The sequence below is a fragment of the Tateyamaria sp. ANG-S1 genome, from assembly GCF_000814025.1.
In the GTDB taxonomy this organism is placed as follows: Bacteria; Pseudomonadota; Alphaproteobacteria; order Rhodobacterales; family Rhodobacteraceae; genus Tateyamaria.
Window position 1 is genome coordinate 1 of the sequence record NZ_JWLL01000014.1, and the last position, 49,762, is coordinate 49,762.

Annotated in this window: 38 protein-coding genes and 2 pseudogenes; 15 read left to right on the forward strand and 25 right to left on the reverse strand. The window is 60.4% G+C overall.

Annotated elements, in window-relative coordinates; genetic code table 11:
• Positions 1-119: 119 nt before the first annotated feature.
• From RA29_RS19360 to RA29_RS22150, 5 genes are all read right to left on the reverse strand, one after another.
• On the reverse strand, positions 120-899 hold the full coding sequence (locus tag RA29_RS19360) for a hypothetical protein (protein WP_039689156.1): 780 nt from the start codon (positions 897-899) through the stop codon (positions 120-122).
• A gap of 94 nt (positions 900-993) precedes the next feature.
• Positions 994-1,302, reverse strand: coding sequence for a hypothetical protein (locus RA29_RS19365; RefSeq protein ID WP_039689158.1), 309 nt, complete (start codon positions 1,300-1,302; stop codon positions 994-996).
• Between the two features lie 226 nt (positions 1,303-1,528).
• Complete coding sequence (locus RA29_RS19370; RefSeq protein WP_082029632.1) at positions 1,529-2,443, reverse strand: hypothetical protein; 915 nt, start codon at positions 2,441-2,443, stop codon at positions 1,529-1,531.
• Between the two features lie 22 nt (positions 2,444-2,465).
• Positions 2,466-3,503: a glycosyltransferase gene (locus tag RA29_RS19375; RefSeq protein ID WP_193743591.1), complete on the reverse strand. Its 1,038-nt coding sequence runs from the start codon at positions 3,501-3,503 to the stop codon at positions 2,466-2,468.
• Entirely contained in the window at positions 3,500-6,709 is a 3,210-nt protein-coding gene (locus RA29_RS22150; protein WP_082029634.1) for a glycosyltransferase, read from the reverse strand. The genes RA29_RS19375 and RA29_RS22150 overlap by 4 nt, the downstream gene beginning before the upstream one ends.
• Positions 6,710-7,454: 745 nt before the next feature.
• On the opposite strand from RA29_RS22150, the gene RA29_RS22600 reads away from it, so the two are divergent.
• A complete protein-coding gene (locus RA29_RS22600) occupies positions 7,455-8,606 on the forward strand; it encodes a rhamnan synthesis F family protein (RefSeq protein ID WP_082029635.1) in 1,152 nt (383 codons plus the stop codon).
• 619 nt (positions 8,607-9,225) lie between these two features.
• On the opposite strand, the pseudogene RA29_RS19390 reads toward RA29_RS22600, so the two are convergent.
• Both RA29_RS19390 and RA29_RS19395 read right to left on the reverse strand, forming a co-directional pair.
• Positions 9,226-10,053: pseudogene (locus tag RA29_RS19390) on the reverse strand (DUF1403 family protein).
• A 140-nt stretch (positions 10,054-10,193) separates the two neighbouring features.
• Positions 10,194-10,427 (reverse strand): type II toxin-antitoxin system CcdA family antitoxin, encoded by a 234-nt coding sequence (locus RA29_RS19395; RefSeq protein WP_039689162.1) that lies wholly within the window; start codon positions 10,425-10,427, stop codon positions 10,194-10,196.
• 309 nt (positions 10,428-10,736) lie between these two features.
• Between RA29_RS19395 and RA29_RS19400 the strand changes: the two genes are divergently transcribed.
• A complete protein-coding gene (locus RA29_RS19400) occupies positions 10,737-12,368 on the forward strand; it encodes a glucan biosynthesis protein D (protein WP_082029636.1) in 1,632 nt (543 codons plus the stop codon).
• Positions 12,369-12,385: 17 nt separating this feature from the next.
• On the opposite strand, the gene RA29_RS19405 is transcribed toward RA29_RS19400, so the two are convergent.
• The 5 genes from RA29_RS19405 to RA29_RS19425 are packed head-to-tail and all read right to left on the reverse strand — an operon-like array spanning position 12,386 to position 18,034.
• A complete protein-coding gene (locus tag RA29_RS19405) occupies positions 12,386-13,969 on the reverse strand; it encodes a hypothetical protein (protein ID WP_039689165.1) in 1,584 nt (527 codons plus the stop codon).
• Between the two features lie 10 nt (positions 13,970-13,979).
• The gene (locus tag RA29_RS19410; protein WP_039689167.1) at positions 13,980-14,741 is read right to left on the reverse strand and encodes an SDR family oxidoreductase; all 762 of its coding nucleotides are present in this window, start codon (positions 14,739-14,741) and stop codon (positions 13,980-13,982) included.
• A complete protein-coding gene (locus tag RA29_RS19415) occupies positions 14,738-16,063 on the reverse strand; it encodes an FAD-binding oxidoreductase (protein ID WP_039689169.1) in 1,326 nt (441 codons plus the stop codon). The genes RA29_RS19410 and RA29_RS19415 overlap by 4 nt, the downstream gene beginning before the upstream one ends.
• Positions 16,060-16,479 carry a GtrA family protein gene (locus RA29_RS19420; RefSeq protein ID WP_039689171.1) on the reverse strand — a complete coding sequence of 140 codons (420 nt, stop codon included), beginning with the start codon at positions 16,477-16,479 and terminating at the stop codon, positions 16,060-16,062. Before RA29_RS19420 ends, RA29_RS19415 begins: the two co-directional genes overlap by 4 nt.
• Before the next feature lie 10 nt (positions 16,480-16,489).
• Positions 16,490-18,034, reverse strand: coding sequence for a UbiA family prenyltransferase (locus RA29_RS19425; RefSeq protein ID WP_206540158.1), 1,545 nt, complete (start codon positions 18,032-18,034; stop codon positions 16,490-16,492).
• A 418-nt stretch (positions 18,035-18,452) separates the two neighbouring features.
• Between RA29_RS19425 and RA29_RS19430 the strand changes: the two genes are divergently transcribed.
• From RA29_RS19430 to RA29_RS19455, 6 genes are all read left to right on the forward strand, one after another.
• Entirely contained in the window at positions 18,453-20,258 is a 1,806-nt protein-coding gene (locus RA29_RS19430) for an AsmA family protein (protein WP_082029637.1), read from the forward strand.
• Positions 20,259-20,341: 83 nt separating this feature from the next.
• Positions 20,342-21,880, forward strand: coding sequence for a DUF2723 domain-containing protein (locus RA29_RS19435; RefSeq protein WP_039689174.1), 1,539 nt, complete (start codon positions 20,342-20,344; stop codon positions 21,878-21,880).
• A 277-nt stretch (positions 21,881-22,157) separates the two neighbouring features.
• Entirely contained in the window at positions 22,158-23,285 is a 1,128-nt protein-coding gene (locus RA29_RS19440) for a DUF4185 domain-containing protein (RefSeq protein WP_052249804.1), read from the forward strand.
• A 260-nt stretch (positions 23,286-23,545) separates the two neighbouring features.
• Positions 23,546-23,803 carry a hypothetical protein gene (locus RA29_RS19445; protein WP_039689176.1) on the forward strand — a complete coding sequence of 86 codons (258 nt, stop codon included), beginning with the start codon at positions 23,546-23,548 and terminating at the stop codon, positions 23,801-23,803.
• Complete coding sequence (locus tag RA29_RS19450) at positions 23,800-25,290, forward strand: sulfotransferase (protein WP_052249805.1); 1,491 nt, start codon at positions 23,800-23,802, stop codon at positions 25,288-25,290. The genes RA29_RS19445 and RA29_RS19450 overlap by 4 nt, the downstream gene beginning before the upstream one ends.
• Positions 25,287-26,582 carry an arylsulfotransferase family protein gene (locus RA29_RS19455; RefSeq protein WP_039689178.1) on the forward strand — a complete coding sequence of 432 codons (1,296 nt, stop codon included), beginning with the start codon at positions 25,287-25,289 and terminating at the stop codon, positions 26,580-26,582. Before RA29_RS19450 ends, RA29_RS19455 begins: the two co-directional genes overlap by 4 nt.
• Before the next feature lie 345 nt (positions 26,583-26,927).
• Here RA29_RS19455 and RA29_RS19460 read toward each other — a convergent pair whose 3' ends face one another.
• The 7 genes from RA29_RS19460 to bhcR all read right to left on the reverse strand — a co-directional run bounded on the left by RA29_RS19460 (position 26,928) and on the right by bhcR (position 35,360).
• The gene (locus RA29_RS19460; RefSeq protein WP_039689180.1) at positions 26,928-28,700 is read right to left on the reverse strand and encodes an ABC transporter ATP-binding protein; all 1,773 of its coding nucleotides are present in this window, start codon (positions 28,698-28,700) and stop codon (positions 26,928-26,930) included.
• Positions 28,701-29,218: 518 nt separating this feature from the next.
• Positions 29,219-30,547, reverse strand: a complete 1,329-nt coding sequence (gene glnT, locus RA29_RS19465) for a type III glutamate--ammonia ligase (RefSeq protein WP_039689182.1) — start codon at positions 30,545-30,547, stop codon at positions 29,219-29,221.
• 49 nt (positions 30,548-30,596) lie between these two features.
• Positions 30,597-31,934 carry an FMN-binding glutamate synthase family protein gene (locus RA29_RS19470; protein ID WP_039689183.1) on the reverse strand — a complete coding sequence of 446 codons (1,338 nt, stop codon included), beginning with the start codon at positions 31,932-31,934 and terminating at the stop codon, positions 30,597-30,599.
• A gap of 11 nt (positions 31,935-31,945) precedes the next feature.
• Complete coding sequence (locus tag RA29_RS19475; RefSeq protein WP_039689185.1) at positions 31,946-32,620, reverse strand: protein glxC; 675 nt, start codon at positions 32,618-32,620, stop codon at positions 31,946-31,948.
• A gap of 1 nt (position 32,621) precedes the next feature.
• Positions 32,622-33,551, reverse strand: a complete 930-nt coding sequence (locus tag RA29_RS19480) for a glutamine amidotransferase family protein (protein ID WP_039689187.1) — start codon at positions 33,549-33,551, stop codon at positions 32,622-32,624.
• 201 nt (positions 33,552-33,752) lie between these two features.
• On the reverse strand, positions 33,753-34,403 hold the full coding sequence (locus tag RA29_RS19485) for a helix-turn-helix domain-containing protein (RefSeq protein ID WP_039689189.1): 651 nt from the start codon (positions 34,401-34,403) through the stop codon (positions 33,753-33,755).
• A gap of 108 nt (positions 34,404-34,511) precedes the next feature.
• Entirely contained in the window at positions 34,512-35,360 is an 849-nt protein-coding gene (bhcR, locus tag RA29_RS19490; RefSeq protein ID WP_039689191.1) for an HTH-type transcriptional regulator BhcR, read from the reverse strand.
• A 163-nt stretch (positions 35,361-35,523) separates the two neighbouring features.
• Here bhcR and bhcA point away from each other — a divergent pair, with 163 nt between their 5' ends.
• From bhcA to RA29_RS19515, 5 genes are all read left to right on the forward strand, one after another.
• Positions 35,524-36,717 (forward strand): L-aspartate--glyoxylate aminotransferase BhcA, encoded by a 1,194-nt coding sequence (gene bhcA, locus RA29_RS19495; RefSeq protein WP_039689193.1) that lies wholly within the window; start codon positions 35,524-35,526, stop codon positions 36,715-36,717.
• Positions 36,717-37,691 carry a beta-hydroxyaspartate dehydratase BhcB gene (bhcB, locus tag RA29_RS19500; RefSeq protein WP_039689195.1) on the forward strand — a complete coding sequence of 325 codons (975 nt, stop codon included), beginning with the start codon at positions 36,717-36,719 and terminating at the stop codon, positions 37,689-37,691. Before bhcA ends, bhcB begins: the two co-directional genes overlap by 1 nt.
• 3 nt (positions 37,692-37,694) lie before the next feature.
• Positions 37,695-38,858 carry a 3-hydroxy-D-aspartate aldolase BhcC gene (gene bhcC, locus RA29_RS19505; protein ID WP_039689197.1) on the forward strand — a complete coding sequence of 388 codons (1,164 nt, stop codon included), beginning with the start codon at positions 37,695-37,697 and terminating at the stop codon, positions 38,856-38,858.
• 97 nt (positions 38,859-38,955) lie between these two features.
• On the forward strand, positions 38,956-39,921 hold the full coding sequence (gene bhcD, locus RA29_RS19510) for an iminosuccinate reductase BhcD (RefSeq protein WP_039689199.1): 966 nt from the start codon (positions 38,956-38,958) through the stop codon (positions 39,919-39,921).
• Positions 39,922-39,943: 22 nt separating this feature from the next.
• On the forward strand, positions 39,944-40,918 hold the full coding sequence (locus RA29_RS19515) for a glyceraldehyde 3-phosphate dehydrogenase NAD-binding domain-containing protein (protein ID WP_039689201.1): 975 nt from the start codon (positions 39,944-39,946) through the stop codon (positions 40,916-40,918).
• Here the strand turns inward: RA29_RS19515 and RA29_RS19520 are convergent.
• The 5 genes from RA29_RS19520 to RA29_RS19540 form a co-directional block, all read right to left on the reverse strand.
• Positions 40,915-41,337 carry a heme-binding protein gene (locus RA29_RS19520; RefSeq protein ID WP_039689203.1) on the reverse strand — a complete coding sequence of 141 codons (423 nt, stop codon included), beginning with the start codon at positions 41,335-41,337 and terminating at the stop codon, positions 40,915-40,917. The two genes, RA29_RS19515 and RA29_RS19520, sit on opposite strands and share 4 nt — an antisense overlap.
• A 59-nt stretch (positions 41,338-41,396) precedes the next feature.
• Positions 41,397-42,677 (reverse strand): TRAP transporter large permease, encoded by a 1,281-nt coding sequence (locus tag RA29_RS19525; protein ID WP_039689205.1) that lies wholly within the window; start codon positions 42,675-42,677, stop codon positions 41,397-41,399.
• Positions 42,677-43,219, reverse strand: a complete 543-nt coding sequence (locus RA29_RS19530; RefSeq protein WP_039689206.1) for a TRAP transporter small permease — start codon at positions 43,217-43,219, stop codon at positions 42,677-42,679. The genes RA29_RS19525 and RA29_RS19530 overlap by 1 nt, the downstream gene beginning before the upstream one ends.
• 108 nt (positions 43,220-43,327) lie before the next feature.
• Complete coding sequence (locus RA29_RS19535; RefSeq protein ID WP_039689207.1) at positions 43,328-44,308, reverse strand: TRAP transporter substrate-binding protein; 981 nt, start codon at positions 44,306-44,308, stop codon at positions 43,328-43,330.
• Positions 44,309-44,342: 34 nt separating this feature from the next.
• Positions 44,343-45,530, reverse strand: a complete 1,188-nt coding sequence (locus tag RA29_RS19540; protein ID WP_039689210.1) for an aminotransferase class V-fold PLP-dependent enzyme — start codon at positions 45,528-45,530, stop codon at positions 44,343-44,345.
• Between the two features lie 197 nt (positions 45,531-45,727).
• On the opposite strand from RA29_RS19540, the gene RA29_RS19545 reads away from it, so the two are divergent.
• Complete coding sequence (locus tag RA29_RS19545; protein ID WP_241462662.1) at positions 45,728-48,544, forward strand: FAD-binding and (Fe-S)-binding domain-containing protein; 2,817 nt, start codon at positions 45,728-45,730, stop codon at positions 48,542-48,544.
• A 9-nt stretch (positions 48,545-48,553) separates the two neighbouring features.
• Entirely contained in the window at positions 48,554-49,225 is a 672-nt protein-coding gene (locus tag RA29_RS19550) for a GntR family transcriptional regulator (protein ID WP_039689214.1), read from the forward strand.
• A gap of 6 nt (positions 49,226-49,231) precedes the next feature.
• On the opposite strand, the pseudogene RA29_RS19555 reads toward RA29_RS19550, so the two are convergent.
• Positions 49,232-49,762: pseudogene (locus RA29_RS19555) on the reverse strand (AMP-binding protein); the annotation flags it as partial.

Genomic DNA, 49,762 nt, shown 5'->3' on the forward strand with positions numbered 1-49,762 from the left:
TATAGGTTTTATTATGTGAATTTATGTCAGTGGTTCTGACGTTATGGCCGGACCTTCAGTGGCCCGAGCAAGGTGCTACGGCGGCGCAAAAATCGGCTGTCCTTGTTCAGAAGAAGACATCAGGAAGCCCCTTTTGACGGTTCACGTGCTTCGGGGTGTCGGGCGAGATAGTCGGCAAGCGTATCACGTGCCATCTCCAACAGGGCTGCACCGGACCGATTGGGCTCTGTCTTACGCGCAACGCGCCGCAGGAACACATCCGGCTTTATCTCAAGGACTTCCTCGTAAATCTTGGCATCTGGGAGACTACGGACGCCCTTCCGGTGCACATGCAGCGTGATGGTTTCGCGTGTGTTGCCCGCCGCATCTTGGCGAACAACATGCTCGCGCAGGCCAAATTCGACGGTAAAGTATTCGGTGCCTGTCCTGAGAAGCTGCTCTCTTGGACCAATGCCGGCGGAAGGTATCTGTGACAGAACAGCTGCGCGAAGTGGTGATCCCTTAGCCAGTGTTTGACCGTAAAGACTGAAGTTGAATGTCACACGACCGAAGAGCCATGGTAGGTTGCCACAAGTTGCAGTGGTCCAACGATACCAGCCATTTTCTAGGTAGATCTGCAAAATCTTCTTGAATTGCTTGCGATACAAAGAGATGCCCGTCTCTTCCGCGAACATGACGGCAACGAGGTTGAAGTTCTCGACCAGGAAGCTCCGACGTTGAATAGCATCCTGGGTCAGAATCGTGTTTTCAGTCTCAAGTTCCTGCTTCTTGCTCCGTTTGAGTTTTGAGCATCCCAGGATGCGTTCGAGGCAATAGTCAAAGCCTTCGACGTGCTTTAGCCGGTGTCGTCCATGCGGCACCTTCTGCGGGTTGGGGTTCTCAATGTTGATGAGTTGCATAGCCCCATGGCATTCAGGGCAATGCCCATATCGCAGGACCTTTTGCTGGTTCGGATCATATTGCGACCACGGGTACCGGTTCTCTGTTGCGGCCTCAAACACGTCCAACCTCACCAGCCGTTCCGGTGACGTGGCATCGCCCAGTCTCACGTACTTGCTCAAAATAATGCTCCCATTCAAAGTACCACTTTGACGGGAGCTTCGGCAGGAGTGACCTATCTGTCAAAAGGAGAACCGTGGTTGCGATACTCCAGCGCTCAATGAGCACGTTTTTGCCTTCGATCTCGAACACGGCATGGCACTCAGCGCCACAGCAAGGACAATACCCGGAAGCAATCGGACGCAGACCGACAAACAGCATCGTCTTCATATCGGGCGGAGACGCAGCCTCGATGGTGGTCATCCAATCCTCGTCCGGTTCCGGCAAATCGCCAGCGCCAGCGAGGGCCAAAAAGGCTGCGAGTAGAGGCCGAAGCAAACTTCTACGCGGCTCTGGAAACTGAAGATATGGCCGCGTAACTAACAGCAATCAGCCTCCGGCAAACCCGGCGCGGTTCAAGATGACTTTGTCGCCGAGCCCGACATCATCGCACGTGTCAAAAAACAGCCAATGCGGTAGAAACCGGGCGCTAACCATCTTTGACCAGTATGATAGTAAACTCTTGTGTGTTTTGTCGGCTGTCACCGACCTCCACCAGACGTAGTCGTACTTGCCCCAGCCGATATAATACATCATAGATTTGTGCAAAACTGTCTGGCTTGAAGCGCCATGCATGACAGTCGATGTAGTTACCGCCTGCACTTTGAAAAATCTCTAAGGCTGTTTTTACGCGGTCAGGATAACCTGTAAAATAATCAGCGTCGGCGTGATCTTTCAGCCAATGGCGCGATGCGTCGTTATGAGTGCGCCCGGCAATTAGGTTTGTAACGGAGGCGAGCGTATGTCGGGTTCTTTTCTCCGCAAAAGCCTGAAGGATGTCTGCAACGGAGGAATAGGGCGAGAAATGGTCGAAGCAAAACCGCTTGTCCGGTACGAAGGCGATATATCGACCACCCGGTTCGAGTAGATCATATACCTTCTCGAAGTGTGAGATGAGATCCGGCTGGTGCTCAATACAATGAGAACTGAAGACCTCGGCAAATGTCTCCGGTATGGTTGAGATGTCCCCATGGGGATCGGAGTAGTGCATATCAGGCACAGTATCGGCCGTCACGATCGGATTGGGATCTTCGTCAGCCCGCCTCTTCAGCTCCTCCGTATCGAACACATCGAAGTAACGGGCATTCGGGCCTTTAACGACGGGATGGAAATAAGGTCCGATTTCAAGAGTTAACCCGGCTCGGCCAAGTTCGGCTGAAATCACCTCGCGATGGAGGTGGATCTTTTCGCGCGGTGTGACAAGAGGATGGGTTCCACGGAACGCTTCGTGGGCCGGTTCCGGGATTAGACCGGGTGCCTTGCATTGTTGATCACCGATCGCTTGCGCCGCCCCCAAAGTGGCAAGCGCGCGACGCTGCTTTCTCAAAAATCGTCGAAGGCCCATGGTTGCTCCGCAAAAAGCTATTCTATGTCGCAGAAGCTATGATCGAAACGAGGTCGTGCGCGCAAGTTGCAAGTGTGCGTTCCTGCATCACGTATTCATAGGCGTTTTTGGCAAGTCGCGTGCGCAGTTCCGGAGACTCCAGTAGATGTAAGACGGATTGCCCAAAATCATCCGCGTCTGCTAGCAGTCCAGTGTCTTCATGTACAACGCCGTTGTAGGCGTGTGATGCGCTGTAGACGCCAGGAAACCCAAACGCCGAGTATTCGAGGAACTTTATGTCGGATTTTGCTTCGTTGAATGGACGGGCTGCGAGTGGGGCGATCGCGACATCCCAGGTCACGTCCGATTGCATAGCCTTCAAATAGCTGCCGTATCCAGACGCCGTCCGGGGCGCTGACAGCATTAGCTGGTCGAACAGACTCTGAAGGTGACCAGCATTGGCAACCCCAAAGAATTCGAGGCCAAACCGGTCTTTATGGCCCGCAAGCGCACCGCGCAGCGACTCCGTCACTGACAACAAATCCCGCAGGTGGCTAGGTGTTCCGGCATATCCAACGACTTTGTAACGGTTACTGTTTTTAACCTTTGTAGAACGCTCGGTTAAAAGACGCTCGTTCAGTGCATTTCGCCAAACGCGTTTGACAGCCGGCCAAGCGGCCATCCGATCAGCCAAGGAGCTCGTTGAGCAGATGATTAAATCGGCTTCGGAAGCGAGGAAGCGCATGACGGGCCGCTTCTTAGCAAGGTGTGCCTCTATGGACCGGATTGGATGTGCGCTGAACAGGTCATCATCGATGTCATAGACCAGTTTGGCACCGCGTGTGCGTATCAAACGCACGACCGTCTGCGCAGCTTCGAGGCTCAGATCCGGCCATCCGCTCCGCTGCATCATAACAACATCGATGCGACCGCCGGGCAATCTCCCGTCGATGCTATAAGAGGCGTTTACCAAACCCTCGACGGATGGGTGCGTCAACGGATCGATTAGCCGAACCTGCGCGCAGACCCACAGCGGCAGCGTCGCAGGCGTTTCGGGAAGGATGTGGATCCGCAAGCTCACTCCGCCGCTCCGAACAAGAGCTCGAGGATGCGCTGCGCGGAACGTTTCTGAGAAAATTGACATACATCTTGAGTTGCGTTTTTTCTTAATTCAGCCAGCAAGTCCGGGTTGTCGATTAAGCGGCTAGCTGCCGCGAAGCAGGCATCTTCGTCCCCGCTGTCAACGATCAGCCCATTGTGCCCGTCGACGCAGAAATCGATCGCCCCCCCGTTTCGGGGCATAACAACCGTGCATCCGCTTGCCATGGCCTCCATTGCGCTCAGCCCCATGGCTTGCCACTGCGAGAAGTCGAGGAACACGTCGACGTTTCGCATGAGAGACGCAACTTCATCGGGGCGCAGCCGCCCCAGGTCGGTTATACTAGGGGTCAAGCCAAACTTCCGTTCATGGTTGAGGTCGCTTCCGAATACGACCAAATCGACCGATGCGCCATAGGTTGAGGCCAGACGGTTCAAAACTCGCATGGTTTGATCTGGTGCGCGACGGTCTACAATGCCCGACTCGAACCTCAACATCGCGGCGAGGCGGGTTGGCCTGTGCGGAACGAGGTCACGCCCTTTGGGACGGAAGAGTGAAAGATCAACGGATGCACCGATAACAGCAGGTCTAGGAAAACCGCGCTTTGCGATAGCATCGGCATTCCAGTTGGTTTTGGTGAACCCGCTAGCACGGTCAAGAATCTTGTAGGATTCGACTGCAGCGTGGTACTCAGATGATGCCTTTTTGAAAAACGCCGGCTCATCATCTTGAATGTAGTATCCAAGCTTTGGCGCGTTACCATCGAAGCGATCTGGGATCCAATCGGTGGTAAAATATGCCGATGCGATCACCGCGTCAAAGCCCTGCTCATTTTTTTGCAGAAACGCCTTGATCGCGGCATCGTTCTTAAAATACAGGGTCGATGCGCGTTCGGGGTAACTTTTTTCGAAGACTCTTTGGTTGGACTCATAGTTTATCAAATAAACCTGTGCGCCCAGGTGAGTCATAAGCAAGCTTTCCTGAACGAGGATATTGCCGCCGCCGCCAGCAAAGTTAATTGGGCATAACACGGCCACACGCTTGCCCCCGAACGAGACTTCTGGCGCATCTGCATATTCCAGCGTAGCTGCGAGGCGTGCGCGGAACGACAGGGCTGCCAGACTGTCCTTGCAATTTTGGACCTGTGGCCAGATGTGCTTTTGTGGATCATGTTTCGCACTGAGATTCTGATCTGCAGCTGCCGCGAGCTTCAGCCGTTTTTCAGTGCTATAGCTTTTAGACTGCGCATGGAAAACATAGACGTTTGGCGCGAAGATCAACTTCCAGCCCGCCTGTCGCGCCCGAATGCAAAAATCGTTTTCCTCGCCGTATCCGGCGCCGAAATTTTCCTCGTCGAAGATCCCGATGTCATCAATGAGCGACTGACGGATCATGAAAGCAAAGCCGTTGATAAATGGGAAATCTATTCCTTGTGGCGGCGCGACTGAGGACGTAAGTTTCTGCATATGCTGGACGTCGATGTTCGGTGGTAAAGGGTTATCGTTCCAGTCGCCATCCTCGTTGAATAACAGCGGCACGGATTGCCACGACGCAGTGTTAGAAGACGGCCCGATTATTCCGATTTTTTCATCGGATTCACCAACTTTCAAAAGCTCTTCGATCCATCCAAAGGGGACGATTGTGTCGCTGTTTAGCAATACGGTCCACGGCGCGGTCGATGCTCTCATGCCCCGGTTGGCCGCTCGGGTGTAACCGCCTGCAACATCACTGCGTAGGAGGCTCGCGCCCTGGGCAGCTGCAAACTCCTCAAGATACAGCTTTGTGTCGTCCATGCTGCCATCATCTACGAGTATCAGCCTGTAAGGCGGCCTGGTGTTTGCAATAATCGATGATAAGCATGCTTTCACATCGTTCAACGCGTTGTGAATACAGACAACGATATCAACATCACGGTCGGTGTCGGCGTCTACGATGGGGCGTCCATCCAAATCGTTGCCAAGGAGAGCGTTGTGTCCTTTGACCCGTCCCGCGTGGGCGGCGGAATCGGCTTTCAAAGTCGTCAGTGCAGAGATGAAGCTTTTCGTGAAGAACTCCGGGTTTCTTTTACGCGATGATTTCTGCAATTTCTGTCGGCGACGGTCCGATAAACCAGGCATATTCGCCGCTAGCATCGCTGTCCTTGACACCAATTTCGACAGGACCGGACGCTTCATAGCAGACTTTAAGCGATCCAAATCCCCAATTAGACTTTCAACCGTGGCTTCCTGTATGGAAAGAACCTCCTGCAAGCGCGCGGCGTGGAGTTGTTCTGCTGCTACTTGAGCTTTCAAGCTGTTTACCTGCGCCATCAACTCGCGTTGGTGGGCAGTTGGATCGAAGTAGCCGGAGATAATTGCTTCTAAGGGTAGTACACCAGCACTCCACTGGTTGTCACTTTGATCCGGAGCCGTGAGTGTCATCCCGCGCGCCTTAATCGGATCAGGCGATACGATTGCATCGCCGCCCACCACCACGCGCTTTCCAAGCAAGGTTTGCGCGTTCAAGGATTTCGAAACCGCGCAGACGGAGTTCTGAAAATGCACGCTCTCAATGCTCAATACATCAGAATCTTCAAACGTCACGTCATATGTCTCGGAAAAGTATCTTAGCCTATCGGTCGCATTGGCGTTCAAACCCCAATGCTCGAAATTAACTATATCTCCAAGTGATTTGAAAAAGCTCATACTTGAAAAAGGAGCATGCAGTCCACCGTTGAAATCGTCTTTCCAGTAACTGCAGTGTAGGTCTTCCGCGATGAACAGGCCACCGGGCGCTAGATACTTGAAGTAATGGGCAAACGCTTTGACAATATCACCGGATTCATGTGATCCGTCGTCAATAATGATGTCAAATTGATCGGAAATTTCAATAACGCGCTTTTCGGTATCATTATCCGTAGCATCGCCAACAACTACGGAGATACGATCATTGCCGTAAGTCAGTCGGGAACATTTTTCGTCTATGTCGCAGCCGACAATCTTTTCGAAATTCGGGAAGTATTTTTCCCATATTTCAAGACTCCCGCCATTTTGTATACCAATTTCCAGGATTCTGACATTTTGGAGGCGAAACTTACTCAGCAATCTATCGTAAAATGTTAGATATGATTCCCACTTGTCACTAACTTTGCCATGATGCTCGCTATATAACTCTAATAGGGTTTTTCCCACGCCTGTTCCGTCCATCATTTATGTCATTCCTTAATGATATTGAAGCTTCGCTCGATATCTTTTCCCGTAGTCTTTGGGCTACGTACCAGCTCACATACAGCTAACGGCAATCTACCTGCCGAACAACAGGGATCTTGGCCGAACAGAAAGCCACCGATCGGACGTGTCCAAGCCCCCCTAATCCGGACCCTTCAGGTGTAGAATACGTTCCGTCTACTTTGTAACCGTTGCCGTGTGACCAAAGAGCGCACCACGATGGTCACCGCGCTCCGTTTACCGACGATCATCAACTCAGGCAAGATCATGGTGATCAAGGACGGCCTGTTAGAAGAAGAAGGCACGCTGTAAGAGTTGCTGGCCAATAACGGCCTCCTCTACAGTCCCTAAAACAGGTAATGCGAGCCGGCTGCAACAACAGAAGCTTAACGCTTTGTAAAACTCATCCTGCCGCCCCCCCCCCGCACCCGCTTTTCACTCAGCCAAGAAGTGCTTTGTCGGCTTACACCAAGCAATTGTAGGCCGTTTCAGCCCAAAGAAAGCTGCGCCACTCTGCCTAGAGTGTATGGACATCCCAGCCGGGCGCCAGCGTGCGGCGCGGCATCCAGAGCCTCTGACGTTGCGCGCGAAAATTTTTAGGCGGGCCTTTGAAGTGTAGCTGTGGCGCAAGGATTTTTTGAGCGGGGCCTCTGGCATTTTCTTTTGAAAGCAAATAATTAGAGTGGCGTGTTGAACTACCGCAAAACGTTGCCAGCCGGATACTTCTATGCCTCCACTTTGGAAAATTCGCCGTGAGCTTCTACGATTGATTTCAGCACCGGTTCGCGGTGCAACTGAGCTCGTACGCTCACTTTATCTGCGTCGATATTATGATGGTGTACTGGCACGGCGCATCAAACGGCATCAAGGTGTTCTGCCCCTTGGTCCCGAGATCGGTATCTATTTGATATTTCCTTCAAATGGAGTCCTGCCGTCTCATCTGCGGATGCTGCGCGAAATGGTTGCAAGCGGCATTTCTCCATTTGTTGTTTCGAACCAACCGCTTTCTGATACAGATCGTATGCTGCTGACGCCATTGTCTGCTTGGGTCCTTGAGCGTCCCAATGTTGGTTACGACTTTGGAGGTTATCGCGACGGCGTACTGGAAATCGCGGATCAGTTGCCGTCACTTTCTCGGCTATGGCTCATTAATGATTCAGTATGGTTGGTGCCTCAGAAGACCAGCTGGTTTGACGATGCGCGTACCTTGGGTGTGGATTTCGTAGGAGCGACATCGAATTTTGCCATGCCCCGTGTTGACCCCGAAAAGTTTCGAGAAATCAAATGGTCATTCAGCGTCCATCATCGAAATTTTCACTATGCTTCTTATGCTCTGGGAATAGGGCAGTCCATTCTGCAACACCCGGGTTTCTTGCGATATTGGAAACAACTCGAAATTCGCAATGATAAATCGCGAACGGTGCGGCGCGGCGAAATTGGCTTGTCACAATGGGTTTTGAAAAGAGGTTTCAGTCACGGAGCGACGTATGAAGTTGAATGTTTGGATGCTGAACTGACCGCAATGAACGATTTTGAGATCGACCAAATCGCTAGTGATTTGATCATTCCTTCTTCGCCGCGGCTTGAAGCAGAGCGACAACGTGTGCTGAAAAGCATTCCTACGAATCACACCGGTCGCAAAGATCGAATTGCTATAATACTCTCCGCAGTCTCAAGGCAAGCGAGTGGTTATGTATTGCCGGGCTATTCACTTCGTCGTCGTGGCTTCCAGTTTTTGAAAAAGTCACCGCTTGCAGCGTCACCTCAAGTTGCGCAATCCATGCATAAGTTGATTTCCCGTATTGAGGGTGAGGCTGGAGCCGAGATTTACGCGGAGGCGCAATTAATATCAGAATCACAAGGCTACGATCGTGTGTGACGTCAGCGCATATTTGACCCGCCCTCAGTTAAGCATCTTAAGGTCAGGACTTCGGTAACGGGTTCGCCCCAGTCAAGTAGCTTTGCGCAGAATGATTGATCTGTCAAAGCGGTTGAGTTGTAGTTTTTCGTGTCCACCATGCGTGCTGTGGCGATTTTGTGCAGAGGTCCTTGGGTATATGCTTCGGTTCGTGGTCAGCGCAGTGGCTGCAAACATGATGCTGGTTTGATGTAATTCCGATGTGTCCATCTCATAGGCGTGCTTGGCGAACAACAGCGACAGTCCTGACCGCGGAATCACCGGAACCACGTCCCTGGGGGACCTCAAAAAGCCTTCGATCAGGCAGGCAACGGGTGGCGGCTCATGCGGTTAGGCAACTCTTGGCGCCGCATCCGGCTGGAAGGTCGTGCCATCGACCCAAATCCGATGCAAGATGACTGCGATGCGGCGTGCGAGGGCGACCATCGCGATTTTGCGGGCACGCCGCTGCGCGAGCTGCGCTCCACATGTTCGCAGCCATGTCGATCGGCTGCGGTTCATCATAACGGTTGCGGCTTGGCATAATACGCGCCTCAGATTGACATCCTCAGCTTTGGTTATACCGCCGGACACGTCCCGTTCACTGGAATTTATCGCGGCCAGTCAGTTCGCGCGCGGCGCCGACTTCAACCAGCCGATCGGAAAACCGTCGTGCTGCCCGTTGCGACCCAAAACTCGTGAGATCCATCGGCGTAATGGTATCAGATTTAAGAGAGAGCGCGACCGCCTTATCAGCGCCGTTGGCACGAAGTCTCGGTGACGCCGCTCACAGTTTTTGAGTGCGTCGATCAAGATCCGCTGTTTCCAGAACCACTTGAGACGCCACTTTAACGACCGCGCGATGAGCAGCTGTGCGTAGCTCATCACCGTCCAACCGCAGATCCGCACGCTTCAAACCGAGCGAAAACAACGGAAACACGTGTGACCATCCAAGTGATTGTCCCAAGACAGCATCGGCCAAGATGAGAGCCGCACTGTAGTCACGCGGACGCTCCCTTGTCACAACATCCAACGCAGTCACAGCTCGAGTGATCGGCGCCCCCTGCCCTGCGTCCAACCAGACTGCAATCTGTTCTGGTTGGAGATGTGGGAGCGCACGGTACAGCGCCTTGATCGAAAGCGACCTTTCGACAGCGCGCTGCCAGGATTGATAGACCTCCCCCGCCGGACCGGGGTTATCTCCCGGCTGAACAAATGCCACCGCGTCCCTCAAGTCCGAAGCCCGTTCGGGCCGACTGCTAAGAGTGACGCAAACATCTGCAGCGCGAAGCGCAAGCTTGGCGCGCAACAAGTCTTGGGGCACATCGGGCTGTGCCAACACAAGATGCAGATGCGACAGTACTGCCCCCGACAAAAACACAACATCTTCAGAGGTTTCCGCACGCCCTGAGGTAACCCAAGAGGGCATTCTCTGTAATGTGTCGAAGGCGCAAGCGGCATATGTCGTGTTACAAGACTATCCCACCGAGGCGCTTTTGCCCACAATATAGTGTAGTAACCGCCCCAACCTGCTGATTTATATTATGTTCAATAAGTCGAATTGGGCCGTCAGAATTGGCGGACGCGTGACAGCGGGAGGCCGTTCTGGTCGACATGTGCGTTGGAGCTGGCCAGCGCAGCCGCGTTTTCCTGTTGCCAGAGCAGCATCTGGGCGCGCTGCACCGCGGCCCGTATTCCTTGCTCTGCTGCCCGGGACAGGTTCACGTCCAGCGCGCGGGCTTCGGACAGAAGCGCGTTGTCGAGCGACAGGTTGGTCGGTTTGCGGCGGTTTTGCGTGTTCATCGGCGGCTCCTGGGACGTGAAGGTAGGCGCAAAGTGCGTACGCATCAAGCATGCGCATGTTGTGTGTGGATTGCCGGTGCCGGATGCGCGTGGGCGGGGCTTTGCCGAAAGTGGCGCTTGGGCGGCTGTCAAAGCCCGAACGCATGGAAAAAGAGCGCCCTACAGGCGGATTTTGGCGGCTCCCTGCCCTGTTTCGGCAGCTTCGCGCCGGATCGCCGGGGCAAAATTGATGGCGGATCACACGCCTCTATACACTCTGCAACAGTTGATCCCCTGAAACCCAGTATGTGAGCGTGGTTAGGCCCTAGAATGAGATTTATTGATCGAACATCCGTAATAGTATCGGCAAACCAACGCGCGGTCGCACGCACTGCCGTCGCGCAACCCTCGCGGCGCGCGGTGCTGGCCGGGTCGGCGGCATTTCTGGCCGTTGGCCTGTGGAACAGCGCCCGGTCGGACGCGGCGGCGGCTGACGGCCCCATGACCTTTGAACTGTTGGTGGAGAAGGCGCGCAACGCCGCCAACCAGCCCTATGAGCCGACCGTCATTCCGGCGCCGGACATCATCGAGAGGGTCAACTACAGCGCCCATTGGCAGATCCAGTTCCGCCCCGATGCGACGCTTTATGTGGGGCGCAACAAGGCGCCTGTGCAGCTGTTTCACCCCGGCCGTTTCTTTCCCGAGCCGGTCAAGATCTATATCCGGGACGAGGCGGGCACGGCGCATGAGGTACCGTTCGTCCGCGACTTCTTTTCCATGCCGGAGGACAACCCGGCCTTTGATCTGCCCGAGGGCTATGGCTTTGCCGGTTTCCGCGTCATGCGTCCGGGGCTCGAGCCGGACTGGATTTCGTTTCTGGGCGCGTCCTACTTCCGGACCGATGGGCCGGAGGCGCAATACGGGCTGTCGACGCGGGGGATTGCGGTCAACACCGGGTTGGACATACCCGAGGAGTTTCCGCGCTTTACCGCATTCTGGCTTGGACCGCCGGAGAAGGAGGACGAGGAGCTGTCGATCTGGGCCGAACTGGATGGCCTGTCGATCACCGGTGCCTACCGGTTTGGCGTGGTTCGCAACGCGGCCTATGGAGGGCATCTGACCCGCATCTCGGCCCATCTGTTCCTGCGTGAAGACATCCAGCGTCTGGGCGTCGCCCCGCTGACCAGCATGTACTGGTATTCCGAACGGGACCGTGCGGGCGGTGGTGACTGGCGCCCAGAGATCCACGACAGCGATGGCTTGGCGCTGGCCACCGGCAATGGCGAGCGGATCTGGCGTCCCCTGAGCAATCCCGAACGCGTCAGCACGTCGAGTTTCATGGATCAGAACCCCAAGGGATTTGGCCTGATCCAGCGCGACCGCAAGTTCGAGAATTATCAGGACGACGGTGTGTTCTACAATCGCCGCCCCTCGGCCTGGGTGAAGCCTGTGGGCGATTGGGGGGCTGGCCAGGTGCAGCTGTTCCTGATCCCGACCACGGATGAAACCTTTGACAACGTGGTGGCCTATTGGGTGCCGGAGGGTCCGACCCAAAAGGGTGCGGAGTTCCGGTTTGATTATGACATCGAGTGGCGCGCGCGGGATCCGCAGCCCGATGGCGTCGCCTGGGTCGTGGCGACGCGGCAGGGCGAAGGCGGTGTGCCCGGCGATCCGCTGCCCGAAGGTGTGGACAAGATGGTTGTCGATTTCGAGGGTCCTTCGCTGACGGGGCTGGATCGTGACAGTGGCGTCGAGCCAGTGATCGACGCGCTGAATGGCCGGATCGTGGAGCCCATTGATGCCTATCCCATCGTGGGCACCGAGCGGTGGCGTCTGACCTTTGATTTCGTTCAGACCGGCCCCGAGCCTGTGAGCCTGCGCGCCTTTCTGAAGCACCGGGACCGTGCGTTGACCGAGACGTGGTTGATGGATGCTGAGGTTGAGCGGAGCAAGCAGGGCTGATCCCTGCCCCCGCCCCGCTAGCTGCTTTGCGGCCCGGCGGGGCGGGTGACGGCCTCTGGCACGGGGCGGCGTTCATAGAGCATCCATAGCCCCGTGTTGCGCGTCTGTTTGAAGTGTCTCTTCAGGTAGGGGCCGTAGATTTCCCGCATTTTCTGGGTGGTCCCCTCGGCCACGGGCTGTTTGGGGATCATCACCACGTCGACGCCGCCCAGCATCTCTTCGGCTGGCAGGTGGACCTGCATGTCGAAATTGCGGTTGTCGTGCATCCAGGCGTTGCCGCCGTTTTGGGGCGGCAGACCGGCGAGTGACGCGAATGGGCTGACGAAGTCCATCACCAAAACGCGCGCGTCGGGCCTTTCCAATGATGCAATGAGAGCCGCGCCGCTGCCGAGGCTTTGACCGTAGCGGCGGTAGAAGTCGTATTGGCCCCGGTTGAAGATGTTGACGATCCGGATGTCCGTGCCGTTTGGCGTTTCCAGCGCGAACCCTGCGCGAGTGCTGGCCATGTAAGCGTGGATGCCGACCGCTGCTGCGGAGGACAGGGCGATGGGCAGGAGCAGGACGCTGATGGCCAGCGGTGCGCCTTGGACGAGGCTTTTCATCGTGATCGAGGCATTCGTCCGCTTGTGCCGCATCATGATCTCTGCCGCGACGGCGCTGCCGACCAGCATCGTGATAATCCCGATATGCTGGAAGTTCTGGTTGATCAGCGCAAAGCCTGCCGCGCCGCACAGCAGGTAGAACAGGATGTCGGTGATGCGCAGGCGGTGCCAGAGTGCAAGGCCCGCGATGAGGGCGAAGACGATGTATTCGCCCGACACCCGCATGAAGGACCGCACGTAGATGTAGGATTCGATGACGCCGCTGACCTTGGTCGCTTCGATCAGGTCGGCGATGTGCATCCGCGTGCCGCCCCAGAACACCTCGACCAGCAGGCCAATGGCGATGCAGAGCCCGATGGCCCCTGCCGCCCAGCCGCGCTGCGCGTGTTGCAGCAGAAGGATGGCAAGGAAGCTGAGGGCCACGACGCCGTAGGTCATCTTGGTATAGAAGAGCAGCATGGTCAGGATGGCCGCCGATCCGGCGTCGAGCCACCCCTGCCTGCGCACGGGCTGCGACGGTTGCAGGTGTAGCACCAGCAGCACGCCCAGAAGCGCCCAGCCGATGCGGTTGTAGAACATGGCGAAGGAGATCTTGGCCGGGATCTCGCCCGTGTTCATGGGGGTGGCGAGGAGAAGCACAAGGAAGATGGCGAGTGGGACGCCGATCAGGGGGCGCAGCCGGGTGCCGAAGACGTGGACCATGATGGGGGCCGTCACCAGCATGAGTGCCGCCATACCCACGGGCATCGCCATGCCGAGCCGATCGGTCAGCCAGTAGCCGAGGCCCGGCAGGTAGAAGTTGAGGGGGCCGAGTGCGGTGTGGAAGTCGCGGTTGGGCACCTGCCCTTCGACCACGCGGTAGGCGCCGTCGAGGAAGATCAGAATGTCGTTGAAATACATGGACGAGGCGGTGACCCCGGGCGCCACAAGAAGGGCGGCGCAGATGAGCGTGGTGGCCCATGTGGCGAGGGCAATGGGGGAGCTGCTTAATCGTGACATGCGGGGCACCTCACAGGCTGAGCTTTTTGAACAGGGCTTCGGGAATGGCGCGGATGATGAACATGACAAGCCGCCACGCGCGCAGGACGTAGACAACGTCGGAGGGTCGGGTTTCGAGGGCTGCGATGCGGTCGGCGACGGCTTCGGGTTCTGCCGTGAGCGGGCCGATCAGATCCATGTCGGCGGTCATGCTGGTTTTGACGAAGCCGGGTTTGACGGTCGCCACGTGGACATTCGTTTTTCCAAGCCGGTTGCGCAGGCCCGAGAGGTAGGCGGTGAACCCGGCTTTGGCCGCGCCGTAGACGTAGTTTGACGCGCGGCCCCGGTCGCCTGCGACCGAGCTGACGCCAACGATGAGGCCGTGCCCGCGTGCAGCGAACCGTGCGGCGGCCATTTCAAGGAACAGCGCCGGTCCTTCGAAATTCGTGCGCAGGACGGTGGTGGCGTGGTCCGCGTCTTCCTGTGCCCGGGTCTGGTCGCCCAGCATGCCGACGACGCAGACAACCGTATCGGGCAGCGCGTCGAGCCCGTCGAGGAACGGCTCGAAGCTGCTGGTGTCGAGGATGTCGAGATGTTGGACCGCCACCTGATGCGCGCCTGTGCGGGTGCGGATGTCATCGGCGTTGCGCTCTGCCCCTTCGGTGTCGCGTGCAGCGAGGGTGACCTTCCACCCCCGTGCGGCATAGGTGGACGCGACCGCCCGCCCGATGTCAGAGGTGCCGCCCACCACAAGCAGGCTTTTCGGCGAATTGTGCCGATCCGTGTCCGTCATAGTCCAAGTCTTTCTGATAGTTTCGAGGCCATGCGGCCAGTTGCGCCAATCTCGTCCCGGAGCGTTTTGAACCGGTCGAGATTGGGGTAGCCCGCTGCGAAGGTCGTGGGCGATTGGGTGGCATCCTTGGCGAGATACAGGCGACCGCCTGCTGCAACGACAAGCGCGTCGATCTCGGCCAGGAGCGGTTTCAGTTTTTCACTGAAAGGGATGTCCAGGGCGAGGGTCAGTCCCTCCATCGGGAAGGACATGAGGCCCGATCCCGGTGCAAGCCGTTTGAGGACGGCGAGGAACGACCCTGCCCCGTGGCTGGAAATCCGTTCGAGTATGCCCGCGACGACGCTTTCGGCCTTGGCCTCGGGGATGACGCATTGGTGCTGCACGAACCCGCGCCGCCCGTAGATGCGGTTCCAGTGGGCGATGCCGTCGAGCGGGAAGAAATAGCTGTCCCACGGGACGGTGGTGGTTTGCCCGGCCTTGCGTGCGCCGTTGCGGTAGTAAAGCTCGTTGAAGGCGCGGACGGTCATGGCGTTCAGAAGCCAGCCGGGCATGTCCATGGGCACTGCGAGGCGGCCGTTGGTGGAGGGCGGGAAGCGGACGTCACCCCATGGGAGCTCGTCGGCCGTAGCGTGTTCCCCTTCGAGGATCAGGGACCGGCCCAGCGAGGCACCGCGTGCCAGTACGTCGATCCAGGCGACGGTGTAGGTGGCGTTTGCGGTTTGGCTGAGAAGGCGCACCGCTTCGCCTAGATTGGCGGCGACGTGGGTGGTTTGGCGGATCCAGCCGGTTTCGACCTGTTTCAGTCGGAAGCCTGCCGACAAGATCGTGCCGGTGAGGCCCATGCCGCCGATGGTGGCTTTGAACAGGTCCGCGTTTTCATGCGGGCTGCATCGCATGACGCGCCCGTCGGGCATCGCCAGCTTCAGCCACGCCACGTGGTCGCCGAAGGTGCCGTGGATATGCTGGTTCTTGCCATGCACGTCCGAGGCGATCATGCCGCCCACGGTGACGAAGCGCGTGCCGGGGACAGCGCAGGGGAAGTAGCCCTGCGGCAGGAAGGTGTCGATGATGTCGGCTAGTGGCACGCCTGCCTCGACGGCGAGGATGCCGGTCTTGGGGTCGAAGGACTGCATCCGGTTGAGGCCGGTGGCGTCAATCGTGTTGTCCCGCCCGATGGCGGCGTCGCCGTAGGACCGGCCGAGGCCGCGGGCGATCACGCCGGGTAGCGTCGCTGTGGCCGTGGCTGCGGGGCCCGTGTCCCGTGCCGTGCCAAGTGGCCCGGAAAGGCGGGGATACCGGCCCCAACCGCTGAGATCTTTCATATAGTGGCCTCGCGGAACACGTGGCGGCGGTCGAGCCAGAACTTCAGGACGTAGCCGATGCTGAGGCCGATGACGGCGCCGAGATACTTGGCAAAGTCCGTCTGCCAGATGGCGTAGAAGCCCAGTTCGAACGACCAGAAGATGATCGTCGTTGCAACGCTGAACAGGCCTGACAGCGTGATGCGCTGCGCCTCGCCGCGGGGGGACGTATAAGCCTCGCGGAAGGTCCATGTTTTGTCGATGACGTACTTCATGAAGAAGCCGACGAGCGTGCCGACAACGATAGAGACCATGAGGTGGGCGGCGGGCACGCTTTGCACCGTAGCCTCTTGCGCCAGCAGGTTGGCCAGCACGGACAGAACTGCCGTGACTGCATAGCGGGCAATCGGGTGACCTTCGGACAGGGATTTCAACATGGTACGTCCGTCAGATTGCCAGCACGAACACGGCCAGCATGGCAATACCGCTGATCCGGCTCATCGGGTCCTTGATCGCAAAGACGACTGGGTCGTCCTGCATCTGCCTCCGCTGCGCGAGGATCAGGGCGCGACCGATCCAGTAGGTCATGATCGGGCAGACAAGCAGCAGGATTTCGGGGCGGCTGTAAAGCTGCGTAACAGTGTGGCCCGAGACATAGAGCGCAAGGACCGTGACCGCGTTGAAGCCTGCCGCCGCCGAGAGTGCTGCGATCATGCTGAGGTCGACGTTTTCGTAGTCCCGGTTCTCTGGCGAGGCGCGGTCGGCATCGGCGCAGGCCGTCAGTTCGACGAAGCGTTTCATCAGCGCCAGCGAGACGAAGATCGACAGGGCAAAGACCAGCAGCCACGACGACAGCGTGACGCCGATGGCCACCGCACCACCCAAGAGCCGCATGGTATAGAGCCCGGCGAGCGTGAGCACGTCCACGAGCAGGATTTTCTTCAGGTAGAAGGAATAGGCCGTCGTCATGGCGAAGTAGATCATCAGCACGACGGCGAAGCTTGTGGAGAGGGGCAGGGCCAGCACTGCCCCGAGGATCAGGAGGATGGGTATCGCCAGCATGGCGTGGATCAGTGGGATGTCTCCCCGCGCCAACGGGCGGTTGCGCTTGGTGCGGTGGGCCCTGTCCTCTTGCAGATCAACCAGGTCGTTCAGGATGTAGCAGGCCGACGCCGCCATGCAGAAGGCCAGTGCGGCGACCACCGAGACGAACAGGTTCTGGAAGCTGAGCGCGTGGGCTGCGATCATCGGCACGAAGACCAGCGCGTTCTTGGAATACTGGTGCACCCGGAACTGCCGCGCCCAGTCGCGCAGGGTTGCGCCGTTGTCTTCGATGAATTGTGCATGGGGCGCCATCTTGCGCAGCCTTGCAGAGACGCTGGGCGGGGTGCGGATGGCGATGGGCTGGCGGGCATGTTCCCAAACGGGCAGGTCGGCTGCCGCGTTGCCCACGTAGTCAAAGCCTTTGCTGCCGAATTCCTTGATCATAAGCTCAGCCTTGGCCCGGCCCGACAGGTTCACGGTTGGGGTGGTTGCGTAGTAGCCGGTGAAAATGCCGAGGTGATCGGCGACGGCCTTGACCATATCCTCGTGCGAGGCGGAGGCGAGGTAGACCTTGCGCCCGGCCAGATGGGCCAGACGGATCATCGACAGGATCGTCTTGTCATAGGGCAAGGTTTCGGGGGCGCAGTCCATGCCGGCGCACAGGAAGTCCTTGAGTGACGCCTTGCCCTTATTTAGCGCGCCCAGCATGCCGAAGATCGATCCGGGCGCGCGCGCAAGGCGGCGGAAGGCGGTTTCGACCAGCAGGTCGGACCGCAGCAATGTGCCATCGAGGTCAACCACGAGGGGTGTGTCGACGGCTGTTTCAAGGTCCGGCAGGTTGGGGAGTGCGGTGTCTGCGCCCCGTTGTGCAGCGGCATCGCCGACGCCGCTTTGGATCTCTGTCATGTCAGAGTTTGAAAGGCTGTCGACATGGTTCTTGACCGTCATGCGCGTATCTCTCTCTGGGTTCTTTCCCGTCTCGGGGCGTTTGATCATATGTCGCATCGGACGTTTCACCCGCCATTTTCGCCCTGTTGAACGCGGAACATTCAGGCAGTTTGCGAGCGTGCCGAGGCACCGTGTCTGCAAAAACAACGGGGTTGCAAATCCGTTCCCTGGCCCTGTTGAGCATCGGCAGGGATGTGCCCAATTGCAGTGACCATCGGCGGCAGAAGGCCGGAAAACATGCTGCAAATGCAGCAACGCTGGCCGAACACATTGTTTAGGCGGCACACCGAACCGTATCTATGTTGCGCCGCGTCAGGAATCGTCCTGACTGCTGCGTGACGGGTTCAACTTACCCGCTGAATGGCTGCCACGCTGCCGCTCAGCAGCCCGATGGATCGGGCGTGCCGGGAGGAGAAGGATGACAAAACACGATCAACACACGCGCAGGCTTTGGGCGCGCCGTGGTTTGATAGCGGGCGCTCTTGTTCTGACCGCCGCGACCGCAGTCTTCTTGTTTTCCAAGCGCGATCTGGATGCGATTGCCCGCACCGGTATCAATGCCGAGATCGGGCGCATCGCTGGCGAACATGCCGCGTTGCGCGACGACAGTTCGGTGACCCTGCGCCCGGATTTGCGGGTTGTTGTGGCCGATCCCGTCTTTGATTTCGGAGAGGACGACGCGGGCGCTTTGAGCCTTGCGCGCCTTGATGCGACCCTGCGGCCCACGCCGCTGTTGAAGGGAGAGGCGGAGATCGCGAGCCTGCACTTGCATCGCCCGCACCTGTCCTTTGACGGGTTGGATGTGTCTGCCCTGTTTGGTCCGTGGTCCGGTGAGGCGGACGGCATGACCACACCCGCACGTATCGAGATTGTCGATGCGGTCGTGGACGTGGCCGACGCGCTGCACTTGAGTGACCTGAACCTGTCCATCGTGCGGCAGGGTGCGGACGATGCCGTGCTGGTCGAGGGTGATTTCGTCGTGGGATCGCGCCGGGCTGTCGTGGAATTGCAACTGGACGATGCGCGGCTTGCCTTTTCCGACGCGGGAAGCGATGGGCGCCTGTCGATCCGGTTTGACGCCGTGGAACAGGCGCAAGACACAGGTCAGCCATCCACGGACGCCGATACCAGCTTGCTTGCCGATCTGCGGCAGGTCGCGGACAGGATGCGTGTGTTCGGACGCAGCCCGCTTACGGTGAAAGGGCACTTTGCTGTTGCCCCCGATGCCATCCGTATCTCCGACGCAACCTTTTCCCAGAGCGGGATTGCCCTGACCGGCGATCTGGCTCTGCGTGCAGGCTCGGATCAGGGTGTTTTTCCGGAACTGCTGGCCTTACAGCACTCTTTGGACGGGGCGGTGTCCGATCTGATGCGACAGGTGGACAGCGGCAACTGGGCGGAGGCCCCGATCGAGACGGATTGGCTCAACGGGCTTGAGGTCGACTTTGACCTCGCTGGTCAGGACATCGCGTTGGGTGGCGCAACCATCGATGCGGTGTCGATGTCGCTGGAAGCGCGCGCGTCAGGCCTGTCGCTGGACATCTCGACCGAGAGCGAAACGCTTGGCCGGCTCTCGGCGCGGACGGATATCAGGAAACAGGGTGAGGTTGCGGTGGTTGCGTCATTGTCTGACGCTTCGCTGACCAACCTGACGCAACCCATCGCCAGTCGGATGCAGGCCCGCCTGATTGGCACACCACAATTGCCCGAGGGGGCGGTGGATGCTGATCTGCAGCTTGCCGGGCACGGGACGACGGTGGGCGCGTTGTTTGACAGCCTGTCGGGATCTTTCACCGCCTCCATGCAGGATGGCAGCCTGAGTGGCGGGGATGTGACTGCCACGCTTCAGACCCTCGCCAACGGGCGTCAGTTCATGACCAAGGAAAAGGGGCCGCTTATTCCCGCGGCGGGCCGGACCCATTTCGACCTGATTGACGGTCAGGTGGGGATCGAGGCGGGCACCGCTCGCATTTCGCGCCTGACCATCGCGGGTGAGCGGCTTGAGATTGATATGCTGGGCGAGGTCGGTCTGAAAACCGGTGCGGTGTCCGTTGTGGGCAACGCGCAGCTCGCCGCCGCAGAAGAGACGGCGGCCGAGGATTTGCCACGCCATGTTGACTTGCCCTTTGGCATTGGCGGCACTGTTTTCACCCCCATGGTTGCGGCGGGTGTGCCCCAGTTCGAAGTTGCGGCGCATATTCCGCCGCATCGCGTAGGCCAATGATAGAGTTACTAAAATAGGTGCCTGGTCCGGTGCCGCCTGCATTTATAGCGGGCATGCCCCGGATCGGGAGTTGAATTGAACATATGTCGGATAGTCCCCAACCCCATCGCGCGCCGCTGTCCCGCAGCCCATGGCTGGCCGCAGCGCTTTTTCTGATCTGGCTGATCTACTACGCCAGTCTGCTCTACCCTGGACTTGGCGGGATGCTGAATGCGGGGGACTCGGCCAAGTTCCAGACCCTCGGCCATACGTCCATTCTGGTGCATGGCCCGGGCTATCCCTTTGTCCTTTTGATGGGCACGGTGGTGCGTGCGCTTGATCTGCCGTTCGAGCCATGGCGGGTGATGACCATTGCGCTGGCGTCGATCCCCGGCGCAGTCGCGGTCGCCATGAGCTTTCTGATCGTGGGGCGGCTGACGGGCAGCGTGCTGTTTGGTGTCGCGGCATCGTTCCTGCTGGGCAGCGCCGGTTTGATGGCGGTGCAGGCGACAGAGGCGGAGGTGTACCCCCTCGCCCTTGCCTTTATCCTGTCCATTGTCTTTGCGCTGATCCTGTTCGTTGAAACCAAGCAAACGCGGTATTTCGTAATTGCCTGCGCGATCTATGCCCTGTCCTTTGGCAACCACCTGATGATGGTGATGCTGGCGCCCATCGGCTTGCTGGTGATGGCGACGCATTATCGCCAGCTGTTGCGCCCAAGGGTGCTGTTGGCTGTCGTTGGATTGCTTGCAGTCGGGGCGAGCCAGTATTTGTACCTTGCCTGGGTGACGCACGCGCCGACGACCGCCTATTCCGAATATCTGCCCCTGCCGCCCACGGTGTCCGAGTTGCGGGATTACATTGCAGGGACCTATTTCGGTGATCTTTACGGCTCTGGCCTGCAATCGCTTCAGACAGCGTCGGTTCTCTTCGGCACGCTGAGCCAGGCGCATCCCATGGTGTCCGTCCCTCTGATCGCCGTGGGTCTGTTGCAGTTCGCCATTGGCTGGCGGCATCGGGACAAGGCCTGGGCTGGCATCGCGCTGGTTCTAGGCACGGCGCTCGCCTTTCTGCCGTTTATGATCTGGTACGGAGCCTATGACATTCAGGCGTTTCACTTGCCCGTGCTGGGGCCGCTCTTGATTGGCGCTATTGCGGCCATCGGCTGGTGGACCGCCCGCTGGCCTCGGCTGTTCCCTTGGGTCGGGGCGCTTCTGCTGACGGTGGGCGTGTTTCGGGCCGGTCAAATGGCGCTCTACCTCGATGCGCGCGAACCGGATTATGCGGACCTTGTCGACACGCTTCATACGGTGATGGCGCAGGCGCCTGTGGATGAGCCTGTCGTGTCCATGTCCTACGGCCTGCGCATGGCGACGCTTTATCACGAGCTGTTGGGCGAGGTGCCGCAACCGGCGATCTACCGTGTCACCTGGCGGACCGAGGAGGCGATCCCGGATGAGGGCCCTGTGGGCGGTATCGTTATCCCCACGGATGGGGAACAGATGTTGCGCTGGATCGAACACCGCAATCCAGACCTGTCCTGCCGCACGGTTCCAATCGAGCAGCCCGACCCCGTGAGATGGCCCGCCTACGGGTTTGTCTGTGACCGGCAGGAGGCGTCGGCAGGTTTGCCGCAGGACTAGGCAAATGCCCGCCCATTGATCAAAGCGTTGAAAACGCTGGCTGACGCTTCGTCACCAATTCTTACATTACGTCATATAAGCGACATTCCGCTTGATCCGTTGACAGCTACACCGCACCTATTGCGCACGGGCCCTTAGCCGAATCGCCAAAGCGCCCGAGACGTTCCGACTACAACCGTGTTCCGGCTATAGAAGGTACTCTACCTTGCGCATATCCCCTGCTCTGTTCGGCGTTTCGCTGTTCGCTTTCATCTTGTCCTGCTCCGGCCATCTGCCCATGGCAATCGCCGATACCGAAGGTATGGAGGCTGTTGATACCATGGCTTTGTCCGAGGCTGCCCTTCCCCTTGATCTGCCCGATGCAGAACCCCACGCGGGTCTGCGCATCGTGGATACCGAGATCGTCAACCAGCTGACCGGGGCGGCGTCTCCGAACGCCACAGATGCCCGGTGGAACGTGCATGGCACCGATCTGGGCCACATGTTCAAACACAAGGGCGAGCTGTTCATGGTGTTTGGCGACACCTACGGCTCGGACGGCGGCGATTGGCGCAGCAACACGCTGGCCCGCATGGCGAACCCCGATCCCGCCAGCGACTTTTCTATCGCTTCCATGATCGAAACGGCCACGGGTGCGGCCAAGGAAGTGATCCGCTCTGCCAAGATCCCCGGCTTTGAATGGACGGTCATCCCGACCAACGGCATCTCGCTGGGGGAGCGGATGGTGCTGCACTATATGTCGGTGCGCATGTGGGGGCAGGATGACAAGTGGTATGTGCGCCGCTCGGGCCTCGCCTATTCCGACGACGATGGCCAGAACTGGACGCGGTCGGACACGGCCATGTGGCCTGCGGGCACGGGCTTTGAACAGGTGGCTTACGTGGATCACGAGGGGATGATCTATGTCTTTGGTATCCCCCAGGGCCGGTTTGGCGGCGTGCGCCTTGGCCGTGTGACGCCTGAAAACGTTTTTGATCCGGCCGCTTATGAGTACTGGAATGGCATGGGCTGGGCAGCGGATGTGCGTGCTGCACAAGCCGTGGTCCCTGCTCCTGCGGGTGAGCTGTCGGTCGCGTGGAGCGAGGCGCATCAATCGTGGTTGATGATGTATCTTGAGCCTGTGGAACGCGCCGTCATCCTGCGCACGGCACCCACGATGACCGGCCCCTGGACCGACGCGCAGATCGTGGCCCATGCGGATGAGTATCCGGGTCTTTACGCCCCCTATATCGTGCCGGGCCAGACTATCGATGACACCGTTTACTTCACGATGTCCAAGTGGAAGCCCGTCTACAACGTCTTTCTGATGAAGGGTACGGTCGAAGGCGGTGCCATGGATGTGGCTGCGGTGGACGCCACGAACCTGACCGATCAGGGTCGCGCGACTGACCTGATCGCAGAGTGATCCGGGGTCGCGTTCGCGCGACTTCGCTCATATCATAAGGGCTTTCGGCGCTCTTTCGCCCCTTGTCGTCTTGCGGAAAGCAAACGGGCGAAAATGCTCCGCCGGATGGGCGCGATCTGGCAGGCTTTTGCCGCTGGATCCGCCCTGCCTTGTCGCGCGCGGCGCAACTCACAACCTTGTTGGTCAACATAAGCGGCGTGGCCCTGTCGAGCTTTCGGCCGGGCGCGCCACCTTGATTTGTTGCATGTGAGGACGTTGCCATGAAACGCAATCTTTGGGTACTGAACCGCGGCCATGGGGCCATAGTGTTGACCGCCGCACTGATGGCATTGCCAGTGACTGCACAGGCCTATGTCGGGCCCGGCGCCGGACTGACAGCCATCGGCACGATGCTTGCCCTGATCGCGGCGCTCGTGCTCGCCCTGGTCGGGTTCGTCTGGTACCCGGTCAAGCGCATGATGCGCGCCAAAAAGGCTAAGGCCGAGATGCAGACCACCCCGAGTGAGACCGAGAGTTGAGCATCGCGGCCCTGTGTCTGGGCCTTGTCGCTTTCATCTGGGTGCTGCGTGTTCTGCACGCACAACAAGTGGCCGGTGGTATCGTGACCACGACGCAAGAGGCGTTGTCGGTGATGATGAACAGCGACATCGCCGAGGAAGAGAAAGAGGCGCAGGTTCAGCGCGCGTCTATCAAATTGCTGGGCGGTTTCTTCAGGATCACCGGCATCGGTATCGCAGCGATTGGCGCGTCGGTTCTGGTGGTCTGGGGCGGGGCCGCTCTGGGCTTCTATACCGTTGAACACGCGATTGCGGTTGCAATCAGTTGGCCTTTCCTGCTGGGCTCCACCCTTGCGGCCATCGCGCTTTGGATCGGTTTGGACAAGCTGCGCAAGACGGCGACCGACACCCTTGACCGGGCAGAAGTGCCCTACGGTCCAATGGACAAGGCGCTGCATGACTTCGCCTTTGCCTCCTCGGACCGGCAGGTCCGGCTTGGCGCGTTTGAAACAAAGCTCTACCGCCGCCGCATCGACTTGGACACGGCGCAGAAGCCGGTCTTCATCACCTCCCTGCCGCGTGCGGGCACGACCATCATGCTGGAGGGTCTGGCCACGCTGCCGCAATTTGCGTCGGCCACCTACCAGCATATGCCGTTCACCTTGTCCCCGCTGCTGTGGGGCGGGTTCTCTCGCGCGTTCCGCAAGGCCGGAGACAAGAGCGAGCGGGCGCATGGCGACGGGATCGAGGTCGGCATGGACAGCCCCGAAGCGTTCGAAGAAATGCTGTGGATGGCGTTCTGGCCTGAGCATTTCGAGGGCGACCGCATCGATCTGTGGGCGCCCGAGGATCGGAACCATGAATTCGAGGCGTTCTTTCGCACGCATATGGCCAAGGTCGTGGCCACCAAGCCAGGTGCTGCGCGCTACATCTCGAAGAACAATGCCAACATTGCGCGGCTTGAGCTGCTGGAGCAGGTGTTTCCGGATGCCTCAATCGTGGTGCCCATTCGCAATCCGCGTGCGCAGGTCAAGTCGCTGATGACCCAACACCTGCGCTTTGCAGAACTGCACGCGCGTGAACCCTTTGCCCGTCGCTACATGGAAGGGATCGGGCATTTCGAATTTGGTGAGGCGCTGCGACCTATCGCATTTGGCGCACCGCGCGCGGATGCGTTGGGTGCCGACCATGTGGATTTCTGGCTGCGGTACTGGATCGACGCCTATCAGCATGTCCTGGCCACTGCCGGGCCGCAGACCGTCTTTGTCGATCATGATGCGCTGTGCACTGAACCGGGTGCGCTTTTGCCGGAACTGGCGTCAGCGATCGGGCTCCAGGACCCGGATGACATAGCCACCATGGCCGGGATCTTGCGAGCGCCGCGCCCTGCCCCGGACTTGCCCAAAGCGTCGCCCGATCTGATGCGCCGCGCCGAAATTCTGCACGCCGAGTTGTGCAATCAATCCATCTGTTCTCAGGCTTCGTCACTTGGAAAGGTCACCCTATGAAACTGCCGTCGTCCGACAGCTTTGCGCGCGGATTCTTCATTGTCTCGTTTGCGTTGATCGCCATGATCTACGGGATCGTGTCGTCCTGGTGGGGCTGGTTCCCCGCCCCCCAGATCGGCGAGGCACATCGGACCTATCTGGACGTGTCGCAGAACTGGCGCAATGACATTGGGCTGGAACCCACCCGCCATCTGGTTGCGCCGAACGACACCGGCACGCCTGATCCGGACCGTGGATTTGAACAGCGCCCGGGTACGGAGCGGATGCCGGGCTATGTTCTGATTGCCGGGCTCAGCGATGATCAGGACACATCGGTCTTTGCCGTGCGCCTGATGGATGCCAACGGGGACGAGGTGCACCGCTGGCCCATCAACTACGAAAACTTTGACCCCGACACGCCGCCGCAGAACGTCATGCTGCACGGGATGGAGGTGTTCGAGGATGGTTCAATCGTTGCGACATTCGACGTTGGCAACGCCATTGCGCGCGTTGACCAGTGCGGCCAGACCATGTGGAGCGTGCGCGGCGGTTTCCACCACTCGATCACGCGCGATGGTGCCGGGGGCATCTGGACCTGGTACGGCGAAGACATGGTGCGCCTTGATGCGGCCACCGGAGAGAAGACCTTTTCCCTGAACCTGCGCACCGACATTGTTGCGGCCAAGGATGGGGACCAACGCGCGATCTTCGACATCCGTGTGCGTATGCCGGATGATGCTGCGGGACAGGTCACCTATCTGGATGACCCATTCCACCCCAACGATGTCGAGATGCTGCGCCCCGAGATGGCTGCCGCCTTCCCGATGTTCGAGGCCGGCGATCTGATGTTCAGCCTGCGCGAGCCGAACCTTGTGGCTGTGGTTGATCCCCAAACAGGTATCCTGAAATGGTGGCAGCACGGTCCATGGTTTAAACAGCATGACCCAGATTTTGAGCCCGATGGCACGATCACGGTCTTCGACAACGCGACGGGGGCCATGCAATCGCGCATCCTGCGGATTGATCCGAGCGACCGGCGCGTCACGGTGGATTTTGAAGGGACAGAGGAAGAGCCATTCTACACCTGGCGTCGCGGCAAGCACCAAACGCTTCCGAATGGCAACTTGCTGTTGACCGAAGCCGAACATGGCCGCCTGTTGGAAGTGTCGGCTGAAGGTGAAGTTGTTTGGACCCACGACATGGTGTGGGACGAAGACAGCAACCTGATCGTGACCGAGGCCCGCCACGTGCCCGAGGACTTCTTTACCAACGGGCTACCCTCTTGCAACGAGACGATTGCCATGAGCAGGTAGGTCCCGAACCGCCTGAGAAACGGTTCACGAGATCACATGTCGCGTGTCTGTCGCCTTAAGTGGCGGCAGATACATATTTCAGGGTGCCGCCGATCAGCATTCGCCCCGACCATACCGTACGAGTTGGGGATTGGCGCGACGTTGGTATCCTGGCATGGGGCGAGATGACGTGTATGATTATCGGCGCAAATGAATTAATCACCCGTACGCCCTCTGCTTTCGGCGCGCTATCCCAGCTTTTGGTGGATACGTTTTTCAGTACCTCGATCAAGTGCCGACGCAGGCGACCATTCTACGTGGTGAGGCGTGCGACAAGGTGAAAAGCTAGAGGACAGGCGGTCACTCTCAGGTGTTCGGCTCGACCTTTTCATATTGCCGGTCATACAATCTGCGGAACAGACCGTTTTCTTCCAGCAGGCTGTTCAGGTCGCCCTGCTCTTCGACGCGCCCGTCCTTGATGACGAGGATGAGGTCGGAATTGATGATGGTGGACAGGCGGTGCGCGATCACGATTGTGGTGCGCCCTTTGGTCAGATCGTCCAGCGCCTGCTTGACCAGATGTTCGGACTCGGAATCCAGCGCGCTTGTGGCCTCGTCCATCAGCAGGATTGGACTGTCCCTGAGTACGGCCCGTGCGATGGCCAGACGTTGACGCTGACCGCCCGACAGGCTGGCGCCGTTCTCGCCAACGATGGTGTCATAACCGTCGTCAAACTGGCTGATAAAGTCATGGGCATGCGCTGCCTTGGCCGCCGCCATGATCTCTTCGTCGGTCGTTTCAGGTTTCCCCAGGGCGATATTCTGCCGGATCGTACCGGAGAACAGGAAGGTGTCCTGCCCGACAAAGGCGATCTTTTCGCGGAGCGAGGCCAAGGTCGCCTCGCGCAAGTCCACATCCCCGATCTCGACCTGCCCGGTGGTGGGGTCATACATGCGCATGATCAGGTTCATGATGGTGGATTTGCCGCCGCCCGATGGCCCGACAAGTGCTGTGGTCTTGCCGGCGGGAAACTCGATGTCGAGCCCGTTGAGGATTCTCTGATCGTCCTTGTATTCGAAATGCACGTCCCGCAGATGCACGGCACTTGCACCCGATGGCAGGTCCCGCGCGTTCTCTGCTTCGACCAGCGTGATGGGCATATCGACAACATCATACATGATGCTAACGCCGATCATTCCTGCTTCGATCGTGACCCGCATCCGGGCCAGACGCTTGGCCGGTTCATATGCCATCAAGAGTGCTGTCACAAACGACATCAACTGCCCTGGTGAGCTGGCTTCTTCGCCAAAGAGATTGACAACGCTCAGCGCCACCACCGCCGCAATTGCAAACCCAGACAGGGTTTCCATCAACGGGCTGGTGGCCGCCTCAAGCCGCGCGATGGCGTTGGCGCGGTCTTCGACATTGGCGACGGCGGAGTCCATCCGCTTGTTCATGCGGTCCTCAAGTGCAAAGGCCTTGACGACGCGGATCCCAATCGCCGTTTCCTGAATGACCTTGATGATCTCCGCCATGGAGGTCATTTCGGCCTGCATGATATCGCGCACGCGCACAAGGATGCGGCGCACGCCATACAGCGCGACGGGTCCAAAGATCAAAGAGAACAGGGATAGCGTGGGCTGCTGGTAGATCATCACGGCAATCAGGCCGATCAGTGTCAAAAGATCGCGCACAAAGCCCATCACCAGGGTTTCAACGACCGTTCGCGCGGCTTGGGCAGAGTAGGTCACCCGCATCAGAAGGTCGGATGAATCCCGTTCGTTGAAGAACGATACGCCGTGTTTCAAGATGGCAGAGTAAAGCCTGCGTTGCTGCGCCGCGACGATGCTGTTGCCAGCTCGGCTCAAAAACACGGTCTGCGTGTATGTCGCGATCCCTTTGACAGTAAAAATCAGAGCAACAGACGCTGCTACGGCAAAGACCTGTGCCCGATTGCCGGACTCCATCATCGAATCGATGATGTCCTTCATGATCCAGGCGGTAAGCGCAGTCGTCGCGGCAATACCGACCATCGCGACCATGGCGATGGAATAGTTTTTTACCTGCAGGCGGAAGTTTTCTCGCAGCAGGCGGACGATCAGTCTGCTGTTCAATTTGTCGAGCGTGCTCTCAAACATGCAGATACATTCTGGTTCCGTTGGACAAGGATGGACAGCTAGGCATTAAACTACATGCTGTAAAGTCGAAACGCACGTGACGCGGCATCATGCAGCGCGCGCGCTCAGAAGTACGGCCGTGTAGCCGTTCTTGTGGTATTTGCCCGCTTCACTTGTTTCTGAGGTGCAGTGGTAACACGTTCGCCTGGTCCTCCACGGTGTTTGTTACCGTCGGATAGATGTTTGTTGCATGCAGGGTTCATACGCAAGCCATGGGAAAAGTCGGCAGTTTCAGACTTCATCACTGCATCCCAGCCGTTCCCCCTTTTTCTCCTTCAGCTTCCCTCGCCTGCCATAGCATCATCGACTCTATCACTGTTCGAATGGCCCATGCCATTTTGATCCCCTTGGTGTCCGCTGGTCAGATGTTTGGCTACGGTATATGGCGGCCGCATCAAAGACGGACGAGAACAGGCGTATACTGGCAATGAACCAGAACCCTGAAAAACAGTAGCGCAGATCCCCAGACTGTGGGCGCCTCAGATATCGAGCGTGTTCTCTTTTTCCCAGCTTGAAAAATGGTACACGAATGATGTCCATTCCTGATGTTTGAGCTTCAGGAAGGCGTCTGAAAACTCCTGGCCCATCATCCCCTTCAACGCGGCATCGTCGTTGTAGGCCCGTAATGCGTCCAGCATGTTGAGCGGCAGTTTTGCCGCGTCTTTGACTGTGTGCCCTTCGGCATACATGTCGATGTCCAGCCTCTTGCCCGGATCGGCCTTGTCCCGCAGTCCCGAAAGCCCGGCCGCGATGATGACAGCCTGCAACAGATACGGGTTCGCTGCGCCGTCCGCGAGGCGCAGTTCGAAGCGGCCGGGGCCGGGCACGCGGACCATGTGCGTGCGATTGTTGCCGGTCCATGTCACGGTACTCGGTGCCCATGTCGCCCCCGACATTGTGGTGGGCGCGTTGAGCCGTTTGTAGGAGTTGACGGTCGGGTTGGTGATTGCAGCCATTGCGGTGGCATGCTGCATAATCCCGCCAAGGAAATGCTTGCCCTCGGCGCTCAGGCCGACCTCACCCGTGGGGCCGTCCCCCTCGCCCGCAAAGACGTTGGTTGTCGCGGCATCGCCCGGCGCGTCCCAGACCGAGACGTGGGTGTGACAGCCGTTGCCCGTCAGACCCTCGACCGGTTTCGGCATGAACGTTGCGCGAAACCCATGCTTTTCAGCGACCGACTTGGTCATAAACTTGAAGAAGCTGTGCTTGTCGGCGGTCTTCAGGACATCGTCGAATTCCCAATTCATCTCGAACTGGCCGTTCGCGTCCTCGTGGTCGTTCTGATACGGCCCCCAGCCCAGATCCAGCATGTAGTCGCAGATCTCGCGCACGACGTCATAGCGGCGCATGACCGCCTGTTGGTCGTAGCAGGGCTTTTCCGCCGTATCGAAGGGGTCGCTGATCTGGTTTCCGTCCGGTGTCAGCAGAAAGAACTCTGCCTCGACCCCTGTCTTGACGTGCAAGCCCTGTGCCGCTGCCTCATCAATCAACCGCCGCAGGACGTTGCGCGGGGCCTGGGCGACGTCTTCGCCCTCCATCACGCAATTGGCCGCAACCCAGGCCACTTCGGGTTTCCACGGTAGCTGAATGACCGACGACGGGTCCGGCACGGCGAGCATGTCGGGATGGGCAGGGGTCATGTCGAGCCACGTGGCGAACCCGGCAAAGCCTGCGCCCTCGTCCTGCATGTCCGCGATGGCCTGCGCTGGCACCAGCTTGGCGCGCTGCCCGCCGAACAGATCGGTGAACGAGATCATGAAGTATTTGACGCCGTTGTCCTGCGCGAAAGCGGCCAGATCCGTTGTCATGATGCGCTCTCCCTTCTCAATTAATGTCTGAAATGCAAAACCGCGCTGCTCAAAACCCCGGCTTGCCGGGATACCAATCGGTCCCGGCCAGCGGCACGCGGGCCATGGCGGCAGCCTCCATCGTTAGGGCGCACAGGTCTTCGGGTTCGAGGTTGTGCAGATGGTTGTGACCGCAGGCGCGGGCGATGGTCTGCGCCTCAAGCGTCATGACCTTCAGGTAGTTGCGCAGCCGCCGCCCCGCATCAACCGGATCAAGCCGCGCGGCGAGCGCCGGATCCTGCGTCGTGATGCCAGCGGGGTCGTTGCCCGCATGCCAGTCGTCATAGGCGCCAGCGGTGGTGCCCAGCTTTTGATACTCGGCCTCCCATTTGGGATCATTGTCGCCCAACGCGATCAGTGCGGCAGTGCCGATGGCGACGGCATCCGCGCCCAAGGCCATCGCCTTGGCCACATCAGCACCGTTGCGGATGCCGCCCGAGATCACGAGCTGCACCTCGCGATGCACGCCCAGATCCTGCAGCGCCTGCACGGCTGGACGGATACAGGCCAGCGTCGGGATGCCGACATTTTCGATAAACACATCCTGCGTGGCGGCCGTGCCGCCCTGCATCCCGTCCATGACAACCACGTCGGCCCCGGCTTTGACCGCCAGCGCCGTGTCGTAATAGGGCCGCGTCGCGCCGACCTTCACATAGATCGGCACCTGCCAGCCGGTGATTTCGCGCAATTCGAGGATCTTGATCTCAAGATCATCCGGCCCGGTCCAATCCGGGTGCCGACAGGCGGAGCGTTGGTCGATCCCCTTGGGCAAAGTACGCATCTCGGCCACGCGATCGCTGATCTTTTGCCCCAGCAGCATGCCGCCACCACCGGGTTTCGCCCCCTGCCCGACCACGATTTCGATAGCATCCGCCTTGCGCAGATCATTGGGGTTCATGCCGTAGCGCGATGGCAGGTACTGATAGACCAGCTTGTCCGAATGCTCCCGTTCTTCGGGTGTCATACCGCCGTCCCCTGTCGTCGTAGACGTACCCGCGGCCGAGGCGCCGCGCCCGAGCGCCTCCTTGGCGGGTCCAGACAGAGCGCCAAAGCTCATCCCGGCGATGGTGATGGGAATATCCAGTTCAATCGGCTTTTGCGCAAAACGCCCGCCCAGCGTCACCGATGTCTCGCACCGTTCGCGGTATCCTTCGAGCGGATAGCGCGAGACCGATGCGCCTAGAAACAGCAGGTCGTCAAAATGCGGCACACGCCGTTTCGCCCCACCTCCACGGATGTCGTAAATCCCAGTTTCCGCCGCCCGCCGGATTTCGGCATTAACCGCGTTGCTGAAGGTCTCCGATTGGATCGGAACGGTGCGCGGTGTGGTGTCATCCGTTTGTGTCATCCCCCTCTCCTTCAATACGCCGCCGAGGTGTCGACATCGAAGTTGTAAAGCTTTCGCGCCGAGCCATAGCGCGTGAACTCTTCCGCTTTCGCATCAGCACCAGCGCGCTCTAGCAGGGTTTCCAGTAAGGCAAGATGCTCTGGCCGCATCTCCTTTTCGACGCAATCCGCACCAAGGCTTTTGACCGATCCACGCACGAACAGGCGCGCCTCATAGAGCGAGTCCCCCAGCGCATCGCCCGCATCGCCGCACACCACCAAAGTACCTGCCTGCGCCATGAAGGCGGACATGTGACCGATATTGCCGTGCACGACGATGTCGATCCCCTTCATCGAAATGCCGCAGCGTGAACTGGCGTTGCCCTTGATCACCAGCAGCCCGCCATGGCCGGTGGCCCCGGCGTACTGGCTGGCGTCGCCTTCCACGATCACTTCACCCGACATCATGTTCTCCGCCACACCCGGCCCTACGGACCCTTCGACCCGCACGGTTGCCTGCTGGTTCATGCCCGCACAGTAGTAGCCCGTGGATCCTTTGACCGTCACGTCGATGGGTGCGTCGAGGCCCACGGCAATGGCATGGCTGCCCTTGGGGTTGATAATCTCCCACCGGGTCTGGTTCGTTTGGGCGTGCAGGGCGGCGTTGAGCCCCCGCAACCCGTCTGCTTCCAGGTCATAGGTCTGCATCTCAGGCCGCCTTGTCGTGGATGGTCTGCCCATCAGCGTGAGACCAGAAATAGACCGTCGCCGGTTCAGGCTCCCACACGCGCGCGATGTCGATACCGGGCAGGTTGACCAACGCCCGGTATTCGCTGCCGAAGGCCACATATTGATCCGTTTCCGCCATCACAGCCGGTTTGCAGGCGATAGGATCCCGCAGCACACCAAAGCCGTCTTTCGTGCCAACGACAAAGGTAAAGAAGCCGTCGAGGTCATCGAGGCCCGACTGCAATGCCTCTCCCAGCGTCGCGCCCTGCATCATCTTCCACGTGAGGTAGGCCGCCCCCACTTCGGTGTCGTTTTCGGTCTGGATCGTCACGCCCTCGCGCCGCAGCTTTCGGCGCAGCGCATTGTGGTTCGACAGCGACCCGTTGTGAACGAGGCATTGATCGCTGCCGGTGTTGAAGGGATGCGCGCCCATGGTCGTCACAGCGGATTCAGTTGCCATGCGTGTGTGCCCGATCCCATGCGTGCCACTCATGCGGCTCAGGTCGAAACGCGCCGCCACGTCACGCGGTAGCCCCACCTCCTTGTAGATCTCAAGCGTGTCGCCCCGGCTCATAACCCGAACTCCGGGTCGCATCTCTGCCAGCGCCTTTTGTGCCGCGTCGAACTGATCGCTTGGGATGTGCAGCACTGCGTGCGTGTCGATCACCCGTTGCGTGACATGGGTGCCCAGCGTAGCGCCCAGCTCCGCGTCCAACGCAGTAAAATCCGTTTCGGGGCCCGACGATTGCAGCGTCAGCTTCACATGGCCTTCTACCTCGTCGCCATAGATCGCGATGCCCGCACTGTCCGGCCCACGATCCGTCATGGTGATCAGCATCTCGGTCAACATGTGCCCAAGCTGCGGCGCGAGCGATTGGTCCTTCAGGAATAGTCCGACGATTCCGCACATGGCTGTCAGCGCTCCCAGCGTGTGTCATTGCCGCTGTAGGCTAGGCAGAAACCGTCCCATCAACAAGAACATGAGGAAATATTTTTTCCCTTCATGCAAATATCTGCTGAAATTCAGGGCACGGGACTGCTGCCAAAGCTTATCGGTTATGACCGACAGTAAGCCGTTCCGATTTGAAATTGTCCGGTCTGACGGCCCGGGTCAGTTGACCTGCGGATAGCTGATAACAGACAGGTAGCGCGCGGGCAGGCGGACCAAATGCTCGGGCCCATGCGGCGCATCGGCGTCAAAGAACAGCGTATCGCCGGGCTTCAGCGGATACACGCGGTCGCCATGCCGGTAATCGACTTCACCTTCCAACATGTAAATCGTCTCGATTCCGCCATGTTGGAAGGTCGGGAACACGTCGGATTCGGCGGTCAGGGTGATCAGGTACGGCTCGACAATGACGCCGGATCCGTTGGCCCCGATGTGCCCGAGCAAACTGTATTGGTGGTTGGCGCGCGTGCCTTCGCGGTCCAGCTCAACGCCCTGCCCCGCTCGCGTGTGCACCGCCTCGCGCCGTTCTTCGAATTGACGAAAGAAGCTGGTCAGCGGAACGGACAGCGCATCGGCCAAAAGCTGCAACGTGGTCAGCGATGGCGAGGTGTTGCCGTTCTCAATCTTCGACAGCATGCCAATCGACAGCCCGGTCACGCGCGCAAGCTCCGCTACTGTGGTGTTCTGCTGCTTGCGCCGCGCGCGGACTTCTCGTCCGATGGCGATTTCCAGCACCTTCTCGCGCTCGCCCGACCGCATCGAATGCGGATCCTGGGTCAGCTTCGGCGCCGGAACTTTGTCGTTTTCGTTCATGTCGCTGCCAGACTGCTGCCCATGCTGGGCCAGATTGTTTTCCTGATAGGAAAAATTCGGGAAAGGTAAAAGGAACTCCGCGCGCCCGTTTAATGCAACATACCGTCTTCACCCGGCGTCGTGACGGTTTGACCCCCCGACAGCGCGTGTCAGGTCCCGTGCTGCGTCGACAACCGAGCGGCTGATACGCTCGGTCACATCCCACCCCATCCGCGTCGCAGGACCGGACACCGAGATACCGGCCACCGCCTCACCATACATGTCAAAGACCGGGGCCGCGATGCAGCGCATGCCCAGGTTCTTCTCCTCTGCGTCAATTGCATATCCCCGCGCGCGGGTGCGGCGCAACTCTTGCACCAGTGCGTCCGGCGCAACCAGCGTATGCGCGGTGAAGGTTTCAAGACTGCGCCCCTTTAGCCACTGGCCAAACCGGTCCTCATCCATGAACGCCAACAGCGCCTTGCCGATGCCCGAGGCGTGCATGTCCGACAACGTGCCGGGCGGAAAGAAGGCGCGGATGCTCTCATGCGTCTCAACCTGGTTCAGAAACAGCACCATGCCGCCCTTTTCGATCCCCAGGTTCGCCGTTTCGCCCGTGCGCTCCATTAGGGCGCGCAGGATGGGCCGCGCCCGGTCCACCAGACTGGTCCGGCGCAAAAACCGCGCCCCAATGACAAAGGCCCGCGCGCCCACATACCATCGCTGTTCCTCGGGATCGAACTCTACCAGCCCGCGCGCCTCCAGCGTGATGAGCACCCGGTAGACCGTTGCGGGCGACTGGCTCAGTTCCGACGCCAGTTGCGACAGCGTCTTGCCCTGATCCGCACTGAGGTACTCGAAAATCTCCATCGCCCTGTCGAGCGACTTGATCGTGTTCTGCTCGGTCTTGTCGTCCCATCCCCTTGGCCGTCCACGGGCACGACGGGGATTCTCCTGGGTGTTTTGCGCGCCCGACATACGATCCTCCGACATTTGTGAAAATGTATTTCGCAATATGAAAAATACAAGCGCCTGTTTCTCAAGCATATTTCAGCAGCGCTCCGACCCTGGTCATATTTCATGCAAAAATTTCATGCGTCGCGGCCCTGTCGTAGAAAGGAGGTGCAGATAGGAGGGCGCTATGAGTTTTCAGAACCCCGTTTTCATTCCGGGACCGACGAACATTCCCGAAAGCCTGCGCAAGTCATGCGACATGCCGACCATCGACCACCGCTCGCCGCTCTTCGGCGGCATCCTCAACGCCGCCCGCGATGGTGTGCGTCAGGTGCTAAAATCCGAAACAGCGGACGTGTTCATCTTCCCCGCCACCGGCACCGGCGGTTGGGAAACCGCCCTGACCAACACACTCAGCCACGGCGACACTGTGCTGGCGGCCCGCAACGGGATGTTTTCGCACCGCTGGATCGACATGTGCCAGCGCCTCCGGCTCGACGTGCGTGTGGTCGAAACGCCCTGGGGCCACGGCATCCCCCACGCACAGTTTGCAGAGATCCTCGCCGCCGACACATCGCACCAGATCAAGGCGGTGCTCGCCACGCACAACGAAACAGCCACGGGTGTCACGTCCGACATCGCGGCAGTGCGCAACGCGATGGACGCCTCAGACCACCCGGCACTTCTGTTCGTGGATGGCGTATCTTCCATCGGTTCCATCGACTTCCAGTTTGACGGCTGGGGTGTCGACGTCGCCGTGACCGGGTCGCAAAAGGGCTTCATGCTGCCCGCGGGCCTCGCCATCGTCGGGTTCAGCGCCAAAGCCATGGCGGCCCAACCCTCGGCCCAACTGCCGCGCACCTTCTTCGACATCCGCGACATGGCCGATGGCTACGCGGCGGGCGCCTACCCCTACACCCCAGCCGTGGGTCTGATGAACGGGCTCAGCCACGCCTGCACCATGTTGCTGAGCGAGGGGCTCGACACCGTGTTCGCCCGCCACCACCGCATCGCCTCCGGCGTACGCGCGGCCGTGTCGGCGTGGGGCCTTGAACTCTGCGCCGCCTCTCCTGATCTTTATTCGGACACGGTCAGCGCAATCCGCACACCAGCGGGCTTTGACGCCAGCCGCATCGTCAGCCACGCGGCTACAACATACGGCGTCGCATTTGGCGGCGGGCTCGGAGAGGTCGCAGGCAAGGTGTTCCGCATCGGCCACCTGGGCAGCCTGACAGACGTGATGGCACTGTCCGGCATCGCCACGGCCGAGATGTGCATGGCCGATCTGAGCCTCGACATCACCCTCGGGTCCGGCGTCGCTGCTGCGCAACAGGTCTACCGCGCGCACGGTGCTGCCAACGTACAGAAGGATGCCGCGTGATGAAGGATATGACCGACATGATCATTCCGACCTATCAGGACATGCTCGACGCGCACGACCGCATCGCGCCCCATATCCGCCGCACCCCGGTGCGCACCTCGGACTACCTCAACGAACTCACCGGCGCGCAGCTCTTCTTTAAATGCGAAAACTTCCAGGAACCGGGCGCCTTCAAGGTGCGCGGTGCCACCAACGCGGTCTTCGGCCTCGATGACGCACACGCGGCCAAGGGGGTCGCGACCCACTCCTCCGGCAACCACGCCTCCTGCCTCAGCTATGCCGCGATGCGCCGGGGCATACCCTGCAACGTGGTCATGCCGCGCACAGCACCGCAGGCCAAGAAAGACACCGTCCGCCGCTACGGCGGGCAGATCACGGAATGCGAACCCTCAACCACCTCGCGCGAAGAAACCTTTGCCAAGGTGCAGGCGGAAACGGGCGGCGATTTCGTACACCCTTACAACGACCCGCGTGTGATCGCTGGCCAAGGCACCTGTTCACGCGAATTCATGGAACAGACCGACGGGCTCGACATGATGTTGGCCCCTATCGGCGGGGGCGGCATGATATCGGGCACCTGTCTGACACTGTCCACACTCGCGCCCGAGGTCGAGATCATCGCAGCCGAACCCGAACAGGCCGATGATGCCTATCGCAGTTTCAAGGCGGGCCATATCATCGCCGATGACGCGCCCAAGACCATTGCCGATGGCTTGCTTGTCCCGCTCAAGGAACTGACCTGGCATTTCGTATCGAACCACGTCACCGACATCTTCACCGCGTCCGAGGATGAGATCATCGACGCGATGAAACTGACGTGGAAGCACCTGCGCGTGGTGATGGAGCCGTCCTGCGCCGTGCCCCTAGCCATCATCCTGAAAAACAAGGAACGCTTCGCGGGCAAACGCGTGGGCGTCATCATCACCGGCGGCAATGTCGACCTCGACACGCTGCCCTGGATCAAGGGAGACTGACCAATGAACGCACCTGTCAACCTCAACACCCTCGAAGTGGGCTTTGACGTGCCCGCGCAGCCCGGCATGGACGCCGCCGACATCCAGACGCCCGCGCTGGTCCTCGACTTGGGCGCGCTGGAACGCAACATCAAGAAAATGGGCGACTACGCAGCGGCGCACGGAATGCGCCACCGCGTCCACGGCAAGATGCACAAGTCAGTCGACGTGGCAAAGATGCAGGTCGAGCTGGGCGGCGCCTGCGGCGTCTGCTGCCAAAAGGTGTCGGAGGCCGAAGTCTTCGCCCGTGGCGGCATCAAAGATGTACTTGTCTCCAACCAGGTCCGCGACCCGGCCAAGATCGACCGGCTGGCCCGCATGCCCAAACTCGGCGCCCGCACGATCTGCTGCGTCGATGACATCGTAAACGTGGCCGACTTGTCCGCCGCTGCCCAGAAACACGGCACCACCGTCGAATGTCTGGTCGAGATTGACTGCGGCGCCGGGCGCTGCGGCGTGACGACCACCGACGCTGTGGTCGAGATCGCCTCTGCCATCGACGCCGCCCCCGGCCTGAAATTCGCGGGTATTCAAGCTTACCAAGGCGCCATGCAGCACATGGACAGCTACGACGACCGCAAAGAGAAAATCGACATTGCCATTGCCATGGTGCGCGACGCTGTCGATGGGCTGAAAGCCAAGGGGCTGGAATGTGACATCGTCGGCGGCGGCGGCACCGGCTCCTACTACTTCGAAAGCAATTCGGGCGTGTACAATGAATTGCAATGCGGCTCCTACGCCTTCATGGACGCCGATTACGGCCGCATCCTGGACAAGGACGGCAACCGCATCGACCGGGGTGAGTGGGAAAACGCCTTCTTCATCCTCACACAGGTGATGAGCCACGCGAAGGCCGATAAGGCCATCGTGGATGCGGGGCTGAAGGCGCAATCGGTCGACAGCGGCCTGCCGGTGATCTTCGGGCGTACAGACGTCGAATACGTCAAATGCTCCGACGAACATGGCGTCGTGGCCGACCCCGATGGCGTGCTGAAGGTGGGCGACAAGCTGCACCTTGTCCCCGGCCATTGCGACCCCACCGCCAATGTCCACGACTGGTATGTGGGCGTGCGGGACGGCAAGGTCGAAACGCTCTGGCCCATCTCGGCGCGCGGTAAGGCGTTCTAGGCGCGACCCCCTCATCCTCCCAATGGCCCGTCACCGGGCCACACCTACCGGGGGCAGGCCCGACCTGCCCCCTTTTCTGACCAACGGACTGACCCAAATGCTGATTGTGCCCGAAAAAGACATCGCCGACCTCATGACGCGGCAAGCCGCCTTCGACGCCGTAGAACAGGTCTTTGCCGCGATGGCGGCGGAGGACGCCTACAACTTCCCCGTCGTACGCGAGGCCATCGGGCACGAGGACGCGCTTTATGGTTTCAAGGGCGGCTTTGACCGCGCGGGCGCGACGCTCGGTCTGAAAGCAGGCGGTTACTGGCCCCACAACCTGGAAAAGCGGGATTTGATCAACCACCAGTCCACCGTGTTCCTGTTCGACCCCGACACCGGCAAACCTGCCGCCATGGTCGGGGGCAACCTGCTGACGGCCCTGCGCACGGCGGCTGCCTCCTCAGTCTCCATCAAACACCTCGCCCGCCCCGACGCGAAAGTCCTCGGCATGATCGGCGCGGGCCATCAGGCCACGTTCCAGTTGCGGGCCGCCCTCGAACAGCGCGACTTCGAACGGGTCATCGGCTGGAACTACCACCCCGACATGCTGCCCAACATCGCGAAGGTCGCCGAAGAGGCGGGCCTCCCCTTCGAAGCGGTCGACCTGCCCGGCATGGTCGATGCCGACGTCATCATCTCGATCACCTCCGCCTTCGCCCCGTCGCTCATGGCCGACCACGTCAGCCCCGGCACCCACATCGCCTGCATGGGCACTGACACCAAGGGCAAGCAAGAGGTCGAAGCCGCCCTCTTTGCCCGCGCCACTGTCTTTACCGACGAGGTGGCGCAGTCCGTCTCCATCGGTGAGGCGCAGCACGCCATCGCCGCCGAGCTGATCGAGGCATCCGACATCCACCAGATCGGCGCCGTCATCAACGGCGCGCATCCGGGGCGCTCGGGCGACACTGACATCACGCTCTTCGACGGCACCGGCGTCGGGCTCCAGGACCTCGCCGTCGCCGCCCGCGTTGTTGACCTGGCCGAGAAAAAGGGTATCGCAATCCACGTCGACTTCTGACGCGATCACAAAGGCCAAGGCAGTGAAGATCTTTATCAACGGGTTCGGCCGCATCGGCCGCACGGTGCTGCGGCAAGTGCTGTCGGGGCACAAGGACGTCCAAATCGTCGGCATCAACGACATCGCGCCGCTCGACACCTGCGCGTACCTCTTCCGCTACGATTCCGTCTACGGCCCCTTTCCCGGTGAGGTGACATCCGAACAAGACGCGCTGGTCATTAACGGGCAGCGCATCCCATTTGCCAACACACCGGACCTGTCCACACTCGACCTGAAGGGCGTCGACATCGTCATGGAATGCACCGGCAAGGCAGGCACGCGCGCCATCGCGACACGCGGTCTCACAGTCGGCGCCAACCGCGTCCTGATCTCAGGCCCCTCCGACGCCGCCGATCAGACAATCGTGCTAGGGGCAAACGACCACGAACTGACCGACGCCCGCATCATCTCCAACGCCTCCTGCACCACCAACGCCATCGCGCCCCTGCTCAAAACGCTGGACGACGCATTCGGCATCACCCACGGACACATCACGACAATCCACTGCTACACCGGCAGCCAGCCGACAGTAGACGCCCCCGGCCCCAGCTTTGAACGCAGCCGCGCGGCGGCGGTGTCCATGGTGCCCACGACAACCAGCGCTGCAAACCAGATCGCACGCATCCTGCCGGAGATAGACGGGCGGCTCAGCGTCTCGGCTGTCCGCGTGCCCTGCATCAGCGTGTCATCCGTCGATGCCGTCCTGCAACTGCGCGACACACCGACCGAAGACGCAACCACAACGCTCGATGCGTGCCTCAAGGAAAACCCGGTCATCGGCATCACCCATGACCCCTGCGTCTCATCCGACCTGCGCGCACGACCCGAGTCGCTCATCGTTGCCCTGCCCGAAACCCAGTGGATCGGCGCGACGCAACTGCGCCTGCTTGGCTGGTACGACAACGAATGGGGCTTTTCCGCGCGGATGATCGACGTCGCCCGTGCGATGACGGCTTAACCGCCGGTATCGGCGACCAACCCCTGCCCCTCGATGGCAGCAATGGCACAGGCTTCGTCATTGTCTGAACTGTCACCCGTGATGCCGATCCCACCGACCAGCACGCCATCCCGCAGGATCAGCACACCGCCCGGCACCGGCACCAGCGCGCCACCATTCAGCGCATTCATCGCATCAATAAAGTACGGCTGCTCCTGCGCCCGGTTAAACAGCGCGCGCGAGCCCAAACCCATGGCAACCGCCCCCTTCGCCTTGCCCTGCGCAATCTCAGCCCGCAGGTTGCTGGTGCCATCCTCGCGTTGCAGCGCCACCAGATGGCCCCCCGCATCAATGACCGCAATGGTCAGCGGTTTCATGTTGTGCGCGCGCCGATATTCCAGCGCCGCCGCGATCAGTGCGTTGGCCAGATCAAGGTCCATGTTCAGTCCTTCGGGAAATCATCGGGCCGCCCGGCCAGAACCGGGCAGCCCATGGGAGGTTAGTTATAGAAGTAGTCGACCAGGAACAGCGGGATCGCCGGGATGTAGGTGCACATCAACAGCACCGTCAGCAGGACCGCGATGAAGTAGATATTCACCTTGGTCACGTCCCAGATATTCGCCCGCGCCACCGCACAGGCGGTGATCAACACGCTCGCCACAGGCGGCGTCTGCTGCCCGATCGCCAAGTTCAGCGTCACCACCAGACCGAAGTGGATCGGGTTGATCCCCACCGCGTCGATCAGCGGGATAACAATCGGCACCACAAGAATGATGGCCGCCGCCGAGTGCAGGAAGAACCCGATCACCAGGAAGAAGAAGTTGAGGATTAGAAGGACCACCCACTTGTTGTCAGTGATGCTCAGGATCGCGCCCGCCAGTTCCTGCGGATACTGCGCACGGGTCAGGAACCCGCCCATGACCACGGACGCGGCCACCAGCAGCATAACAACCGCCGTCTGCATACCCCCGTCCAGCATCGAGCGTTGCAGGTGGCGCAGATCGACCTGCCGATACCACAGGCTGATCGCGATGGCCGCCAGCACGGCCAGCCCCGCCGCCTCGGTCGCTGTGACATAGCCGCCAAAGATACCACCAAGGATAATCACCGGCAGGGCAAAGGTCGGCAGAGCGTCAACGAATGCGCGCCAAAGCACCCGACCCGAAAACGCCTCTTCCCGCGGCAGGTCATAGCGCACCGCAAACCAGTAGGCGACGCCCATCAACCCAGCAGCCCCCATCAGACCGGGCACGACACCCGCGACAAACAACTGCTCCACCGACACGTTGGCCGATGTTGCGTACAGGATCATAGGAATGGACGGCGGAATGATGATGGCCAGCGAGGCCGAGGACGACGTGACCGCCGCCGACAGCGCACCGGAATAGCCACGCTTTTTCATCTGCGGGATCATCACCGACCCCATCGCCGCCACATCCGCGACAGCCGAGCCGGAGATCTCGGCAAAGAACAGTGACACACCAATGTTCACATGCGCCAGCCCGCCCCGGATGAACCCGATCAGCGCCGCCACGAAGTTGATCAGCCGGTCGGTGATGCCACCCGCGTTCATGATCGCGCCCGCCAGCACGAACATCGGGATGGCGATCAGCGAAAACTTGGTCGCGCCGCCATACATATCGAGTGCGACGTTCACCAGCGACCCGGTGCCTTCAAGCACCAGCAAGCCCCCAATGGCCGACACGGCCAGCGCCACGCCAATAGGCACGTTCAGACAGATCATCGCCACCATCGCGATGAAGATCCCCAGCATCAGCATCAGGCGTTCCCCGCTTTCTTCATCTCGGTTTCCACCTCTTCTTCGATCTCAGCATGTTCCAGCGACACGCCCGATGCGGTCTTGCGCCAGTAATCGGGCAGGCTCAGCGCCTGACAGATCAGGAACAACACGGCACCGATGGGAATGACGGATTGGGCAAAGCTGACCGGCACCCAGGTCAGTGACACCAGCGACATGCCCCCCAGGATGGTCATCACCGTGTATCCGGCCCACGCGAGCAGCACGAAAAAGCCTGCTGTGACCAGCTCGGCCAGCGCCACAGCCCACATGCGCCACGGCATCCCGATGGAGAGCAGCACGCTGTCAAACCCGATATGGCGCCGCCGCAAAACAGCCAGCGCCGACCCGTAATAGGTGATCCACGCCAGCATGATCGCCGCCACCTCGTCATACCAGGCCAGGCTCGACCCCAAGAGGCGGTAGGTCACGGCGACCACCACGACAGTCGTCAGGATCACCATCAACAGGATCACGAAGTTTTCGAGGACAACCTCAAAGAAAGTCTGCAGTGCTTTGAGCATGGGAGGTCCTTGCCGGGCGCCGGGCCCGGAGAAGTCAGAAGACGATGTCATTTAAGCGTACCCTAAAGCAGGCAAGGGACCGATTGCGGCCCCTCGCCCGGTCTCAGGTCAGGACCCTGAGGCGAGGTTCTGGATACGCTCGATCAGGTCCGCGCCGCCATCCACGGTGCTCGCAAACTCGTCGTAGATCGCGGTAGAGGCGTCGATGAAGGCTTGGTTGTCCGCCTCGTTCACTTGCACACCGGCTGCCTTGATCACATCGAGGAGTTCTACTTCCAGCTTCGCGGCATGGTCATAGACGAAATCCTGCGTCTCGGCCCCGCACGCCTCAAGATCGGCACGCACGTCTTCGGGCAGTTGCTGCCAGCGCCGCTCGGACACCAGAACATACCCGGGGGTATAGACGTGTCCGGTGATCGACAGGTATTCCTGCACTTCCTGGAACTTGGCCGACGCGATCTGGGCATAGGGGTTTTCCTGCCCGTCAATTACGTTGGTCTGCAGTGCGGTGAACACTTCCGAGAACGCCATCGGCGTCGGGTTGGCACCATATTGCTGGAACATCTTCACCCGCCACTCGCCATTGGGCGTACGCAGCTTGATGCCTTGCAGGTCCTCGGGCGTGTTGATGGGACGCGTATTGTTGGTGATGTGGCGGAAGCCATTTTCGAAGTAGCCAATGATCCGGTAGCCTTGGCTTTGCGCGGCCTCCTGGAACACATCTCCCAACTCGGCCTGAATGCGGCGCATGTGGTCGCGGTCCTGCACGATGTAGGGCATCTCGAACACGCCGAACTCGGGCGCCACCGACGACATCACCGACGACGGCAGCGAGAAATCGACCTGCCCCAGCTTCAGCTTCTGCAGCAGCTCACGGTCCTTGCCCAGCTGGCTCGCGCCAAAGGTTTGCACCTCGGCCCGGTCGCCTAGCTTGCCGTTCGCACATTCGGCAAAGGCATCCGCCGATGCCTCAAACAGCGAGCCAGGGTTGCCAACATGGCCAAAGCGCAGGGTCAGGTCGGCCGCCGTCGCTGCCAAAGGCATGGCAATGGCCGCCACACTGGCCAGTATGGTTGCTTTGAGTTTCATGGTTTTCCTCCCTTGGTGCCCCGTTTTTGGGGCGTTATTCCGCGGCCACCCGCGTATCTGTCGTGTCCTTCAGATGCTCCATCGCCGCCTGCGCGCCGCCCGCCTGATGCGGGACACCGGCCTTGGCCAAGCCCATCTCGACCCCGGACAAGGTCGCCATCAGCATCAAATCGTTGAAATCGCCCAGATGCCCGATGCGGAACACCTTGTCGGCCACCTTGGACAGGCCATTGCCCAGCGAAATGTCATAGTGCTTGAGCGTCGTCGCCCGGAACCCATCCGCCGAATGCCCGCCCGGCATCAAAACAGCGGTCAGCACGCCGGACTCTTCACCCTGCCGCGCGCACAGCACTTCCAGCCCCCAGGCCCGGACCGCCGCCCGCGTCGCCGCACCGTGCCGCGCATGACGGGCAAAGACATTGTCCAGCCCCTCTTCATGCAGCATCGCGATGGCCTCGTTCAGACCATAAAGCAGGTTGGTGCCCGGCGTGTACGGGAAATACCCCGTCTCGTTCGGACCCACCATGTCCTGCCAATCCCAGTAGCTGCGCGGCGTCTCGACGCTCTTAGAATGCTCCATCGCCCGTGCACTCACGGCGTTAAAGCTCAGCCCCGGCGGCAGCATCAGACCCTTCTGAGAGCCCGACACACACACATCCACGCCCCACTCGTCAAAGCGGAAGTCAATCGAGGCCAGGCCCGAAATCGTATCCACCATCAAAAGCGCCGGATGCCCCGCCGCATCAATCGCCTTGCGCACCTCGGCCACATTCGAAACCGACCCGGTCGAGGTCTCGTTGTGCACAACACACACCGCCTTGATCTCGTGGCCCGTATCCTCGCGCAGCCGCGCCTCGATCCGGTCAGGCTCTGCCCCGCCGCGCCAGTCCCCTTCCAGAAACTCCGGCTCCATCCCGATCTTGCGCGCCATCTTGTTCCACAAGGTCGCGAAATGCCCCGTCTCAAACATCAGCACCTTGTCACCGGGGTTCAGCGTGTTGACCAGCGCCGCTTCCCACGCACCGGTGCCCGAGGACGGGTAGATGAACACATGGCTTTCGGTCTTGAAGATGCTCTTCATCCCCTCCAGCGCCGTCTTGCCCACCTCGGCAAAATCCGGGCCGCGATGGTCAATGGTCTGCGCGCTGATGGCACGCAGGATACGGTCTGGCACCGCACTCGGCCCCGGAATCTGCAGGAAATGTCGGCCAGCCTGGCGCATGGATATTATCCTCCCGAAATGCGCCGTTTGCCCGACGCGATTAGCTGTTGCAAAAAACGTAATTATGAATTCATTATTCAGTCAAGCAAAATCTTGAAGCCCCGTAGAACGGGCCGGGATTGGGAGGTTACATAGAACACATGCGAGAAAACACGCATCTTTTCAAACGCTTGGCTTCAGAAGCACAGGGTGAGGTCATGGCCGATCCCGCCAGCCGCGCACGATACGCCACCGACGCCTCCATCTACCAAATGGTACCAGAAGCGGTCGTTTTGCCCCGGTCAGAGGCCGATGTCGAAGCCGTCATGCAGATCGCGCGAGAGGAAGAAACACCCGTCCTGCCACGAGGTGGCGGCACCTCACAATGCGGTCAAACGGTCAACCGTGCCGTGGTGCTCGACAACACACGCCATCTGAACAAGATCATCCACATCGATCCCGAAAAGCTCACCGTCAAGGTGCAGCCAGGCGTCGTCCTTGACGAATTGAACCGCGCCCTGAAACCGCACGGCCTGTGGTTCCCTGTCGATCCCTCCACCGCCTCGCGCTGCACGCTGGGCGGCATGGCCGCCAACAACTCCTCGGGCGGCAAATCCCTGCGCTACGGCATCATGCGCGACAACGTCCGCGCGATCTCTGCCATTCTGCCCGATTGCACCCGCGCCCGCTTCAACGGCGCCGACCCTGCACCCGGCCCCTACGCCGATCTGGTATGCGACATGCGCGCCCTCGGCCAGCGCGAAGCGGACGAAATCGATGCCCGCTTCCCCGAGGTCCAACGCCGCGTCGGCGGCTACAACATCGACGCCCTGACAGGCAATGACGTGAACATGGCTCACCTACTCGTGGGGTCAGAAGGCACGCTGGCCTATTTCACCGAACTGGACCTGAGCCTCGCCCACCTGCCCGGCGAAAAGGTGCTGGGCATCTGCCACTTCCCCACCTTCTACGCGGCGATGGATGCCGCGCAGCATCTGGTCACGCTGGACCCGCAAGCGGTCGAGCTGATCGACGACACGATGATCGCACTCGGGCGCGCCATCCCACTTTTCGCCAAAACCATCGAGGCGTTCGTCGAAGGCGCCCCCGCCGCTCTCCTGCTGGTTGAATTCGCCGAAGGGGACGCCGCCGCCAACGCCGCCAAACTCGCGCAACTCGCCGACCTCATGGGCGATCTGGGTTTTGCCTTCTCAGAAACCGACGCACGCTGGGGCGGTGTCGTGCCCGTCAGCGACCCGAACCTGCAAAACGCCATCGCCGAATACCGCAAATCCGGCCTCAACGTGATGATGTCCATGAAAGAGGCGGGCAAACCCATCTCATTCGTCGAGGATTGCGCCGTCGCCCTGCCGGACCTTGCCGAATACACCCAAGGCCTCACCGACATCTTCGCCCGCCACGGCACGAAGGGGACATGGTATGCCCACGCCTCCGTCGGCTGCCTTCACGTGCGCCCCGTCCTGAACATGCGGCAGGACAAGGACGTCAAAACCATGCGCGCCATTGCCGAGGAATGCTTTGACCTCGTCAAGCACTACAAAGGCTCGCATTCCGGCGAACACGGCGACGGCATCGTGCGCTCCGAATTCCACGAAAAGATGTTCGGCCCCCGCATCGTCTCGGCGTTCGAAGAGGTGAAGGCCCGCTTTGATCCCACCGGCCTGATGAACCCGGGCAAGATCGTGCACGCCTCCGCCATGGATGACCGCCGCGTCTTCCGCTACGGCCCGAATTACGAGGTGCCCGAGTTCGATACCGCCCTCGACTGGTCGGCCTGGCCGGGCGCCGCAGGCGGGTTTCAGGGCGCGGTCGAGATGTGCAACAACAACGGTGCCTGCCGCAAGCTGAAGGGCGGCGTCATGTGCCCCTCCTTCCGCGCCACCCGCAACGAACGCGACGCCACACGCGGGCGCGCCAACACCCTGCGCTTCGCCATCAGCGGCCAGATGCCCGGCGGGCTGACCTCGGACGCGATGGCCGATACCATGAAATACTGCGTCTCATGCAAAGCCTGCCGGCGCGAATGCCCCACCGGGGTCGACATGGCCCGCATGAAGATCGAGGTGCTGGTCGCCCGCCGCCGCGAAAACGGCCTCACCTTCGCCGACAAGCTGGTCGCCCATCTGCCCCGCTATGCCCCCCGGGCCGCACGGGTCGGGTGGTTGATGAACCTGCGCAACAAGATCGGCCCGGTCCGCAAACTCACCGAACGGCTCACCGGCGTGTCCCACCGCCGCGACCTGCCCATCTGGTCCGCGAACCCCTTCCGCGATGAGGAGGCGCAGGACCAAAACCCCGACGTTCTCCTCTTCGCCGACGTCTTCAACCGCTACTTCGAGCCTGAAAACCTCCGCGCCGCCATCAAGGTCATGCGCGCCGCCGGTATGCGCGTGGCTATGGCAAAAGACGGTTCAGGCATCAACCTCGACTGCGGCCGCACGCTCCTCGCCACCGGCTGCGTGGACGAAGCCCGCGCCGAAGCACAGCGCGTCATCGACGCCACCCGCGACGCCGTCGCCAGCGGCATCCCCATCGTCGGGCTCGAACCCTCCTCCATCCTCACCTTCCGCGACGAATTCCTCGCACTCTGCCCTGGCCCCGACGCCCAAGCGCTCGCCGACAACGCCAAGACGTTCGAGGAATTTTTGATCACCGCCCCCGCGCTCCCCCTCAAACCGCTGAACCGCCCCATCCACGTCCACGGCCACTGCCACCAGAAGGCGCACGCGGCCGTCACCCCCATGCTCGACCTCCTGCGCCAGATCCCCGACGCGCAGGTGCACATGATCGAAACCAGCTGCTGCGGCATGGCGGGCGCATTCGGCTACGCCCCCGACACGATCGACGTCTCGCTCAAGATGGCCGGGCTCGACCTCTTCCCGGCGCTCGACGCCGCCCCCGACGACGCGATCGTCGTCGCCGATGGCACCTCTTGCCGGCACCAGATCACCGACGGCACGCCGCGCAGGCCAATGCACGTCGCACGCTTGCTGGAACAGGCACTTGATGGCTAGGATACCGACATGAACCTGACCCAAAGCATCAAACGCCCGACCCTGCACGAAGAGCTCGTGGAACGGCTCCGCGACCTCGTGGTCGAAGACGCGCTGAAACCCGGCGAAAAGGTACCGGAGAAAGACCTCTGCGCCTCCTTCGGCGTCTCCCGCACGCCCCTGCGCGAAGCGCTTAAGGTGCTCGCCTCCGAAGGGCTAGTCGAGCTGCAGGCCAACCGCGGCGCCCGCGTGACCGAGGTGACGCGGCAAGAGCTGGAAAACACCTTCCCCCTGATCGCAGTCCTCGAACAGCTGGCAGGCGAACAGGCCTGCACGCACATGGACGCCGCCGCCATCGCGCACATCGCCCAGCGGCACGACGACATGATCGCCGCCTACAAGGCGCGCGATAGGCAGGCGTACTTCCAGGCCAACCAGGACATCCACAACGCCCTGATCGAAGGGGCGAAAAACGAGGTGCTCGAAGCGCACCACCGCATGCTCGCCGTTCGCGTCCGGCGCGCGCGCTTCATGGTGAACCTGTCCGACGAACGCTGGTCACAGGCCATCGCGGAACACGAACAGATGATGGAAAAGCTGCACGCCCGCGACGCCGAAGGCCTCGGCGCGCTGATGAAGCAACACATGCTGAACAAGTTCACCGCCCACATGAAAGCATTCGGAGCGGACGACGCGGCCTAGGCTCCGTCAGGTCATCACAAACAGATCCTTGTGCGCCTCCCGCAGCAGGCTCTTCTGCACCTTGCCCATCGTGTTTCGCGGCAATTCATCCACGACAATCAGCGCGCGCGGGTGCTTGAACCGCGCCAATGACGCCGCCGCAGCCGCCTTGATCCCCTCGACATCCGGCGTCTCACCCGCCACCGGCACAATCAGCCCCACCACCGTCTCTCCAAAATCATCATGCGGCACGCCGATGACCGCACTTTCCAGCACACCGGGCTGGTCATCCAGCACCAACTCGATCTCCTTAGGGTATATGTTGTAGCCGCCCGAGATGATCAGATCCTTGTCGCGGCCAACAATATGCACATACCCGTCCGCGTCGATCTTCCCCAGATCGCCGGTGATGAAAAACCCGTCCGCGCGCAGCTCGGCCGCGGTCTTTTCCGGCATCTTCCAATAGCCCTGAAAGACATTCGGCCCCCGCACCTCAATCAGCCCCACCTCACCGTCGACCACAGGCTGGCCGCTCGCACGGTCCGTCACCTTCAGTTC

Coding starts and splice junctions, on each gene's coding strand:
- RA29_RS19360 (WP_039689156.1), bottom strand. CDS start 899: ATGCAACTCATCAACATTGAGAACCCCAACCCGCAGAAGGTGCCGCAT.
- RA29_RS19365 (WP_039689158.1), bottom strand. CDS start 1,302: ATGACCACCATCGAGGCTGCGTCTCCGCCCGATATGAAGACGATGCTG.
- RA29_RS19370 (WP_082029632.1), bottom strand. CDS start 2,443: ATGGGCCTTCGACGATTTTTGAGAAAGCAGCGTCGCGCGCTTGCCACT.
- RA29_RS22150 (WP_082029634.1), bottom strand. CDS start 6,709: ATGATGGACGGAACAGGCGTGGGAAAAACCCTATTAGAGTTATATAGC.
- RA29_RS22600 (WP_082029635.1), top strand. CDS start 7,455: ATGCCTCCACTTTGGAAAATTCGCCGTGAGCTTCTACGATTGATTTCA.
- RA29_RS19395 (WP_039689162.1), bottom strand. CDS start 10,427: ATGAACACGCAAAACCGCCGCAAACCGACCAACCTGTCGCTCGACAAC.
- RA29_RS19400 (WP_082029636.1), top strand. CDS start 10,737: ATGAGATTTATTGATCGAACATCCGTAATAGTATCGGCAAACCAACGC.
- RA29_RS19405 (WP_039689165.1), bottom strand. CDS start 13,969: ATGTCACGATTAAGCAGCTCCCCCATTGCCCTCGCCACATGGGCCACC.
- RA29_RS19410 (WP_039689167.1), bottom strand. CDS start 14,741: ATGACGGACACGGATCGGCACAATTCGCCGAAAAGCCTGCTTGTGGTG.
- RA29_RS19415 (WP_039689169.1), bottom strand. CDS start 16,063: ATGAAAGATCTCAGCGGTTGGGGCCGGTATCCCCGCCTTTCCGGGCCA.
- RA29_RS19420 (WP_039689171.1), bottom strand. CDS start 16,479: ATGTTGAAATCCCTGTCCGAAGGTCACCCGATTGCCCGCTATGCAGTC.
- RA29_RS19425 (WP_206540158.1), bottom strand. CDS start 18,034: ATGACGGTCAAGAACCATGTCGACAGCCTTTCAAACTCTGACATGACA.
- RA29_RS19430 (WP_082029637.1), top strand. CDS start 18,453: ATGACAAAACACGATCAACACACGCGCAGGCTTTGGGCGCGCCGTGGT.
- RA29_RS19435 (WP_039689174.1), top strand. CDS start 20,342: ATGTCGGATAGTCCCCAACCCCATCGCGCGCCGCTGTCCCGCAGCCCA.
- RA29_RS19440 (WP_052249804.1), top strand. CDS start 22,158: ATGGCAATCGCCGATACCGAAGGTATGGAGGCTGTTGATACCATGGCT.
- RA29_RS19445 (WP_039689176.1), top strand. CDS start 23,546: ATGAAACGCAATCTTTGGGTACTGAACCGCGGCCATGGGGCCATAGTG.
- RA29_RS19455 (WP_039689178.1), top strand. CDS start 25,287: ATGAAACTGCCGTCGTCCGACAGCTTTGCGCGCGGATTCTTCATTGTC.
- RA29_RS19460 (WP_039689180.1), bottom strand. CDS start 28,700: ATGTTTGAGAGCACGCTCGACAAATTGAACAGCAGACTGATCGTCCGC.
- glnT (WP_039689182.1), bottom strand. CDS start 30,547: ATGACAACGGATCTGGCCGCTTTCGCGCAGGACAACGGCGTCAAATAC.
- RA29_RS19470 (WP_039689183.1), bottom strand. CDS start 31,934: ATGACACAAACGGATGACACCACACCGCGCACCGTTCCGATCCAATCG.
- RA29_RS19475 (WP_039689185.1), bottom strand. CDS start 32,620: ATGCAGACCTATGACCTGGAAGCAGACGGGTTGCGGGGGCTCAACGCC.
- RA29_RS19480 (WP_039689187.1), bottom strand. CDS start 33,551: ATGTGCGGAATCGTCGGACTATTCCTGAAGGACCAATCGCTCGCGCCG.
- RA29_RS19485 (WP_039689189.1), bottom strand. CDS start 34,403: ATGAACGAAAACGACAAAGTTCCGGCGCCGAAGCTGACCCAGGATCCG.
- bhcR (WP_039689191.1), bottom strand. CDS start 35,360: ATGTCGGGCGCGCAAAACACCCAGGAGAATCCCCGTCGTGCCCGTGGA.
- bhcA (WP_039689193.1), top strand. CDS start 35,524: ATGAGTTTTCAGAACCCCGTTTTCATTCCGGGACCGACGAACATTCCC.
- bhcB (WP_039689195.1), top strand. CDS start 36,717: ATGAAGGATATGACCGACATGATCATTCCGACCTATCAGGACATGCTC.
- bhcC (WP_039689197.1), top strand. CDS start 37,695: ATGAACGCACCTGTCAACCTCAACACCCTCGAAGTGGGCTTTGACGTG.
- bhcD (WP_039689199.1), top strand. CDS start 38,956: ATGCTGATTGTGCCCGAAAAAGACATCGCCGACCTCATGACGCGGCAA.
- RA29_RS19520 (WP_039689203.1), bottom strand. CDS start 41,337: ATGGACCTTGATCTGGCCAACGCACTGATCGCGGCGGCGCTGGAATAT.
- RA29_RS19525 (WP_039689205.1), bottom strand. CDS start 42,677: ATGCTGATGCTGGGGATCTTCATCGCGATGGTGGCGATGATCTGTCTG.
- RA29_RS19530 (WP_039689206.1), bottom strand. CDS start 43,219: ATGCTCAAAGCACTGCAGACTTTCTTTGAGGTTGTCCTCGAAAACTTC.
- RA29_RS19535 (WP_039689207.1), bottom strand. CDS start 44,308: ATGAAACTCAAAGCAACCATACTGGCCAGTGTGGCGGCCATTGCCATG.
- RA29_RS19540 (WP_039689210.1), bottom strand. CDS start 45,530: ATGCGCCAGGCTGGCCGACATTTCCTGCAGATTCCGGGGCCGAGTGCG.
- RA29_RS19545 (WP_241462662.1), top strand. CDS start 45,728: ATGGCCGATCCCGCCAGCCGCGCACGATACGCCACCGACGCCTCCATC.
- RA29_RS19550 (WP_039689214.1), top strand. CDS start 48,554: ATGAACCTGACCCAAAGCATCAAACGCCCGACCCTGCACGAAGAGCTC.